Source organism: Amycolatopsis sp. NPDC004625 (assembly GCF_040609695.1).
Classification (GTDB): domain Bacteria; phylum Actinomycetota; class Actinomycetes; order Mycobacteriales; family Pseudonocardiaceae; genus Amycolatopsis.
Window position 1 is genome coordinate 1 of sequence record NZ_JBEXKX010000007.1, and the last position, 57671, is coordinate 57671.

At 72.5% G+C, this 57671-nt stretch carries 54 protein-coding genes (1 of these 54 running past the window's edge); 18 read left to right on the forward strand and 36 right to left on the reverse strand.

Annotated features, from left to right (window positions below):
* Positions 1-100: 100 nt before the first annotated feature.
* From ABZW17_RS09695 to ABZW17_RS09770, 16 genes are all read right to left on the reverse strand, one after another.
* Complete coding sequence (locus ABZW17_RS09695) at positions 101-937, reverse strand: FtsQ-type POTRA domain-containing protein (RefSeq protein WP_354811520.1); 837 nt, start codon at positions 935-937, stop codon at positions 101-103.
* A gap of 4 nt (positions 938-941) precedes the next feature.
* Positions 942-2339 carry a UDP-N-acetylmuramate--L-alanine ligase gene (gene murC, locus ABZW17_RS09700; protein ID WP_354811522.1) on the reverse strand — a complete coding sequence of 466 codons (1398 nt, stop codon included), beginning with the start codon at positions 2337-2339 and terminating at the stop codon, positions 942-944.
* On the reverse strand, positions 2332-3456 hold the full coding sequence (gene murG, locus ABZW17_RS09705) for an undecaprenyldiphospho-muramoylpentapeptide beta-N-acetylglucosaminyltransferase (RefSeq protein WP_354811524.1): 1125 nt from the start codon (positions 3454-3456) through the stop codon (positions 2332-2334). Before murG ends, murC begins: the two co-directional genes overlap by 8 nt.
* The gene (ftsW, locus tag ABZW17_RS09710) at positions 3453-4955 is read right to left on the reverse strand and encodes a putative lipid II flippase FtsW (protein ID WP_354811526.1); all 1503 of its coding nucleotides are present in this window, start codon (positions 4953-4955) and stop codon (positions 3453-3455) included. The genes murG and ftsW overlap by 4 nt, the downstream gene beginning before the upstream one ends.
* Positions 4942-6348, reverse strand: a complete 1407-nt coding sequence (murD, locus tag ABZW17_RS09715) for a UDP-N-acetylmuramoyl-L-alanine--D-glutamate ligase (RefSeq protein WP_354811528.1) — start codon at positions 6346-6348, stop codon at positions 4942-4944. The genes ftsW and murD overlap by 14 nt, the downstream gene beginning before the upstream one ends.
* 2 nt (positions 6349-6350) lie before the next feature.
* Complete coding sequence (gene mraY / locus ABZW17_RS09720) at positions 6351-7433, reverse strand: phospho-N-acetylmuramoyl-pentapeptide-transferase (RefSeq protein WP_354811530.1); 1083 nt, start codon at positions 7431-7433, stop codon at positions 6351-6353.
* Entirely contained in the window at positions 7430-8932 is a 1503-nt protein-coding gene (murF, locus tag ABZW17_RS09725) for a UDP-N-acetylmuramoyl-tripeptide--D-alanyl-D-alanine ligase (protein WP_354811532.1), read from the reverse strand. Before murF ends, mraY begins: the two co-directional genes overlap by 4 nt.
* Positions 8929-10473: a UDP-N-acetylmuramoyl-L-alanyl-D-glutamate--2,6-diaminopimelate ligase gene (locus ABZW17_RS09730; protein WP_354812032.1), complete on the reverse strand. Its 1545-nt coding sequence runs from the start codon at positions 10471-10473 to the stop codon at positions 8929-8931. Before ABZW17_RS09730 ends, murF begins: the two co-directional genes overlap by 4 nt.
* Positions 10474-10731: 258 nt before the next feature.
* Complete coding sequence (locus tag ABZW17_RS09735) at positions 10732-12657, reverse strand: penicillin-binding protein 2 (protein WP_354811534.1); 1926 nt, start codon at positions 12655-12657, stop codon at positions 10732-10734.
* Entirely contained in the window at positions 12657-13376 is a 720-nt protein-coding gene (locus tag ABZW17_RS09740; protein ID WP_354811536.1) for a hypothetical protein, read from the reverse strand. The genes ABZW17_RS09735 and ABZW17_RS09740 overlap by 1 nt, the downstream gene beginning before the upstream one ends.
* The gene (rsmH, locus tag ABZW17_RS09745; protein ID WP_354811538.1) at positions 13373-14326 is read right to left on the reverse strand and encodes a 16S rRNA (cytosine(1402)-N(4))-methyltransferase RsmH; all 954 of its coding nucleotides are present in this window, start codon (positions 14324-14326) and stop codon (positions 13373-13375) included. The genes ABZW17_RS09740 and rsmH overlap by 4 nt, the downstream gene beginning before the upstream one ends.
* 212 nt (positions 14327-14538) lie before the next feature.
* Entirely contained in the window at positions 14539-14970 is a 432-nt protein-coding gene (gene mraZ / locus ABZW17_RS09750) for a division/cell wall cluster transcriptional repressor MraZ (protein ID WP_354812033.1), read from the reverse strand.
* A gap of 445 nt (positions 14971-15415) precedes the next feature.
* Positions 15416-16147: an ESX secretion-associated protein EspG gene (locus ABZW17_RS09755; protein ID WP_354811540.1), complete on the reverse strand. Its 732-nt coding sequence runs from the start codon at positions 16145-16147 to the stop codon at positions 15416-15418.
* Positions 16144-16701, reverse strand: a complete 558-nt coding sequence (locus tag ABZW17_RS09760) for a PPE domain-containing protein (RefSeq protein ID WP_354811542.1) — start codon at positions 16699-16701, stop codon at positions 16144-16146. Before ABZW17_RS09760 ends, ABZW17_RS09755 begins: the two co-directional genes overlap by 4 nt.
* A 14-nt stretch (positions 16702-16715) precedes the next feature.
* A complete protein-coding gene (locus tag ABZW17_RS09765; protein WP_354811544.1) occupies positions 16716-17222 on the reverse strand; it encodes a DUF3558 domain-containing protein in 507 nt (168 codons plus the stop codon).
* A 25-nt stretch (positions 17223-17247) separates the two neighbouring features.
* A complete protein-coding gene (locus tag ABZW17_RS09770; RefSeq protein ID WP_354811546.1) occupies positions 17248-17598 on the reverse strand; it encodes a hypothetical protein in 351 nt (116 codons plus the stop codon).
* A 119-nt stretch (positions 17599-17717) separates the two neighbouring features.
* Here ABZW17_RS09770 and ABZW17_RS09775 point away from each other — a divergent pair, with 119 nt between their 5' ends.
* From ABZW17_RS09775 to ABZW17_RS09790, 4 genes are all read left to right on the forward strand, one after another.
* On the forward strand, positions 17718-17873 hold the full coding sequence (locus tag ABZW17_RS09775; RefSeq protein ID WP_354811548.1) for a hypothetical protein: 156 nt from the start codon (positions 17718-17720) through the stop codon (positions 17871-17873).
* A complete protein-coding gene (locus tag ABZW17_RS09780) occupies positions 17870-18937 on the forward strand; it encodes a MoxR family ATPase (RefSeq protein WP_354811550.1) in 1068 nt (355 codons plus the stop codon). Before ABZW17_RS09775 ends, ABZW17_RS09780 begins: the two co-directional genes overlap by 4 nt.
* A gap of 68 nt (positions 18938-19005) precedes the next feature.
* Positions 19006-20280: a DUF58 domain-containing protein gene (locus ABZW17_RS09785; RefSeq protein WP_354811552.1), complete on the forward strand. Its 1275-nt coding sequence runs from the start codon at positions 19006-19008 to the stop codon at positions 20278-20280.
* A gap of 61 nt (positions 20281-20341) precedes the next feature.
* The gene (locus ABZW17_RS09790; RefSeq protein WP_354811554.1) at positions 20342-22915 is read left to right on the forward strand and encodes a DUF3488 and transglutaminase-like domain-containing protein; all 2574 of its coding nucleotides are present in this window, start codon (positions 20342-20344) and stop codon (positions 22913-22915) included.
* A 372-nt stretch (positions 22916-23287) separates the two neighbouring features.
* On the opposite strand, the gene ABZW17_RS09795 is transcribed toward ABZW17_RS09790, so the two are convergent.
* The 3 genes from ABZW17_RS09795 to ABZW17_RS09805 all read right to left on the reverse strand — a co-directional run bounded on the left by ABZW17_RS09795 (position 23288) and on the right by ABZW17_RS09805 (position 26194).
* On the reverse strand, positions 23288-23692 hold the full coding sequence (locus tag ABZW17_RS09795; protein ID WP_354811556.1) for a DUF3040 domain-containing protein: 405 nt from the start codon (positions 23690-23692) through the stop codon (positions 23288-23290).
* A 467-nt stretch (positions 23693-24159) separates the two neighbouring features.
* Positions 24160-25374, reverse strand: coding sequence for a DNA polymerase IV (gene dinB, locus ABZW17_RS09800; RefSeq protein WP_354812035.1), 1215 nt, complete (start codon positions 25372-25374; stop codon positions 24160-24162).
* A 94-nt stretch (positions 25375-25468) separates the two neighbouring features.
* A complete protein-coding gene (locus ABZW17_RS09805) occupies positions 25469-26194 on the reverse strand; it encodes a methyltransferase domain-containing protein (protein ID WP_354811558.1) in 726 nt (241 codons plus the stop codon).
* 106 nt (positions 26195-26300) lie between these two features.
* Between ABZW17_RS09805 and ABZW17_RS09810 the strand changes: the two genes are divergently transcribed.
* From ABZW17_RS09810 to ABZW17_RS09830, 5 genes are all read left to right on the forward strand, one after another.
* The gene (locus ABZW17_RS09810) at positions 26301-27194 is read left to right on the forward strand and encodes a ParA family protein (protein ID WP_354811560.1); all 894 of its coding nucleotides are present in this window, start codon (positions 26301-26303) and stop codon (positions 27192-27194) included.
* A gap of 3 nt (positions 27195-27197) precedes the next feature.
* A complete protein-coding gene (locus tag ABZW17_RS09815) occupies positions 27198-28007 on the forward strand; it encodes a DNA-formamidopyrimidine glycosylase family protein (protein ID WP_354811562.1) in 810 nt (269 codons plus the stop codon).
* Positions 28008-28131: 124 nt separating this feature from the next.
* A complete protein-coding gene (gene add, locus ABZW17_RS09820; RefSeq protein ID WP_354811564.1) occupies positions 28132-29163 on the forward strand; it encodes an adenosine deaminase in 1032 nt (343 codons plus the stop codon).
* Positions 29164-29659: 496 nt separating this feature from the next.
* A complete protein-coding gene (locus tag ABZW17_RS09825; protein WP_354811566.1) occupies positions 29660-30220 on the forward strand; it encodes a GNAT family protein in 561 nt (186 codons plus the stop codon).
* A gap of 66 nt (positions 30221-30286) precedes the next feature.
* Positions 30287-31324 carry a quinone-dependent dihydroorotate dehydrogenase gene (locus ABZW17_RS09830; RefSeq protein WP_354811568.1) on the forward strand — a complete coding sequence of 346 codons (1038 nt, stop codon included), beginning with the start codon at positions 30287-30289 and terminating at the stop codon, positions 31322-31324.
* Here ABZW17_RS09830 and ABZW17_RS09835 read toward each other — a convergent pair.
* From ABZW17_RS09835 to rimO, 8 genes are all read right to left on the reverse strand, one after another.
* Entirely contained in the window at positions 31296-32702 is a 1407-nt protein-coding gene (locus ABZW17_RS09835) for an amidase family protein (RefSeq protein ID WP_354811570.1), read from the reverse strand. The genes ABZW17_RS09830 and ABZW17_RS09835 overlap by 29 nt on opposite strands.
* Positions 32703-33169: 467 nt before the next feature.
* A complete protein-coding gene (locus tag ABZW17_RS09840) occupies positions 33170-34150 on the reverse strand; it encodes a hypothetical protein (RefSeq protein ID WP_354811572.1) in 981 nt (326 codons plus the stop codon).
* A 30-nt stretch (positions 34151-34180) separates the two neighbouring features.
* Positions 34181-35023: a PspA/IM30 family protein gene (locus ABZW17_RS09845; protein WP_354811574.1), complete on the reverse strand. Its 843-nt coding sequence runs from the start codon at positions 35021-35023 to the stop codon at positions 34181-34183.
* A gap of 488 nt (positions 35024-35511) precedes the next feature.
* Complete coding sequence (locus ABZW17_RS09850) at positions 35512-35970, reverse strand: helix-turn-helix transcriptional regulator (protein ID WP_003066272.1); 459 nt, start codon at positions 35968-35970, stop codon at positions 35512-35514.
* A gap of 99 nt (positions 35971-36069) precedes the next feature.
* The gene (locus ABZW17_RS09855) at positions 36070-36465 is read right to left on the reverse strand and encodes a CinA family protein (RefSeq protein ID WP_354812037.1); all 396 of its coding nucleotides are present in this window, start codon (positions 36463-36465) and stop codon (positions 36070-36072) included.
* The gene (locus tag ABZW17_RS09860; protein WP_354812051.1) at positions 36462-36671 is read right to left on the reverse strand and encodes a hypothetical protein; all 210 of its coding nucleotides are present in this window, start codon (positions 36669-36671) and stop codon (positions 36462-36464) included. The genes ABZW17_RS09855 and ABZW17_RS09860 overlap by 4 nt, the downstream gene beginning before the upstream one ends.
* A 23-nt stretch (positions 36672-36694) precedes the next feature.
* A complete protein-coding gene (pgsA, locus tag ABZW17_RS09865; RefSeq protein WP_354811576.1) occupies positions 36695-37336 on the reverse strand; it encodes a CDP-diacylglycerol--glycerol-3-phosphate 3-phosphatidyltransferase in 642 nt (213 codons plus the stop codon).
* Positions 37333-38769: a 30S ribosomal protein S12 methylthiotransferase RimO gene (gene rimO / locus ABZW17_RS09870; RefSeq protein WP_354811578.1), complete on the reverse strand. Its 1437-nt coding sequence runs from the start codon at positions 38767-38769 to the stop codon at positions 37333-37335. Before rimO ends, pgsA begins: the two co-directional genes overlap by 4 nt.
* A 157-nt stretch (positions 38770-38926) precedes the next feature.
* Here rimO and ABZW17_RS09875 point away from each other — a divergent pair, with 157 nt between their 5' ends.
* The 3 genes from ABZW17_RS09875 (at position 38927) to ABZW17_RS09885 (ending at position 40623) form a co-directional block, all read left to right on the forward strand.
* A complete protein-coding gene (locus tag ABZW17_RS09875) occupies positions 38927-39436 on the forward strand; it encodes an amino-acid N-acetyltransferase (protein ID WP_354811580.1) in 510 nt (169 codons plus the stop codon).
* 118 nt (positions 39437-39554) lie between these two features.
* Positions 39555-39989: a phospholipase gene (locus tag ABZW17_RS09880; protein ID WP_354811582.1), complete on the forward strand. Its 435-nt coding sequence runs from the start codon at positions 39555-39557 to the stop codon at positions 39987-39989.
* Positions 39990-40011: 22 nt separating this feature from the next.
* Positions 40012-40623, forward strand: a complete 612-nt coding sequence (locus ABZW17_RS09885) for a nitroreductase family protein (RefSeq protein WP_354811584.1) — start codon at positions 40012-40014, stop codon at positions 40621-40623.
* On the opposite strand, the gene ABZW17_RS09890 is transcribed toward ABZW17_RS09885, so the two are convergent.
* Both ABZW17_RS09890 and ABZW17_RS09895 read right to left on the reverse strand, forming a co-directional pair.
* Positions 40616-40927 carry a hypothetical protein gene (locus ABZW17_RS09890; protein WP_354811586.1) on the reverse strand — a complete coding sequence of 104 codons (312 nt, stop codon included), beginning with the start codon at positions 40925-40927 and terminating at the stop codon, positions 40616-40618. The two genes, ABZW17_RS09885 and ABZW17_RS09890, sit on opposite strands and share 8 nt — an antisense overlap.
* A gap of 152 nt (positions 40928-41079) precedes the next feature.
* Positions 41080-43569, reverse strand: a complete 2490-nt coding sequence (locus tag ABZW17_RS09895) for a DNA translocase FtsK (protein ID WP_354811588.1) — start codon at positions 43567-43569, stop codon at positions 41080-41082.
* A gap of 155 nt (positions 43570-43724) precedes the next feature.
* Between ABZW17_RS09895 and ABZW17_RS09900 the strand changes: the two genes are divergently transcribed.
* From ABZW17_RS09900 to ABZW17_RS09915, 4 genes are all read left to right on the forward strand, one after another.
* Positions 43725-44540, forward strand: coding sequence for a lysophospholipid acyltransferase family protein (locus tag ABZW17_RS09900; protein WP_354811590.1), 816 nt, complete (start codon positions 43725-43727; stop codon positions 44538-44540).
* Between the two features lie 33 nt (positions 44541-44573).
* Positions 44574-45188, forward strand: a complete 615-nt coding sequence (wrbA, locus tag ABZW17_RS09905) for an NAD(P)H:quinone oxidoreductase (RefSeq protein WP_354811592.1) — start codon at positions 44574-44576, stop codon at positions 45186-45188.
* Between the two features lie 49 nt (positions 45189-45237).
* On the forward strand, positions 45238-46185 hold the full coding sequence (locus tag ABZW17_RS09910; protein WP_354811594.1) for an EamA family transporter: 948 nt from the start codon (positions 45238-45240) through the stop codon (positions 46183-46185).
* A 71-nt stretch (positions 46186-46256) separates the two neighbouring features.
* Entirely contained in the window at positions 46257-47630 is a 1374-nt protein-coding gene (locus ABZW17_RS09915) for an amino acid permease (protein ID WP_354811596.1), read from the forward strand.
* Here ABZW17_RS09915 and ABZW17_RS09920 read toward each other — a convergent pair.
* The 7 genes from ABZW17_RS09920 to thyX form a co-directional block, all read right to left on the reverse strand.
* Positions 47584-49227, reverse strand: a complete 1644-nt coding sequence (locus ABZW17_RS09920; RefSeq protein ID WP_354811598.1) for a substrate-binding domain-containing protein — start codon at positions 49225-49227, stop codon at positions 47584-47586. The two genes, ABZW17_RS09915 and ABZW17_RS09920, sit on opposite strands and share 47 nt — an antisense overlap.
* Before the next feature lie 322 nt (positions 49228-49549).
* Complete coding sequence (locus ABZW17_RS09925) at positions 49550-51247, reverse strand: ribonuclease J (protein WP_354811600.1); 1698 nt, start codon at positions 51245-51247, stop codon at positions 49550-49552.
* Positions 51244-52257, reverse strand: coding sequence for a 4-hydroxy-tetrahydrodipicolinate synthase (gene dapA, locus ABZW17_RS09930; protein ID WP_354811602.1), 1014 nt, complete (start codon positions 52255-52257; stop codon positions 51244-51246). Before dapA ends, ABZW17_RS09925 begins: the two co-directional genes overlap by 4 nt.
* 90 nt (positions 52258-52347) lie before the next feature.
* Complete coding sequence (locus ABZW17_RS09935) at positions 52348-53829, reverse strand: serine/threonine-protein kinase (RefSeq protein ID WP_354811604.1); 1482 nt, start codon at positions 53827-53829, stop codon at positions 52348-52350.
* Between the two features lie 97 nt (positions 53830-53926).
* Positions 53927-55168 carry an Nramp family divalent metal transporter gene (locus ABZW17_RS09940; RefSeq protein ID WP_354811606.1) on the reverse strand — a complete coding sequence of 414 codons (1242 nt, stop codon included), beginning with the start codon at positions 55166-55168 and terminating at the stop codon, positions 53927-53929.
* Between the two features lie 127 nt (positions 55169-55295).
* Positions 55296-55691, reverse strand: a complete 396-nt coding sequence (locus ABZW17_RS09945) for an ACT domain-containing protein (RefSeq protein WP_354811608.1) — start codon at positions 55689-55691, stop codon at positions 55296-55298.
* Positions 55691-56443, reverse strand: a complete 753-nt coding sequence (thyX, locus tag ABZW17_RS09950) for an FAD-dependent thymidylate synthase (RefSeq protein ID WP_354811610.1) — start codon at positions 56441-56443, stop codon at positions 55691-55693. The genes ABZW17_RS09945 and thyX overlap by 1 nt, the downstream gene beginning before the upstream one ends.
* A gap of 120 nt (positions 56444-56563) precedes the next feature.
* Between thyX and ABZW17_RS09955 the strand changes: the two genes are divergently transcribed.
* Positions 56564-57079 carry a toxin-antitoxin system HicB family antitoxin gene (locus ABZW17_RS09955; RefSeq protein ID WP_354811612.1) on the forward strand — a complete coding sequence of 172 codons (516 nt, stop codon included), beginning with the start codon at positions 56564-56566 and terminating at the stop codon, positions 57077-57079.
* Positions 57080-57092: 13 nt separating this feature from the next.
* Positions 57093-57671: the 5' portion of a DUF4097 family beta strand repeat-containing protein gene (locus tag ABZW17_RS09960; RefSeq protein WP_354811614.1), read on the forward strand. Its footprint extends 345 nt past the window's final position; only the first 579 of its 924 coding nucleotides appear in the window; the start codon lies at positions 57093-57095; its stop codon lies beyond the right edge, outside the window.

Sequence of the window (57671 nt, forward strand, 5' to 3'; positions counted from 1 at the left end):
GGCGGGGGGGGGGGCGCGCGCGCCGGGGCGGGGGCCGCGCGCCCCCCCCCCACCGCCCGCCGCCCCCGCCCTGCCGGGGACGCCGTGCCGACCCTCCGGGTCAGGAAGTGATGGTCGGCAGCTCGGGTGCGGCGACGTCGTAGACCTTGCCGTCCTGGGTCAGCAGGGCGGCCAGGACCTTCGCCTTGCGGTCCGTCTGCTCCGCTGTTCCCCAGCGCACGATCTTCCCGCTGGCCAGCGTGAACTCCACGCTCGCCGGGGTCTTCGCCGTCGCCGTCGTGACCTGCTTCAGGAGCTGCTCCGGGATCACGCCGAGCACCGCCGTCACCGCGCGGGTCACCGGGTCGTCCGCCGAGACCTTCGGCAGCTTGAGCTCCGGCAGGCCCGGTGGCCGCGCCGCGACCGTCTTGAACACCACGCCGCCGCCGTCGACCAGGTGGACGCCGTCGCCGCCCGGGCCGCTGTCGAAGAACGCGATCGCCGTGCGCTCGGTCACCGTGATCTCGACCGTGTTCGGCCACGAGCGCGACACCTCGACCGTCGCGATGCCCGGCATCGCCGCCACCCGGTCGCGGATCTCGTCGGTGCTCAGCCGCAGCAACGGCTTGTCCGCCGGCACTGCCGCCACCGTGCGGATCTGGTCGGCGGGCACCGTGCGCGAGCCGCTGACCGCGACGTCCTGCACCCCCAGCATCGAGCTGAAGAACAGCAGGTACACCGCGGCCACGACGGTCAGCACGCTCAGCAGCGCGACCCACCGGCGGCGGATCTCCACCTGCCGGTTGGGCCGGGTGCGCGGGCTCGGCTTCGCCCGCGCGACGCGGGTCCGGCGGCGCTCCTCCTCGGAGCGCCGCCCCCGGCGTTGCCGGGCCAGGGACGCGCGATCCTCTTCCGCGGAGGAGGCGGACGGCGGACGGCGTTCCCTGGTCGGACTCATGGCCTCAGCGCTTGTCCAGCTCGGCGAGGATCTCCGGGCCCAGCTGCGTGACGTCACCCGCGCCCATGGTCACGACGAGGTCGCCGGCCTTGGCCAGCCCGGCCGCCAGCGGCGCCGCGACGTCGAACGCCGGCTCGTAGTGCACCGGCGCGGTCACCCGGTCCGCGATCAGCGCACCGGTGACACCCGGCTCCGGCTCCTCGCGCGCGCCGTAGACGTCCAGCACGACGACCTCGTCAGCCAGCGACAACGCGGCCGCGAACTCCGTCGAGAACGTCTTGGTCCGCGAGTACAGGTGCGGCTGGAACACCACGATCACCCGGCCGGACCCGGCCGCCGTGCGCACCGCGCGCAGCTGCGCGGCCACCTCGGTCGGGTGGTGGGCGTAGTCGTCGTAGACGCGGACGTCGCCGGCCCGGCCCTTGAACTCGAACCGCCGCCGCACCCCGCCGAACGCCGCCAGCCCGGCCACCAGGCCCTCGACCGGCGCGCCCAGCTCGACCCCGGCCAGCAGGGCCGCGACCGCGTTGAGCGCCATATGCTCGCCCGGCACCGCGACCCGCACGTCGACCGGCTCGCCCCGCAGCGAGATCCGCACGATCCCGCCGTCGGGCAGCGGCTCGTAGGACGTGATCGCGACGTCGTCGACGCCGCCGACCTCGCGGCCGTACCGCTGCACCCGGACCCCGCGCTTCTCGGCCTCGTCGCCCAGCGCAGCGGCGCCTTCGTCGTCGGCGCAGACGATCAGCAGCCCGCCCGGCTCGATCCGGCCGACGAAGTCGCTGAACACCTTCGTGTAGGCCTCGGCCGTGCCGTGGTGGTCCAGGTGGTCCGGCTCGACGTTCGTCACGACGGCGACCGACGGCGAATAGGTCAGGAACGAGCCGTCGCTCTCGTCGGCCTCGGCGACGAAGACGCCGCCCTCGCCGTGGTGGGCGTTGGCGCCGGACTCGTTGAGGTCGCCGCCGATGGCGAACGACGGGTCGAGCCGGCAGTGCTGCAGCGCCACGGTCAGCATCGACGTCGTCGACGTCTTGCCGTGCGTGCCCGCGATGCAGGCGACGCGGTGGCCTTCCATCAGCCCGGCCAGCGCCTGGGCCCGGTGCAGCACCGGGACGCCGGCCGCGCGCGCGGCGGCCAGCTCGGGGTTGGTCTCCTTGATCGCCGTCGAGACGACCACCGCGGACGGCGGCTGCGGAAGAGCGGAGATGTTCGCAGCGCTCTGGCCGACGAACAGCTCGGCGCCCTGGGCCCGCAGCGACAGCAGCGCCCGCGACTCCTTGGCGTCCGAACCCGACACGAAAGCCCCGCGGGCCAGCAGGATCCGGGCGATCCCGGACATCCCGGCCCCGCCGATCCCGATCAGGTGCGCCCGGCGCAGTTCTTCAGGCAGTTCAGGCACCCGCGGCCTCCAAAACGATCCGGGCGAGGGTTTCGTCGGCCTCGCGGTGGCCCATGCCGACCGCCGCCGCACCCATCTTCGCGACGCGGTCGGCGTCGGTGACCAGCGGGACGACCAGCTCGGCGACCTTGGCCGGGCTCAGGTCGGCGTCGTCGATCATCAGCGCCGCCCCGGCGTCGACGGCGGGGCGGCCGTTGGTCGCCTGCTCGCCGTTGCCGATCGGCAGCGGGACGAACACCGCGGGCAGCCCGACCGACGTCACCTCGGCGACGGTCATCGCGCCCGAACGGCAGATCGCCACGTCGGCCGCGGCGTAGGCCAGGTCCATCCGCTCCAGGTACGGCACCGGCACGTACGCCGGCTTGCCCGGGAACTCCTGCACGACCAGCGTGTTCTTCGGCCCGTGCGCGTGCAGGACGCCGACACCGGCGTCCGCGAGGTCCTTGGCCGCACCCGACACGGCGGCGTTGATCGACTGCGCGCCCTGCGAACCGCCGAAGACCAGCAGCGTCGGCGCGTCCGGGTCCAGGCCGAAGTGCGCGCGCGCCTCGGCCCGCAGCCCGGCCCGGTCCAGGGTCGTGATCGACCGCCGCAGCGGGATCCCGACGACCTCGGCCTTCGGCAGCGTCGTCCCCGGAACCGCGACGGCCACCCGGCGGGCGAACCGCGCACCGACCTTGTTCGCCAGGCCGGCCGACTTGTTGGCCTCGTGCACGACGATCGGCACGCGCCCGCGCGCGGCCAGGTAGGCCGGCAGCGCGACATACCCGCCGAAGCCGACGACGACGTCCGCGCCGACGCGCTCCAGCACCTCGCGGGTCTTGCGGACCGAGTCGCGGACCTTCAGCGGCAGCTTGACCAGCTCCGGCGTCGGCTTGCGCGGCAGCGGCACCGGCGGGATCAGCTCCAGGGGGTAGCCGCGGGCCGGGACGAGCTTGTTCTCCAGGCCGCGCTCGGTGCCGAGCGCGACGACCTTCGCGTCCGGTCGCAGCCGCATGACGGCGTCGGCCAGGGCGAGGGCGGGTTCGATGTGTCCTGCGGTGCCACCTCCGGCGACCACCACCACCGGCGCCTTGCCCGCGGCTGATCGCTCGGTTCCCTTGACGGGCTTACTCACCTATGACCTCTCCGGTTCGCGGTACTCCGGGTACCACGGCTCGCTGTTGTCCGCGCGGCCCCGCCGCGAGACGTGGCCGTGCTCGTCCGTGCCGCGCTGCGGCGCACCGGTTCGCGGACCGACCTGCGTCGTTCCTGTGCCGGGGCGGGCCGGGCCGCACGGGGCGCCGGCCTGGCCGCCTTCGCCCCGGGCCGTCCCGCCCCCTTGCGTGTGGCGGGCGGGCGGTACGGGTCGGGCGCGGGCAGCCGCAGCAGGCGTCCGAATTTACCCGGCCCCTGCGTGCGCAGCGCGGCCACCGCCTCCGGTTCGTGCCGGGCGGCGTTCGCGAGCACGCCCATGATGAGCATGGTGATCACCAGCGAGGTGCCGCCGTAGGAGATCAGCGGCAGCGTGACGCCGGTGACCGGCAGCAGGCCGACGACGTAGCCGATGTTGATGCCGGCCTGGGCGACCAGGAACACCGTCAGGGTGCCGGAGACGATCCGGATCCACGGGTCGATGTTGCGGGTGGCGATCCGCAGGCCGACGACCGCGACCCCGCCGAAGAGGGCGAGCACGACGACGCAGCCGATCAGCCCGAGCTCCTCGCCGATCAGGGCGAAGATGAAGTCGTTCTGCACGTTCGGCAGGTAGCCCCAGTTGGACGTGCCCTGGCCGAGGCCCTTGCCGAGGAACCCGCCGTCGGCCAGCGCGAGCTTGGCCTGGTTGGCCTGGAAGCCCTCGGCGGTCGTGTCGGCGTCCGGCGAAAGGAACGACATGACCCGGTCGAGCCGGTAGGGCGCGATGACGGCGAGCACGAGGATGCCGGCCAGGCCGCCCGCGAGGATCACGCCGAACAGCCGTTTCGGGGCGCCGGCGAACCACAGCAGGGCCAGCAGGACGACGGCGAGGGTGACCGTGCCGCCGAGGTCGGGCTGCAGCATGACCAGGGCGAACATCAGCAGCGCGATCGGCACCACGGGCACCAGCAGGTGCCGCCACTGGTGGATCACGTTGTACTTGATGACCAGGATGTGCGCGCCCCAGAAGGCCAGCGCGACCTTCGCCGCCTCGACCGGCTGGAAGGTGAACTCGCCGATCTTGAACCAGCCCTGCGAGCCGTTGACCGTCGAGCCGAGCGGGGTGAGCACGAGCACCAGCAGGCCGAGGCAGATCACCGTCGCCGTCGCCGACATCCGCCGGATCCGCTCCAGCTTGACCCGCAGGCCCAGCCAGAACACGACCGAGCCGAGCGCGACGAAGACCAGGTGCTTGACGAACAGCGAGTACACGCCGCTGCCGGTCTTCGGGTTGTAGGAGGCGACCGACGACGCCGACAGCACCATGACGATGCCGATCACGGTGAGCACGCCGGTGAGGGCGAGCACCAGGTGGAACGACGCCAGCGGCCGCGAGAGCCACGCGGTCAGCGCGGTCCGGACGGCGACGAAGCCGCTCTCCTTGCGCTCGCGGCGCGGCCGCTTCGGCGGTGCTTCGGGCTTGCTTTCAGCTGTCGTCACTCGGCTCCCCCGCTGCGTCGTCGCGGAGGACGTGCACCGCCGCGGCGAACGCGTCGCCGCGCGCGCCGTAGTTCGGGAACATGTCCAACGACGCCGCGGCGGGTGCCAGCAGCACCACGTCACCGGGCCGGGCCATCGCGCTGGCCGCACTCACCGCCGCAGTCATGGGTTCATCGTCACCCGGACGGAGGCTGTTCACCGGGACATCCGGCGCGTGTCGCGCAACCGCGGCGGCGATCACGGGTGAATCCACGCCGAGGAGCACGACCCCGCGGAGGCGGCAGGCGATGCTGCTCACGAGTTCGTCGACCGAGGCGCCCTTCAGCTGGCCACCGGCGATCCACACGATGCTCTCGTGCGCCCGCAGGGACCCGGCGGCCGCGTGCGGGTTGGTCGCCTTCGAGTCGTTTACGTACCGCACCCCGGCCACCTCGGCGACCTCGGCGGCGCGGTGCGGGGCCGGCTGGTACTCGCGCAGGCCCTTCAGCACGGCCTCCGGCGTGACGCCGTGGGCGCGGGCCAGCGCGGCCGCGGCGAGGGCGTTGGCGACGTTGTGCGGGCCCGCGGGACGCACGTCCGACAGCGTGGCGAGCTCCTCGGCGCTGTTCGCCGGGTCGGCGACGAAGGCGCGGTCGACCAGCAGGTCCTCGACCACGCCGAGTTCGCCGGCGCGCGGGGTGTCGAGCTGGAAGCCGACGTGGCGGGCGCTCTCGGGCGCGTGCTCGTCGGCGATCCGGGTGGACCAGTCGTCGTCGGCGTTGTGCACGGCGACCTTGGCGCGGGTGTACACCCGGCCCTTCGCGGCCGCGTACTCGTCCATCGAGCCGTGCCAGTCGATGTGGTCTTCGGCCAGGTTGAGCACCACGGCCGCGTCCGGGGCCAGCGTCGAGGACCAGTGCAGCTGGAAGCTCGACAGCTCCACCGCCAGCACGTCGTACCCCGCGCGCACCGCGTCGAGCGCCGCGTACCCGATGTTTCCGCAGGCCACGGCGTTGGCCCCGGCCGCCTTGAGGATCGATTCGAGCATGCCGGCGGTGGTCGTCTTGCCGTTGGTGCCGGTCACCACGAGCCAGGCGGGCGGGTGTTCGCGCAGCTGCCCGACGCGCCAGGCCAGCTCGACGTCGCCGATCACCTCGACCCCCGCCTCGGCGGCGGCCACGAGCAGCGGCGACGTCGGCCGCCAGCCGGGGCTGGTGACGACCAGGACGACGTCGGACGGCGGCTCGGTCAGGCCCGGCACCAGCTCGGCGCCCAGGCCCTCGAGCTCGGCCAGGCGCTCGGCGTTACCGTCGGTGACCGTGACGCGCGCACCCAGCTCGACCAGCACCGGCACCACCGACTTGCCGGTGACCCCGGCCCCGGCGACCAGGACGTGACGACCAGCGATGTCCACGATCAGCCGCCGAGGCCCAGCTGCTCGCTGTAGAACAGGCCGAGCCCGAACATGCAGCAGATCGCCGAGAGCAGCCAGAACCGGATGATCACCGTGGTTTCGGCCCAGCCGGCGAGCTCGAAGTGGTGGTGGAACGGCGCCATCCGGAAGAGCCTTCGCCGGGTCGTCCGGAACACCGCGATCTGCGCGACCACCGAGATCATCTCGACCATGAACAGGCCGCCGATGACGATGGCGAGCAGCTCGGTGCGGGTCGTCATCGACAGGCCGGCGACCAGGCCGCCGAGGGCCAGCGAGCCGGTGTCGCCCATGAAGATCTTCGCCGGGGCCGCGTTCCACCAGAGGAACCCGACGCAGGCGCCGGTCGCCGCGGCGGCGACCACGGCCAGGTCCAGCGGGTCGCGGACGTCGTAGCAGGCCGGGGCCGGGCCGTTCGCGCAGGACAGCCGCTCCTGCCAGAACGAGATGACCACGTAGGTGGCCAGCACCATCGCCGCCGCGCCGCCGGCCAGGCCGTCGAGGCCGTCGGTGAAGTTCACCGCGTTCGACCAGCCGGAGATGACGATGTAGCAGAAGATCACGAAGATCACCGACGGGAAGGTGATCAGCGCGAGGTCGCGGACGTAGGAAAGGCTCTCCGACGCCGGCGTGATGCCGTGCTCGTTCGGGAAGTTCAGCACCAGCACCGCGAACGCGATCGTGACCACCAGCTGGCCGACCAGCTTCGCGGTCTTGTTCAGCCCCAGGTTGCGCTGCTTGCGGATCTTGATGAAGTCGTCGAGGAACCCGACGATCCCCAGGCCCACCGCGAGCATCAGGACGAGCAGCCCCGACGCCGTCGGCGCGCCGCTGCGGGAGTTGAACATCCAGTTGATCAGGTGCGCGGCGAAGTACCCGACGACCATCGCGATGATGATCGCGACCCCGCCCATGGTCGGGGTACCGCGCTTGGACTTGTGTCCCTGGGGGCCTTCCTCGCGGATCTCCTGGCCGAAGCCCTGCCGGGAGAAGACCCGGATCAGGTAGGGCGTGAGCAGGATGGAGATCAGCAGGCCCGCCGCGGCCGCGATCAGGATGCTGATCACGCGTCACCACCGTTCGAGCGATTCTCGGAGTTGTCGGTTTCCCGGGGTTCGAGCAGAGCTTCGGCGACCCGCCAGAGGCCGGCGGCCTTGGAGGCCTTGACCAGCACCACGTCCCCGGGGCGCAGCTGATCATGCAGCAGGGCGATCGCGGCCTCGACGTCGGGTACCAGAGCGGACTCCTCGCCCCAGGACCCCTCCTGGTGCGCGCCCTGGTGCATGGCCGCCGCCTCCGGGCCGATCACGACCAGCTTGGCGATGTTGAGCCGGACGACCAGGCGGCCGATCTCGTCGTGGGCGGTGACCGAGTCCGCGCCCAGCTCGCCCATCACGCCGAGCACGGCCCAGGAGCGGCGCCCGGAGTCCCGGGTCATCGCCGCGAGGGCCTTGAGGCCGGCCCGCATCGACTCGGGGTTGGCGTTGAACGAGTCGTTGAGGATCGTCACGCCGTCTTCGCGGGTGACGACCTCCATGCGGCGCGCGGAGCGCCGCTCGACGGCCGAAAGCCGCGCGGCGATCTCGGCCGGCGACGAGCCCAGCTCCAGGGCGATGGCGGCGGCGGCCAGGGCGTTGCTGACGTGGTGCTCGCCGTGCAGCGGCAGCCGCACGTCCGCCTCGCCGGCCGGGGTGACCAGCCGGAAGGCCGCCCGGGCCTGGTCGTCGAGGGTGATTCCGGTCGCCCGGACCTGGGCGGACGCGCTCTCGCCGAAGAACACCACGCGGGCCTTCGTGCGGCTCGCCATGGCCGCGACCAGCGGGTCGTCGAGGTTGAGCACGGCGACGCCGTCCTCGGGCAGGGCCTCGACCAGCTCGCCCTTGGTCTTCGCGATGCCTTCGCGGGAGCCGAACTCGCCGACGTGCGCGCTGCCGACGTTGAGCACCGCGCCGATCCGCGGCGGGGCGATCTCGGCGAGGTGGGCGATGTGGCCGGGCCCGCGCGCGGACAGCTCCAGCACCAGGTGCCGGGTCTCGGCGTCGGCGCGCAACGCCGTCCAGGGGTGGCCGAGCTCGTTGTTGAACGACCCCGGGGGCGCCACCGTCGGGCCGAGCGGCTCCAGCAGCTGCGCGATCAGGTCCTTCGTCGACGTCTTGCCGGACGAGCCGGTGACCCCGACGACGGTCAGGGTGCCTTCGGCCAGGCGCTGCACGACGAACCGGGCGAGCTTGGCCAGCGCGGCCAGCACGGCGGCGCCGGAGCCGTCCTTGTCGCCGGTCAGCGCGACCGACCGCTCGTGGGCCTCGCCCGCGGGCAACGGCGGCACGACGATCGCGGGCGCGTCGACCTCGCGGGCGGCCAGCACGGCCACGGCGCCGGCCTCGACGGCCCGCGCGGCGAAGTCGTGGCCGTCGACCTGCTCCCCCGGCAGCGCGGCGAACAGGCCGCCGGGCGTGAGCTTCCGGGTGTCGAACTCCACAGTGCCGGTCACCTGCGCGCCCGGATCGGCGCGGTGCAGCCGGCCGCCGACGACGTCGGCGATCTCGGCCAGGCTGAGCACGATCACACACTCACCTCGAGTTTGTTGCGGATGGCCGCGGCCAGCTCGTCGCGGTCGGAGAACGGGTGCACGACACCACCGGCCTCCTGGCCGGATTCGTGCCCCTTGCCGGCGAGGAAGACGATGTCGCCCGGCCCGGCGAGCGCGACGGCGTGCGCGATGGCCTCGCGGCGGTCGCCGATTTCGACCACCTCGCCGCCCTCGGCGGGGCCGACCGCGCGGGCGCCGGCCAGCATGGCGGCGCGGATCGCTGCCGGGTCCTCGGAGCGCGGGTTGTCGTCGGTGACGATCAGGACGTCACTGCGGCGGGCCGCCGCCTCGCCCATCATCGGGCGCTTGGCCGTGTCGCGGTCGCCGCCGCAGCCGAGCACGGTGATGATCCGGCCTTCGGTGCGGGCCCGCAGCGCATCCAGGCCCTGGGCGACCGCGGCCGGCTTGTGGGCGTAGTCGACGACGGCGGTGAACTCCTGGCCGACGTGGACGCGCTCCATCCGGCCCGGCACCTGCACCTGCGCGAGCCCGGCGACGATGTGCTCCAGGCTCACCCCGGCGGTGCTCAGGATCGCGGCGGCGAGCACGGCGTTGGCGACGTTGAACTCGCCGGGCAGCGGGATCCGGGCGGGCGCGCTGACACCGCCGGGGCCGTGCAGGGTGAACGTCTGCTCGCCGTGCGGGGTGGCCTGCAGGTCGGTGGCCTGCCACGCGGCCTCGGTGCCCGGGTCCGTGGTCACGGTGATCGTCTGCGGCGTGAGCAGCGCCTGGCCCCACGCGCTGTCGACCACGACGACCTCGTGCGTCGAGCGGCCGTCGAACAGCAGGGACTTCGCGGCGAAGTACTCCTGCATGTCCTTGTGGAAGTCCAGGTGGTCCTGGGAGAGGTTGGTGAACGCACCGACGGAGAACCGGGTGCCGTTGACGCGGCCCAGCGCGAGGGCGTGGCTGGAGACCTCCATCGGCACGTGCGTGACACCGCGTTCGAGCATCACCGCGAGCAGCGCCTGCAGGTCCGGCGCTTCGGGCGTGGTGAAGCCGCTGACCAGGCGTTCGCCGGCGATCCGGGTCTCGACCGTGCCGATCAGGCCGGTGGTCAGGCCGGCCGCCTGCAGCCCGGCGTCGACCAGGTAGGACGTCGTGGTCTTGCCGGAGGTGCCGGTGACGCCGAGGACGGCCAGCTTCAGCGAGGGCTCGCCGTAGATCCAGGCGGCGATCTCGCCGAGGGCCGCGCGCGGGTCGGCGTGCACCAGGATCGGGACGCCGGCGTCGCGCAGGGCGGGGCGCTCGGCGCCCGCGGCGTCGGTGAGCACCGCGACGGCGCCCGCGGCGACGGCCTGGTCGCTGAAGTCGGCGCCGTGGGCGCGGGCCCCCGGGAGGGCGGCGAAGAGGTCACCGGGCAGCACGTGCTGCGCACGCAGCGTGGTGCCGGTGACGGTCAGCTCGGCCGCGTCGGGCGAGCCGGCGATCAGGCGGGCGTCCGCCCTGGCGAGCAGCGTCGCCAGCGGGACCGGGACGATGCGCTCCGGGCGGGGCGGCGCGGGGACCGCTTTCACCGGGCTTTCCGGCACCGGGGAACTGGACGAGGACACGGACACGGCCAAGAGGCTACCGGCGGCCGTTCCGGGCCCCCGCACGCGGTACGGCGATTGCGTGCGGCTGAGGCACATGTGCTAGGCGGTTCCCTGGACCTCGTTGCCCCGCAACACTTTCCCACCCGCCGGCCGATGTGGACGCTCTGCCGCAGCCGGTCGTGAGTGGTAAGGCGGGTTCTAACCCGCCTTACCACTCACGACCCCGCCGCGGCAGAGGGGCTAAGGGGCGATGATGAGCGGGACCTCCGGCGAGGGCCCGTCCGACAACGGAATCTGGTACCGCTGCGTCAGGTACGACGCGATGGTGTGGAACAGCGGCGCGGCGGAGTGCCCCACCGGCAGCGTCGTGTCCGGCGCGTCCAGCCGGATCCCCACCACGAACCGCGGGTGGTCGGCGGGCAGGATGCCGGCGAACGTGATGTTGTACAGGTGGTCGCTGTAGGCCTTCGTCCGCGGGTCGACCTGCTGGCCGGTGCCGGTCTTCCCGGAGATCTGGTAGCCCTCGACCGCCGCGGTGGGCGCGGTGCCCTTCTGGAGGCCCTTCCCGTTCTGGGCGACCGCACGCATCATGTCGCGCACCGTCCTGGCGGTCTGCGGTTCGACCACCTGGACCGTCTTCGGCGCCGGCTCGGCCACGGTCGTGCCGTCCGGGTTGACCTTGGCCTTGACGATCCGGGGTTCGACGCGCAGGCCGTCGTTGGCGATCGCCTGGTACATCCCGGCCATCTGCAGGATGGTCATCGACAGGCCCTGCCCGATCGGCAGGTTGCCGAAGGTGGTCGCCGACCACTGGCTGCGGGCGGGCACCACGCCCGCGCTCTCGCCGGGGAGGCCGACGCCGGTGCGCTGGCCGAGGCCGAAGAGCTTGAGCAGGTTCGCGTAGCGTTCCTCGCCGATCTTCTGCGCCAGCAGCAGGGTGCCGATGTTGGACGACTTGGCGAAGACGCCGGTGGTGGTGAACGTCTGGGTGCCGTGCGTCCAGGCGTCGTGCACCGTCTTGTCGGCCACCTGCAGCGCGCCGGGCACCTCGACCGTCGACTCCGGCGTCGCGACGCCGTACTCGATCGCGCCGGTGGCGGTCACCAGCTTGTTGACCGAGCCGGGTTCGAACGGCGTGGTGACGGCCGGGTTGCTCAGGTCCTCGGGGGTCCAGGAGCTCTGGTCGTTGGGGTCGAACGTGGTGTCGTTGGCCAGCGCGTAGACCTCGCCGGTCTTGGCGTCCAGCACGACGGCCTGGCCGCCCTTGGCGTGGGAGTTGCGGACGTAGTCCGACAGCTGGCGCTGCACCTCGTACTGCAGGTCGGAGTCGATCGTGAGCTCGAGGTCCGACCCCGGGACCGCGGCCTGGATGTCGCGCTCGGTGCCCGGGATGACGACGTTGTCGCTGCCGTTCTTCGTGTTGACCAGCATTCGGCCCGCGGTACCGGCGAGGTCGTTGTCGCGGATGAGCTCGAGGCCGACGAGGCCGTGCAGGTTGTGCTTGGAGACGTCCACGTCGTCGGAGCGCCAGTTCGCGGCGCCGACGATGTTCGCCGCCAGGTTGCCGCCCGGGTACTCGCGCAGGGCGCGCTTCTCGACGCCGATCCACGCGTAGTGCTTGACGATGTCGGCGGCGATCGACGGCTCGACGTTGTTCACCAGGTAGGTGAAGGACGCCTGCTTGTGGAACAGGTCGAGCAGCTGCTGCTCGGTGATCACGTTCGGCAGCTTGCCGGCGATGTACTTGGCGGCCGCGGTGGTTTCGGCGTCGAACGTCTTGGCCGTGCCGGGGTTCTTGGCGGCGAAGTCGTCCATGCTCTTGTGCAGCGCCTTGAGGTTCACCGAAAGCGTGCGCACCTCGACGCTGAACGCCAGCTTGGCGCCGTTGCGGTCCACAATGGACCCGCGCTGGGCCGGGATGTCGATGGTCTGGGTGCGCTGCCGCTCGGCCGCGGCCGACAGCGCCGCGGCGTCGAACCACTGCACCTGCACCAGTTTCACGCCCGCCACGAGCAGCACGGCGACCAGCAGCAGGCGCACGGCGGAGAACCGGCTGCGGTGCCCGCCGTTGCCGCGGCGCGCGGTGGCGCTGCGCGTCCCGGCGGCGTACGTCCGCCGTGCGCTGCCCGCGGCGCGCGCGCGGACCTGGCCGCGGCCCGATGCCATCACTGGCCGGCTCCCGGCTGGGCCGGCGGCTCTTCGGCGGGCACGGCGGGCTGGTCGCCCTCGATCGGCGCGCCCTGCTGGGACTGCGTGCCCGCCGCGGGCGCGGCGGGCGGCGCGGCCGGCACCACCGGCGTGTCCGCCTGGGCCTTCTTGGGCTCGCCGACGAGCGAGGTCCTGCCGTCCGGGCCGACGACGATGCGCGCCGGGTCACCACCGGGCACCATGCCCAGCTGCTGGGCGGCGGGGGCCAGGGAAGCGGGCGACTCGGCCTTCGCGACGTCGCGCTGCAGCTGTTCCTTCTGCTCGGCCAGGTTCGCGTTGGTGGTGCGCAGCTGCTCGAGCCGGTAGGAGTCGGCGATCGCCTGCGTGGTCAGCCACAGCGTGGTCGCCACCCCGGCGGCCAGCAGCGCCATCATCATCAGCACGAACGACGCCCGCGACTTGGGCAGCAGGGTCCGGAGCTTGAGCTTCGGCTGCGGCGCGGCGGCCGCGGCCTTCGGCTCCGGGCGCGGCTCGCGCTCCTTGAGCAGGTCGGCGCGCTGGGCCCGGCGCGCGTAGGCGCGCTCGGCCGCGGACGTGCGACCCCGCGACGCGCGGCGCCCCGGTTCGGGCGCGTTCGGATCCGGCTCGACGGTGGTCGTCGCAGTGCGGGCGGCCTCGGTGCGGCGGCTCCCCGTCGCCGGCGCGGCCCGGCGGCGGGACTTCGCGGGAGCGGTCATCGCGGCTCTCCGATCCTCTCTGCGGCCCGCAGGCGCACCGAAGCGGCCCGCGGGTTGCGTTCGATCTCCTCTTCGCCGGCCTTCTCGGCGCCGCGCGTGAGGAGTTTCAGCTCCGGTCCGTGGCCCGGCAGCTCCACCGGGAGCCCTTCCGGGGTGCGGGACTTCGCGAGCTCGGCCAGCGCCTGCTTGACCAGGCGGTCTTCCAGGGACTGGTAGGACTCGACGACGATCCGGCCGCCGGTCCTGAGGGCCCCCAGGGCGGCGGGCATGGCGCGGCGGAGCACCTCCAGTTCGCCGTTGACCTCGATCCGCAGCGCCTGGAACGTGCGCTTGGCCGGGTGCCCGCCGGTGCGGCGGGTGGCGGCCGGGACGGCGTCGTAGAGCAGCTCGACCAGGCGTCCGCTGTTCGTGAACGGCTCCTTCTCCCGTTCGGCCACGACCGCCTTGACGATCCGCTGCGCGAAGCGTTCTTCGCCGTAGTCCCGCAGGATGCGGACGAGCTCGCCGGGTGCGTAGGTGTTGAGGACGTCGGCGGCGGTGAACCCGGTGGTCGGGTCCATCCGCATGTCCAGCGGCGAGTCCTTGGCGTAGGCGAACCCGCGTTCGGCGCGGTCCAGCTGCATCGACGAGACGCCGAGGTCGAACAGGATGCCGTCGGCCTTGGCGATGCCCAGCCCTTCGAGGGCGTCAGGGAGGCCGTCGTAGACCGTGTGCACGAGGTCGACGCGGTCGCCGTGGCGGGCCAGGCGTTCGCCGGACTTCTCGAGTGCGGCCGGGTCGCGGTCCAGCGCGACGAGGCGCAGCCGCGGGAACGCTTCGAGGAGGGCGTCGGAATGCCCGCCGAGGCCGACCGTGGCGTCCACGAGGACGCCGTCGCGGTCGGCGAACACGGGAGTGAACAGCTCGACTATCCGGTCGAGCAGCACCGGGACGTGCTCGGGTGCCGTCATCGTTCCCTCCCCCTTTCTCGCCTGGTCGGCCGGGGGAAATATGGCGGATGCCGTCAGGTCCCTGTCCGCCCGCTGCGGACCTGGTACCGGGGAAGGTGCACCAGGGCTGTTGAGCGGACAGAGGCCTCACGGCATCCGGGTGGGCTTCCCCTCCTCGCGCGGGCGGCGAACCTCTCGTCCCCCGACGACGAAGGTGCACCGCGACCGCACGTCTAGAAGACGCCCGGCAGTACTTCCTCTCGAGCCTTCGCGTAGCTGTCTTCGTGTTCCTCCAGGTACGCCTGCCACGCTTGGGCGTCCCAGATCTCCAGCCTGGTGATCGCCCCGATCACCACGCACTCCTTGCTGAGCCCCGCGTAGCGGCGGAGCTCGGGCGCGACGGTGATGCGCCCCTGGCCGTCCGGACGTTGCTCGTCCGTGCCGGCGAACAGGTAGCGCTGGTAGGCCCGAACCGCCTCGTTCGTGAACGGGGCCTCGGCGACCTTGCGCGCCATCTGCTCGAATTCGGCGCGTGGGAAGACGAAGAGGCAGTGATCCTGCCCCTTGGTGACCATCAGCCCACCCGCCAAGGCGTCACGGAACTTCGCGGGCAGCGCGAGCCGCCCTTTGTCGTCCAGCTTCGGGGTGTGGGTGCCGAGGAACACGGCCTCCACCTCCCTACCGTCCACGGTGGCGAACCACCCCGGACGGCCACGGGGCTTCCCTTCCGCCCCACTGGGCACCACCGTACCCCACTTTTCACCACAGTCAACGCGACAAACGCGCGGACCACTCCGTCGAGTGTTCCGTTTGCGCAGGTCAGCAGGGTGGGCCCAGGTGGGGGCTGTGGTGGGGGACGGTGGCCAAGATCCCCCGCGCCGGGGGCCGGAGCAACCTCAGCTGTTCCCCATGCGTCCGCATAACGGCCGCGAAAGAACCCTCCACCCCACCAAGTGGGCCCCCGTGGGGACCCGAGTGGGTCCCAGTGGGGAACACGGGTGGGGCCAGGTGGGGAAACCCCCGTGAACAGCCGGGCATCACCCGCCCGGCCGAGATGCCCCTCCAAACACGCGTGATGCCTCTCCAGTCACGCGTGATGCCCGTCCGGGCTCAGTCCTCGGGGGTCAGGAGGGCCGCGACGCGGGCGGCGAGGCGGGTGCTGTCGACCGGGCTGACCGTCACCCACTCCCGCCCACCCCGGCCCGGGGTCTTCGCCGCGCAGTACGCGCCGACGTCGGTGTCGAACCACGTCAGCCCGCCGACCCGCGCCACCCGCCCCGACGGCGACCGGCGGCTGACGCTGAACTGCCCCGCCGCGTACACCGGCCGGGCCTGGATGGCCAGGACCTCCTCGAGCTGCGCCGACGCCGCCCCCGACACCGCGTCCGAGACGCCCGCCAGGGTCGACTCCGGGAGGCTGATGCCGTAGCCCGGGCCGGCCGACAGCTCCGGCAGGACGTCGACGATCGCCGTGCAGAGCTCGGCCTCGCGGATCGAGTCCAGGCCGATCGTCTGCTCCGGCTGGGTCGCCAGCACGCCGCGGCGGCCGCGGACCGCCGTCACCGCGCGGAACGGCGTCGGCGCCGTCATGTCGGCCAGCGCCTCGCACGCGACGAACACGTCCCCCGCCGCCAGCAGCTCAAGGCGCGCGGCCAGCGCCGGCTCCAGGCGTGCTCCTTCGCAGAGGCCCCGCGAAGCCAGGTTTTCGTAGACCGCCGCCCGCACCTCGGCGCGCTCCGCGTCGGTGGCACCGACGCTGCGGACGGTCAGCGGTTCCGGCGGGCGGTCGTGGCCGAGGTCGGTCCAGAGGATGTCGAACGCCGACGCCGAAAGGCGGATCAAGCCCGCCCCAGCGCCGGCGGGGCCGGGAACGCCTCGGCGGGCACGTGCCCGTGCAGCGCGGTGTCCCGCGTCCGCAGGACGTCGATCGCCTTCTGCCGCGCGGCCTCCGCTTCGGCGCGGCGGGCCGCCATCTCCCCGGCCAGCCCGGCCAGGACCAGCACGTTCCCGCTGGACGCCGCGTCGCGGATCATCGACGCCGGGTCGTAGGTCACCGGCGGCGGCATGTCGGCCCGCGCCCGCGCGGCCACGTCGGCCTGCGCCCCGACCGCCTGGCCCACCGAAGCCGACACCGCGGCGGAGTGCGAAAGCCACCGCGCGACCCGGCCGAGCGCCGCGCGCGCCGCGTCCCCCGCCTCGCCCCGCCAGTGCTCCTCCGAGGAGGCGACCAGCGCGGCGACGTCGGCGGTGGACTCCTGCAGCCGTTTCGCGAGCCCGTCCCAGCGCGCCCCCGCCTCGCCCGCGGCGACCGGATCATTGCCGCGCTCGACCTCCGCGGCCATCGCCTCGTGGCTGTAGGCCTCGTACCGCGCGGTGGGCACGGGGGGTTCGGGCACGGCGCACCTCCTGGTCAGGGCAGCTTGGGTTCGACCAGCCCGGCCACCGTGCCCGCGCGACGGCACGCGAGCGGGGTGTCCGAAAAGCCGGTGTTGCTGACGTCGATCTGAACGCTGGCGCCGTCGCCCACGCCGATCAGCACGGCACAGGTGCCGTCGGCGGCCTTCTTGTCCGCCACCCGCAGCGCGGGGTGGGCACCGACCTTCGTCTTCGTGGCCGTCTTCTTCGCGACCTCCAGATCGGCCAGGCCGTCGGTGTCGCTGAGGGTCAGGGTGACGCCGAAGGTGCCGGGCACGCTCCAGTCGCACGCGCGGGCGCCGCCGATGTCCTTGGGCTTGCCGAGGACGCCGATCCCGGCCGTCGACCGGTCCTGCGGGTCGAGCAGCGTGCACGGGTCGAGCGCGGCCAGGCCGGTCCAGGCGACCGGCGGGCGTTCGGACGTGGACGTGTGCGCCGCGGTGGCCGGCTCGGCACTCGGTGCCTGCCCGCAGCCACCGAGCAGGAGTAGAAGGACGGGCACGGACCACCGGACCGTCCGCCGCCGCTCAGCCACCGGTGCAGTCCACGCCTTCGGCCGCCTGCTCGTCCGCGTGCTGGTACTTCGCCAGCGCCTCGCCGATCCGGTGCTTCAGCGTCTCCAGTTCCTTGCCGAACGCCGTCAGCTGCTGGACCGCCGAGCCCTGGCCGCCGATGCCGTACTCCGCCATGAACTCGCCGATCTCGCCCGCGTACCCGCCGCCGAGCGGCACGCTCCGCCCGAGCACCTTGGCTTCGCGGACCATCTCGCCCACGACGTCCTGCAGGGCACCGAGCTTCGCGTAGGCGTCCGTGGCCAGCTCGGGCGCGACCGCGAAGCCGCGCAGGTCGAAGGGCGGCTGCGTTCGCACCTCGCTCATAAGCGGTTACGCCTCTCCGTAGCCGGGCGACCTCGAACCGCAGCATACGACAGAGCAGGGTGTCAGCGGGAGCACCCAGAATCGGGTGAAAGGGCACCCGTTCGGGGTATCGTCGCTGCTTGCGCAGTGTCATCGCGGGGTTCCACCCCCCGGTTCGCCCGGGTTTGACACACTGGGTGGCAGGCTGGTCGCTGCGCGCGGACACCAGCGAGGGGCCGTTCGGCCCGGCGGTGCGCACAGTGCGCGCGGCCATGCGCCACCAGGAGGTCGAGTGACGTCGAGAATCCAGTCTGCCGCGCCCGGATCGGGCGAGCAGGCATCCGGGCGGCCGCCTTATCCGGCGGAGCCCTCGGGCAACGGCCGGGCCCCCGGCCAGCCCGGCAGAGTGCCGCTGGACGAACTGCACGAGACCGCGCGGCGGATCGCCGCCAACGTGGAGCGGGTGCTGGTCGGCAAACCCGACGTCATCCGGATCGCGCTGGTCACGCTGCTCGCCGAAGGCCACCTCCTGGTCGAGGACGTGCCCGGCGTCGGGAAGACCTCGCTGGCCAAGGCCCTCGCCCGGTCGATCGACTGCACGGTCAGCCGCATCCAGTTCACCCCGGACCTGCTGCCGAGCGACGTCACCGGCGTCTCCATCTACAACCGGCAGAGCGGCGGGTTCGAGTTCCGCCCCGGCCCGGTGTTCGCGAACATCGTGGTGGGCGACGAGATCAACCGCGCCTCGCCGAAGACGCAGTCGGCGCTGCTGGAGTGCATGGAAGAGCACCAGGTCACCGTCGACACCTCGACCTACCACCTCGACGAGCCGTTCATGGTGATCGCCACCCAGAACCCGATCGAGATGGAAGGCACCTACGCGCTGCCCGAAGCCCAGCGCGACCGCTTCACCGCGCGGGTGTCCATCGGCTACCCCGACCAGCAGGCCGAGCTGGCCATGGTCGACGAGCACGCCGGTCACAACCCCCTGGACGACCTGCAGCCGGTGTCCGACGGCGAGACCGTGCACCGCCTGATCGAGACGGTCCGCGGTGTGCACATCGCGCCGGAGGTCCGCCGGTACGCCGTCGACGTCGTCGCGGCCACCCGGCAGGTCCCGGAGATCCGGCTCGGCGCGTCCCCGCGGGCCACGCTGCACCTGGTGCGCGCGGCGCGGGCGCAGGCCGCGCTGTCGGGCCGCGACTACGTCGTGCCGGACGACCTGCACACGGTCGCGGTCCCGGTCCTGGCGCACCGCCTGGTGCTGACCACCGAGGCCCACGCGGCGCGGCGGTCGGCGACCGACGTCGTGCGCGCGGTGCTGCACCGGGTGCCGGTGCCGCAGGGTTCCCGGCCGTAGCCGGTGACATCTGGGGCTCCGCCACCCGAACCCCCGAAAAATCGTCCGGCGAAGGGGAAGAGAACGGCATGCTGCGTGCCCTGTCCGGCCTGACCACCCGCGGCCGCTGCCTCCTGGCCGCGGGGATCGCCGCCGCGGTGTGCTCGTTCGTGCTCAACGAGCGTGACCTGCTGCGGGTGGCGGTGTTCGTGGTGGCGCTGCCGCTGCTGGTCGCCGTGTTCATCTCGGCGACCCGGCTGCGCATCGGCGCCACCCGCGCGCTGCGCCCCGAGCGGGTGGCAGTCGGCGGGAACGGCGAGGTGCAGCTGGAGCTGTGGCGCAGCGGCCGGCTGCCGGCCGGGGAGATCCTCCTCGAAGACGGCGTGCCGTACGCGCTCGGTTCGCGCCCGCGGTTCGTCGTCGAACGGCTCCCGCACGACCGCCGGGTGGCGCTGCGGTACCCCCTGCAGCCGGTGCTGCGCGGGATCCAGCAGGTCGGGCCGCTGCGGGCGACCATCACCGACCCGTTCGGGCTGTGCGAGTTCGAGCGCGAGCTCATCGGGCATTCGCGGCTGGTGGTGGTGCCCCGCGTGGTGCCGCTGTGGGGCCTGCCGAGCGGCGCGGGCATCGGCGTCGGCGACGACGGCACGGTCCGGCTGCACGCCGGCCAGGGCGAGGCCGACGTGATCGTCCGCCAGTACCGCCAGGGCGACGACCTGCGCAAGGTCCACTGGCGCTCGACGGCCCGCCGCGACGAGATCATGGTCCGCGTGGAGGAGCGCCCGTGGCGCGGCGGCACGACGGTGCTGCTGGACCACCGGGCGGCCGCCCACCACGGCGCGGGCCCGGCGGCGAGCCTGGAGTGGGCGGTGTCGTTCGCGGCCTCGGCGGCGCTGCACCTGCGCCGGTCAGGCCACCGGGTCCGGCTGGTGAGCGAGCACGGCGCGACGCTGGCCGACACCCCCGGCGACGGCGGCGACCACTACGACCACGTGGTGCTGGACGCCCTGGCGGCGTTGCAACCGGCCCACCAGCGCGACATCACGCTGGCCGGCGACCCGGCGGAGGGCCAGGAGCTGATCGCGGTCCTCGGCACGGTGAGCACGGAGGCGGTGCACGAGCTGACCCAGTTCCGCCCGCGCGGGATCAGGAGCTTGGCGGTCCTGCTGGACACGCCGACCTGGTCGGCCGGGGTGACGGCCCCGGAGCAACGAGCGGCGGCGACGGAGGACTCGGCGGCGCTGCTGCGCGCGGCGGGCTGGGGTGTCGTGGTCGCGGGACCGGGGTCGCCGATGCCGCAGGTATGGGCCGAGTTGTGCCGGAGCGGGGCTCGCCGGGGAACGTTGATCGGGGGGCCACGATGAGGACTGCCGTGTCCGGGACCAGTTCGTCCACCCACCTTCCCGTGCTGATCGGGGGCCCGCGATGAGCACCGCCGCACCCCCGCGTCCGACCGAGCGCCCCGCGCCTCGGCCCGACCGGCCCCTTTCCGCCTGGCGCAGCAGCGTCCTCGCGCCCGTCGCCGCCGGGCTGGCCACCCTCTGCGCCGCCACCTCCGTCACCAGCGTCGTCTCCGGGCTGGCCTGGTTCGGCTACCTCTTCGTCGCCGTCCTGCTGATCGGCGCCGCCGGGCTCGCGCTGCGGTCGCTGCAGGTGCCGACCGTCCTCGTCGGCCTCGGGCAGCTGGTCGTCCTGCTCTTCCTCATCACCGGGGCCTTCACCACGCACGGCATCCTGCAGGTGATCCCCGGCCCCGAAGCGTTCTCCGAAATCGGGACCACGCTGTCGGCCGCCGCCGAGCAGATCCGCGTCGGGCTGCCGCCGGTCGAGGGCAGCCAGCCGATCCTGTGCCTCGTCACCATCCTGATCGGGCTCGTCGCCGTCCTGGTCGACACCCTCACCGTCGCCGCCGCGGCGCCCGCCGCGACCGGGCTCGTGCTGCTCTGCGTGTACGCCGTACCGGCCGCACTGAGCGAGGAAATGCTGCCGTGGTGGACGTTCCTGCTCGGCGGCGCCGCGTTCGCCGGCCTGCTGGCCGTCGACGGCAACCACCGCCACCGGCGCTGGCGCACCCGCGAGGCGCCCGGGCGCAGCGGCAAGCCGGGCGTGCTGTCCGCGCCGGTCGCCGTCGTGTGCGCGGCGATCGTGCTCGGCCTGCTGGGCGGGGCGATCACCTGGGTCGGCACCATCGGGCGGATGCCGTTCGCCAGCGGCGGGAACGGCCCCGGCGCGGGCTCCGGCGGCTTCGGCATCCAGCCGTTCACCGAGCTGCGCGGCATGCTCGACCAGGGCGCCAACCGCGAGCTGTTCAAGGTCCGCGGCCTCGGCACCGACCGGCGGCTGCTGCGCGCGATGACGCTGGACACCTACTACCCCAACAAGGGCTGGGGCCTGCACGACGAAGGCCGTTCGCAGCAGGGCACGCCGGTCGGGCCGCGGCTGCCGCCCGCCCCGGGCGACGACGGCACCGGGGCCGCGCGCAAGATCGACGTCGAGCCGACGAGCTGGCGCGACAACTGGCTGCCGGTGTACGGCGCGCCGCGGGTGATCGACGGCGCGGCCAACGGCTACCTCTACGACCAGATCAGCGGCACGGTGTTCACGACGCGCAGCGAGGCTCCGCCGTCGTACACCGAATACGCGTCGCTGAAGGAACCGACGGCGGCCGAGCTGCGGGTCACCGCGCGGGTCGACGACCTGCCGCCGCGCTACACCGAGATCGACCAGGTCGACGGCCGCGTCAGCGCGAAGACCCAGCAGCTGATCGCCGGCGCGGCCAACGACTTCGACCGGGCGTCGGCGATCTGGCGGTACTTCACGGCGCAGAACGGGTTCGTCTACGACACGAAGACCGCGCCGGCGAACGACGCCGACGCGCTCGCCGACTTCATCCTCAACGGCAAGCGCGGCTTCTGCGAGCAGTTCGCGTCGGCGATGGCCGTGATGCTGCGGGTGGCGGGCATCCCGTCGCGGGTGGCGATCGGGTTCACGCCGGGCGTGCAGGTCAACGACTACCTGTCGATCAGCACCCAGGACGCGCACGCGTGGGTCGAGGCGTACTTCGGCGACAAGGGCTGGGTGACGTTCGACCCGACGCCGCTGTCGGACGGCCGCGGCATCACCCCGTCGTACCTGCAGGCCGGCCCGCAGGACGGCACCCAGCCGGACGACACCCAGGTGGCGCCGAGCACGGTCCAGTCGAGCGCGGCGCCGACCGGCGTCCCGCGCGACACCGAGCAGAACCTCCCGACCCAGGCGGCGAAGGACGCTTCGGGCAGCGATGGCTGGTTGTTCAACTTCGCGCTGGTGCTCGCGTTGCTGGGCGCGGGCGCGCTGGTCGTCGCGGCCCTGCTGCGGCGGCTGCTCAACAACGGGCGCAGGCGAAATGCCACACCGCCGGCGCCACTCCCGGAGGCCGGCCCGGCGCCCGGCGACCGAAGCGAAGGGTCGTTGCTGGTACGGGCGGCCCCGCCGGCGGCCGCCCCATCCCGGACGCAGGCCCTGCTCGGCTGGCTCCCCCTGCTGGCGGCCGGGTTGTGGATCACCGCGCTCGGCCTGCTGGCGGCGACGGTGTCGTGGTGGCTGGGTGTACTGGTGGTGCTGGCGTTACTGCTGGTGGCGGGCCCGGCGATGGTCCGCGAGGCAATCCGCCGACGGCGCCTGCAGCGCATCGTCCAGCAGCAACCGGGCGCGGCCGACGCGGCGTGGGCGGAGCTGCGCGCGGAGTGCGCCGACCGCGGCCTGCCGATCCCGAGCAGCGACACGGTCCGCGTGGCCGGCCAGAAGCTGGCGGCGAAGCACCACCTGGACGACGAAGGCCGCGAGGAGCTCCGGACGGTCATCGGCGCACTGGAGCGATCGTGGTACGGCGAGGACGAGACGCCTCAGCCGGAACTCCAGCCGGCTTTCGACGGACTCCGGCGAAGCTTGCGCCGAAACGCACCCCTTTCGTGGAAGGGACGCCTGTTCCCACGGTCGGTCTTCCGCAACCGCGACTGACGAGCGCCTCCAGGCATCACGCGTGACCCGAGGGGCATCACGCGTGATCAGCGGGGCATCACCCGTGATCAGGGAGGCATCACTCGTGCGGGGAGGGGCATCTCGCGTGATCCCCGGGGCATCAGCGTGATGCCCCGCCAGTCACGCGAGATGCCCGCTCAATCACGCGAGATGCCCGGCTGATCACGCGGGTGCCGGCTCGGGTTGCGCGGGGTCGGGCGGTGATCACGCGGGTTGGGCGTGCGGGGGCTCACCCTTGTGGGGGTCACCCACTGTTACGCCAGCCGCGGGCGGGCGACTGAGGGTGTGTGAGCACACAAGAAGATCCGCGTCCCGCCGAACGGCGGGACGCGGATCTCTGGTCTTGCGGCGCTACTGCTCCTCGAAGCGCTGGCGGAAGCGCTCTTCCATCCTCTGGGTGAAGGAACTCCGGCGGCCTGCTTGCTTGCCGCCGCGTGCGCCCGATCCACCGCCCTTGCCGTCTCCTTCGGCGCCGTGCCGAATCGATGTGACGGCCATCATGACTCCGAAGAACATCACGAGGAACCCGAGCACGCTGATCAGCGGGATGTCGGCCACCCGGAACTGCGGCACCACCACGCCCAGCACCAGCAGGGCCACGCCCACTACGAACAGGGCGATGCCCTGAATACGCCGTCGGCGAGCGGGGCGACGCAACCGGGTGCCACGCACCGTGGATGCGAACTTGGGGTCCTCGGCATAGAGCTCGCGCTCGATTTGATCGAGCAGCCGCTGCTCATGCTCGGAGAGTGGCATCTTTCCTCCTCCGGCACAGCTGTCGCGGGCGCCGGGCCGCGCAACGTCCTGGACCCAACAGCCAACCCCAGGCGGGGTGGCACTGTCCAGGATACGAGGCCCGCGCCCGCACGACTACCCGATCCCGCATCCAGAAGGGATCGAATTGGGCTAAATCCGGCCCGCGGGGTGTTGCGGACGGTCACCGTAGCCCAGGGTGACCGTTTTACCGCATGTTCGACGTTGTGGGGGAACGCCCACCGCGCCCCGGATCACGCCGGGTGATCGGCCGCCCGGCACCGGGTGCGAGGGTGGCCTTCACCGCCGCGATCAGGCCGGCCAGCGGCTCACCAAGAGCTCGGCAAGCCGGACTGGGCGGGCTCGGCGACGGCCAAGCCGACGCGAGGCCATCGAGGCGGCATCCCAAGAGACAGCATCCCCGCGCCAGGCAACACCGAGCTCCACAGCCAGCGAACCAGAACCAGCCCTCACCCCTCCCGCGGCGCCAGCAACGAAGCCGGCCGCACCGCGGCGGAGCCGAACTTCGACCTCGCCACGTCCGCCGCCACCTCCGCGTCGCGCCACCTCGGCACCGGGGATTCGAACACCAGCTGCTCCCCCGCCTCCCCCGTGTCCAGCCCCTCCACCCGGACCCCGATCAGCCGCACCGCCCCCGCCGGGGCGTGTTCCGCCAGCAGCGCCACCGCCACCGCGTGGATCTCCCGGGCCACGTCCGTCGCCGAGACCAGTGTGCGGGCCCTCGTGATCGTCCGGAAATCCGCGAACCGCACCTTGATCGAGACCGTCCGGCCGCGCACCGCCCGCGCCCGCAACGTCGCCCCCACCCGCTCGGACAGCCGGAGCAGCTCCAGACCGAGCGCGGCCCGGTCATGCCGGTCGACGTCGAACGTGTGCTCCGCGCCGATCGACTTCTCCGGGGCGTCGACCACCACCGCGCGCTCGTCCACGCCGTGGGCCAGCCGGTACAGGTGCTCGCCGAGCGCCGCGCCCAGCGACTTCTTCAGCCGCTCCGGCGGGAAGGCCGCGACGTCGGCGATCGTCTCCAGGCCCAGGCGGCGCAGGTTCTCCTCCGTCCGCTCGCCCACGCCCCACAGCGCCGACACCGGCAGCGGGTGCAGGAACGCCAGGGTCTCCGCCGCCGGCACCACGACCATGCCGTCCGGCTTCGCCATCCCCGAGGCGAGCTTCGCCACGAACTTGACCTTCGCCACCCCGACCGAGCAGGTGATCCCGTGCTCGGCCTCGACCCGCGCGCGCAGCTGCGCGCCCAGCGAAGCCGGCGTTGCGCCCAGCCGCCGCAACGCCCCGCTGACGTCCAGGAACGCCTCGTCCAGGCTCAGCGGCTCGACCAGCGGCGTCAGCTCGCGGAAGATGCCCATCACCCCGCGGGACACCGAGCCGTACAGCCCCGACGTCGGCGGGATGTTGATCAGGTGCGGGCACAGCCGCTTCGCCGTCGAGAACGGCATCGCCGAGCGCACGCCGAACTTCCGCGCCGGGTAGTTCGCCGCGGCCACCACCGCCCGCGGGCCGCCTCCGGACACGACCACCGGCTTGTCCGCCAGCTCGGGCCGGGTCCGCAGCTCCACCGACACGAAGAACGCGTCCATGTCGACGTGCAGCAGCCCGCACCCGGTGTCGTCCGGCACCGGCTCGCCCGGCCGGACCTTGAACCGGCCCATTCCGCCCGGCAACTCGGCATTTCGTCCCACGCCGGGGACGCTACCGCCCACCACCGACAGTTTTCGATCACCGGCAGCGCGACGGCGGAAAACCTCAGGCCGGCCGGGCGACCGCGTGCAGCCGGCCCGCGATGTCGCGCAACGCCGGCGACGCCGCCGCCGCCCGCTCGAACGCCGCCAGCTCGTCGTCGCGGACGTCGCCGGGCACCAGGTCCGAGATCACCCGGTCGCCCTGCAGCAGCGTGACTTCGAGGCCGGCCGCTTCCAGGCCGGCCCGCAGGCCGTCGGCGGAGAACCGGCGCAGCACCGTGTCACCCGGGGCGACCCCGTCCGCGCTCTCGAGCAGCCGCTGGGCCTCGCCGACGCGCCCCGCCAGCGCGCGGTGCAACACCGCCGCGTGGCGGTTCGCCACCAGCACCGACACCGCGCCGCCCGGCGCGACCGCCGTCGCGAGGGCCGTGAGCACCGCCGCCGGGTCGTCGACGATCTCCAGCAGCCCGTGCGCCAGCACCAGGTCCGCCGACCCCGCCTCGACGTGCCGGCCCAGCGCGTCGGAGTCGTCCGCGACCACCGTGATCAGCTCGGAGACGCCCTCTTCCCCGGCCCGGCGCTGCAGCGTGGCCAGCGCGTTCGGGCTCGGCTCGACGACCGTCACCCGGCAGCCCGCCGCCGCGAACGGCACGGCCCAGCCGCCGCTGCCCCCGCCGACGTCGACGACGAGGGGGTGCTCGGCGCCGCGGGCGCGGGCGGCCTCGATCTCGGCCTCGAGCACCCGGCGGACGGCGCCCGAACCCCGGGCGGCCACGGTCTCCGTCTTCATGTCGCACAGGGTAGTGCCCGGCCCCCGCCGCCTCCCGAGCTCCTCCCTTCGAGTGAACGGCCCTTGCCCGGCGGCGCCGTGCGGCCGCACCCGTAGGCTGGAGAACGTGCACACGGTCGCCGTACTCAGCCTCAAGGGAGGCGTCGGCAAGACGACGGTCGCTCTCGGTGTCGCGTCCGCCGCCCTGCGTAGGGGCACCCGGACCCTGGTGGTGGACCTCGACCCGCAGGGCAACGCCACCACCTCGCTCGACCCGCCCTTCACCGACGCCACCCTCGCGGACGTGCTCGAAACCCCCACCCGGGAGATGCTCGAGCGCGCGATCGCGCCGAGCGTCTGGAGCGAGGACGTCGACGTCCTCGTCGGCGCCGAAGAGCTGGAGCTGCTCAACGACCCGGACGCCGACAGCGAGCGCCTGGCGAACTTCTCCCGCGCCCTGGACGAGCTGCACCGCGAGCCGCTGCACGAAACGCCGTACGAGCTGGTGATCCTCGACTGCCCGCCGTCGCTGGGCCGGCTGACGAAGTCGGCCCTGGTGGCCGCGGACAGCGCGCTCATCGTCACCGAGCCGACGATGTACGCCGTCGCCGGGGCGTCCCGCGCCCTGGAGGCGATCGAGAAGATCCGCAAGGAGCTCAACCCGCGGCTGCGCCCGATCGGCGTCCTGGTGAACAAGCTGCGCGTGCGCTCCTACGAGCACCAGTTCCGGATCGCCGAGCTGCGTGAGAACTTCGGCTCGCTGGTGATGCCGACGGCGATCACCGACCGGCTGGCCGTGCAGCAGGCGCAGGGTGCGTGCAGCCCGATCCACGAGTGGCACTCGCCCGGCGCGCAGGAAATCGCCCTCACGTTCAACATGGTGCTGGCCAAGATCCTGCGGTCGAACCGGGCGGGGCGCCACCGCATCGCCGGCGAGGACCCCGAGGGCCCGGACTGGCCCGAAGGCCCGGCCCCGGAGACGCCCGAGGCACCGGCCGAGGTGTCCGAATCCGCGGGGTGAGCCGTGCCCGAAGGTGACACCGTCTACCTGGTCGCGAAGCGCTTCGCCACCGCGATGACCGGGAAGACGTTGCTGCGCGGGGAGTTCCGCGTGCCCCAGCTGGCCACTGTGGACCTCGCCGGGCGTAAGGTGCTCGGCGTCGGGACGGTCGGCAAGCACCTGTTCACCCGCTTCTCCGGCGACCTGACCCTGCACTCGCACCTGATGATGGACGGCATGTGGGACGTCTACCCGGCCGGCGCGAAGTGGCGCCGGCCCGGCCACCACGCCCGCGTGATCTTCACCGCGGCCGACGTCCAGGTGATCGGCTTCCGCGTGCACGACCTCAAACTCGTGGCCACTCACAAGGAACACGACCTGGTCGCCCACCTCGGCCCGGACGTGCTGGATCCACAGTGGACCGAAGACCACCTGAAGCAGGCGGTCGCGAACCTGACCGCCGACCCCGCCCAGGAGCTCGGCATCGCCCTGCTCGACCAGCGCGTGCTGGCGGGTGTCGGCAACCTCTACAAGTGCGAAATCGCTTTCCTGCTCGGCGTCACGCCGTGGACCCCGGTGTCCGAAGTGGACGCCGAACAGACGGTCACACTGGCCCGCAGGCTGTTGCTGGCCAACGCCCGCTCCGGGCGGTTCGACCAGAGCACCACCGGCCACTTCGACCGCAACCGCAAGAACTGGGTCTACGAGCGGACGCGCCAGGGCTGCTTCCGCTGCGGCGGCAAGCTCCTGGTCCGCACCCAGGGCCACGACGTCCGGCGGCGGCCGACGTGGTTCTGCCCGAAGGACCAGACAGGCCCGTACCCGGCGCAGTAAGCTGGGTCACGTGACGACGTTCAAGCTCCCGCTCTACGGGGCCGACACCGAACGCGGCGACCTCGCTCCCTGAGCCGCGCGCGCTCCTCCCGTCACCCCATCCGAACACTCAGGAAGCTCGGTCATGCCCGGAATCCGAACCGGGCAGGCGCTGCGCGCGTTCGCGCACGCCCTGCCCAAGGTCGAACTGCACGTCCACCTGGTCGGCTCGGCGAGCCTGCCGACCGTGCTGGAGCTGGCCCGGCGCCGCCCCGCCGCCGGCGTCCCCACCGACGAACGCGAGCTGGCGGAGTTCTTCACCTTCCGCGACTTCGCCCACTTCCTCACCGTGTACCTCGCGGTCACCTCGCTGGTCCGCGACCGCCACGACGTCCACACCCTCGTGACGGGCCTGGCGGCGGATCTCGCCGCGCACAACTGCCGCTACGCCGAAGTGACCGTGACGCCGTACAACCACCTGCTCGACGGCATGCCCGGCGACGAGCTGCTGTCCGGGCTCGAAACCGGCCGGGCCCGCGCCGCCGAACTGGGCGTGGAACTGGCCTGGTGCTTCGACATCCCGGGCGAAAAGGGCATCCAGGCCGGACGAGAAACACTCGTGTTCGCGCTGCGCGAACGCCCCGAGGGCCTGGTGTCGTTCGGGCTCGGCGGCCCGGAACTCGGCGTCGGACGCGCGCAGTTCGAGCCGTTCTTCACGCGGGCGCGCGAAGCCGGGCTGCACAGCGTCCCGCACGCCGGGGAGACCACCGGACCGGCCACGATCTGGTCCGCGCTGCACGACCTCGGCGCCGAGCGGATCGGGCACGGCACCAGCTGCGCGGCCGACCCGAACCTGCTTGAGTACCTTGCCGCGCAACGCATCCCGCTCGAAGTGTGCCCGACGTCGAACGTGCGGACCGGGCAGGTCCCGTCCCTGGACGCGCACCCGGTGCGGCGCATGCTCGACCACGGCGTCCTCGTGACGCTGAACACCGACGACCCGCCGATGTTCGGCGCCACGCTCACCGGTGAGTACGTCGCCGTCGCCGAGACGCTCGGGCTCACCGCGGCCGAGCTGGCCAGGCTCGCGGAGAACGCCGTGGACGCCTCCTTCCTCGACGAGCGGCGGAAAGCCGTCCTGCGGAGCGAGATCACAGCTGTGCTGGCCCGAAAATGACGTTGCACGGCACCGCGAACTTCACCTAGCGTGGAAGTACACGAGAAAGGAGGTGGTCCTAAGTTGTATTCCAACAGGACTCGTGAGGTGACTGTCCGCTAGCGGAGGGTACGTGGAGGACTTTGAGCAGCGATACAACTGAGCCACCTTCGGCTCATCGCCTGCTTCACGTGGTGCCTGATAGCGAATACCAGGCAGTCACCGTGCCCCCGGGGTTCCCGAGCACCAGTCCGGCTCGGGCTCAGGCGTTTGACGGCGCTTGAGAGCCGCCCCGGGGGTTCCTTATTGCCCATCCGGCCAAAAGCAGGCCGCCCTCCGAGCGGCACGCAACTGTTGCTCGAGAGTGATCGGCCGTGGCTGTGGCCGGATGGGCAATGATCGATACAGCCCGCTCATTTGTGCAGGTCATGCCTTCCGGCGTCGTAAGACGACCGTCCGGCGATCAGCGTTCCGCTGTTCTGTCCCCCGGACGGCTGAACCTCGCTAGCCTGGACGCATGCTCAGGCCCGACTACCCGATCACCACGGAACGCCTGCTCCTGCGCCCGTTCACGCCCGAGGACCTCGACGCGTTGAACTCCTTCCAGTCCCGCGCCGACGTCGCCCGTTACCTGTACTGGGGGCCACGCAGCCGCGCCGAGTCCGCCGCGGCGCTCGCCAAACGGGTGCACAGCTCGACGTTGACGAAGGAAGGGCAGCTGCTGGCCGTGGCGGTCGAACTGGCCACGACCGGCCAGCTGATCGGCGACCTGAACCTGGAGTGGCTCAGCAGCGAACACCGGCAGGGCGAGATCGGGTTCGTCTTCCACCCCGACCACCACGGCAAGGGCCTGGCCGCGGAGGCGGCCACGGAACTGCTGCGGCTGGGGTTCGAGGACCTGGGGCTGCACCGCATCATCGGCCGCTGCGACGGCCGGAACACCGCGTCGGCCGCGCTGATGGAACGCCTGGGCATGCGCAAGGAAGCGCACCTGAAGGAGAACGAGATCGTCAAGGGCGAGTGGACCGACGAGCTCATCTACGCGATGCTCGAAGACGAGTGGAAGGACCGCGACTGAGTGGTCCCGTTCACGCGGGGGTGACGCTCCGGTCGCGGGCCCCGGGCGATTTGGCAGCATGGGGGCGTGTTCTTCGACAAGATCGTCCGCCCGGCGCTGTACCGGCTCTCCTACCACGACCCCGAGCTGGTGCACGAGCGCACGATCGGCGTCCTGGCCCGGCTCGGCAAGGCCGCGCCCGCGCTCGGCGGCGCCCTCCGCGTCGACGACCCGGTGACGGTGCTGGGCCTGCGCTTCCCCAACCGCGTCGGCCTGGCCGCCGGGATGGACAAGAACGGCCGCGCGCTGTCCGCGTGGGCCGCGCTGGGCTTCGGTTTCGTCGAGGTCGGCACGGTGACGCGGCTGGCGCAGCCGGGCAACCCCAAGCCGCGCCTGTTCAGCCTCCCCGCCTCCGACGCGGTGATCAACCGCATGGGTTTCAACAACGACGGCGCGGAAGCCCTCGCGGCGAAGCTCGCCCGCGACGGGAAACCCGGCGTGCCGCTCGGGATCAGCATCGGCAAGTCGAAGGTGACCCCGCTCGAGGACGCCGTCGAGGACTACCGGTTCTCCCTGCGTGCCCTGCACCCGTACGCCGACTACTTCGCGATCAACGTCAGCTCGCCGAACACCCCCGGGTTGCGGCAGCTGCAGGACCGCACCGCGCTCGCCGAACTGCTCGGCGAGCTGCGGGCGACGTCCCTTGAGCTCGCCGGTGCCGGCCCCGCGACGCCGGTGCTGGTGAAGGTCGCGCCCGACCTGACCGACGAGGCGCTGGCCGAGCTGCTGGAGGTGGCGCTCGAGCACGGCGTCGCCGGGATCATCGCCACGAACACGACGTTGGCGCGCGACGGCGTCGCGGCCGCGGAGAGCAGCCTGGCCGGACAGGCGGGAGGTCTGTCCGGCCGGCCGCTGACCACCCGCGCGGCCGAGGTCGTGCGGTTCGTGCACGACCACACCGGCGGGCGCCTGCCGATCATCGGCGTCGGCGGGATCATGGGCCCGGACGACGCGATCCGGCTCGTCGACGCGGGGGCGTCGCTGGTGCAGCTCTACACGGGCTTCGCGCTGCACGGGCCGGGTCTGGTGCGCCGGGTCAGCCGGGGCCTCGCAGCCCGGCGGTAGACGCGAAGCGCACGTAACCGCGCCAGGATTCGTAGCGCTCCAGGCCGGGCCCGTCCGCCGTCAGGCACCGGACGGCCAGCGGGGCGGTGCCGTCCTCCAGCTCGACGCGGTCGAGCACGAACGGCTCCTTCAGGCCGGCGGCGAACCGCTCGAACGCGGCCGGCGAGAGGCGCCAGCGCTCGCCGTCCAGGCCGCAGCCGCCCGGGAGCACGCCCGGCTGCGGCGGTTCGGTGGGCAGCAGCACCATCCGGTAGGCCTCGATGGTCCGGACCGGTCCGGTGAAGCGGGCGCCGAGGGCGGTGAGTTCGGCGTTGAGCGGCTGCCCGCGCAGGTGGGCGCCGAACACGACGACGTCTTCGCCCGGCTCGGGGTAGGGCGTCATCGGCTCGTCCGTGCAGACGGTCGCCAGGTCGAGGGCGATCTGGTCTTCGAACGCGCGCGTCAGGAAGGTGACGCCGAAGGGACGGCGGTCGCCCGGCAGCACCGGGACGGTCACCGCGGCCACGTCGAGGAGGTTCGCGAAGGCGGTGCAGGCGGCCAGGCGGTGCCCCACGCCGGCCGGGTCGGCCAGCGCTTCGGCGATCCCCGGGTGGTCCGGCACGGTCGGCACGACGAGGGCGTCGAACCCGTCGAAACCCCGCTCGGGTGCGGAGATCGGGGTGAGGATCGCCCCCGCGGCCTCAAGCCGGGCGACGACGGTCCGGAGCGCGAGGCTCGCGGCTTCGCCGAGGGGCAGGCCGGTGGGATAGGCGATCCGGGGGTGCTCGCCGGCGCCGAGGCGGACGTCGGCGGGCCAGGTGCGGTCGCCGCCGGTCATCGAGGTGAGGGCGCGGTGGGCCGTGACCAGGCTCTTCGTGTACACGGAGACGTGGTCGGCGGCGGGCAGCAGGCCGCGCGTCGGCTTCACCGCGGCGACGGCGTTCAGCGCCGCCGGGACCGCGCCACCGGTGCTCAGGGCCAGGTCGACGACGCCGAGCGCGACGGCGACCGCGGCGCCGTCACCGCCGACCTTGGTGCGGTCCCAGGCGCCGGAGATCGAGCCGGCGCCGGTCTTGCCGAGCACGACGGCACCGGCCGCGGTGAGCCGCGCGACGACGGGCGCGCTGGTTTCCGCGACGCCGTGGCCGGACGGCTGCTGGGCGACGTCGATCCGGTCCTGGACGGCGATGACCGTGCCGGCCAGCGGCAGGTCCTCCCCCGCCGTGACGCGCTCGTCGACGGCCTTGGCGTCGACGAGGACGTCTTCGACGGCGCGGAGGGTGGTCCAGAGGTCGGGGCGGCCGGCTTCGGTGAGCCGCTCGAAGGCGGCGATGACGCGCTGGGAGGCGGTGGGCGGGGTGGTGGGCACGGGGTCCGGGTCCGGCGGGAGCGTGTTCACGGGGCGTCCTTTCCTCGGCGGTCGAGAAAGTCCACTGTGTACGGTCGGCGCCGGCGAACCTCAGTCCACGGCGGGCCTCCCGGCGAGTGACACCTCGGCATGCATGAGAGAAACGTTAGGTGGCCGACGTTTCCGTCGCCATCAGTTTCCGATTACGCGCGGGTTTCGGCACCAAGAGGTGAACAGGGGGCGACGCCGGGGTGAAACGCACGATCACGCACGCGCGGTGACGACCCGGGCCGGCGGCCGGATGGCGGCACCCGAACGGCCGAGTTTGAGATCCTGATGGCTCAGCAAAGCCCGAATCCGCGTGACGAAGCCCGAAAATCCCGTGATTGGCAGGGCATCACGCGTGATTCGACGGGCATCTCGCGTGACTGGCGGGGCATCGCGGTGATGCCCCGCCAATCACGCGTGATGCCTGTGGGGACACGCGTGATGCCCCTTGCCGCACGCCTGAGGTGGGGTCAGGAGAGTTCGCGGAGGGCCATGGCGAGGCCGGCCAGGTGGTCGGTGGCGTCGGTGAGGGCCTGCTTGGACGTCACCAGGCCGTCGCTCGAAGCGGCGACCGTGTGGCCGGCCGCGGCGACCAGGCCGCGGTAGCCCTCGAGGCCGTCTTCGAGCTGCTCACGGAGCTTGCCGACCGCCGCGTCCAGGGCCGCCTTTTCGCGGGCGGGCGCGGAGTCGCGGCCGCGTTCGATCGCCTGGATGCGCCCGGCCAGACCGCGCAGGGCGGCGGCCGCCTCGGCGGCCGTCTGGCGGGCGTCCGCGACCGACACTTCCGAGACCGGCGTGGTCCCCACCGAAGACGGCACTGACAGCTGACGCAGCAGCTCGGTCAGGGACGCCTCGCACTCGGCGAGCCGTTCCATCGGCTCGCGGGCCGCCGACCGGGCGGGCGGCAGCGGGGGCGGGCCGGCGGGGGCCGCCGGGATCGGGGTGCGCTTGAGGTCGCGCAGCTTGAGGCCGGAGCGAACGCTGAACGTGCCGAAGATGACCGCGCCGGCGAACGCGGTGATCGCCTGCGGCATCATCGCGGCGCTGGTCGGGCTGAGCCAGCCCACCGCGGCGGCCACCGTCACGACGAGGCACAGGATCGTCAGGATGATCCACAGCGTCAGCGCCTTCGACGTCCGGCGCTTGCGGCGTTCCAGTTTCGCGGCCGGGTGGTTCCAGCGGTCCCACTTGGCGCGGGCCTCGGCGAACGCCGGGACCTGGTTGGCCATCGACGACAGCGAGGCCGTCATGTCGGGCCGCCGCACCGGCGGGCGCTGCAGCGGGTTGGGACGGGCGGGCTTCCCGCCGGCCTGCTCGGCCGGCGGGAAGTACTTCTGCACCTTCTGGAGCTTTTCCTGGGCGCGGACGGCGTAGTCGGGCAGCTTCTCGATGTGCTTCTCCAGCTTCGCGCTCAGCTCGCCGAAGTCACGTCGTCTGCCCTGCTGCCCCATCACGCGCCCCCTTGGAACGGTCGGCCCCGGTCAGGCCGGGTTCTTGCCCTGCTCGGCCTGCACGCGCGCCTGGATCTCGCGCTGGATGTCGGCCGAGCTGCTGGCCGGCGCCTGGGCCGTCTTGCCGCCGTCCGTAACCTGCGCGACCGAGTCACCGTGCATCGACGCGCGGATCTGCTGCAGCCGCGACTGGCCGGCCAGCTGCGTGGTGGAAGCCTGGACCTCCATCATGCGCCCCTGGACCGAGTTCTGGGCGAGTTCGGCCGAGCCCAGCGCCGTGGTGTAGCGCTTCTCGATCTTGTCGCGGACCTCTTCCAGCGACGGCGTGTTGCCCGGTGCGGCCAGCTGGCTCATCTGGTTGAGCGAGGCGGAGACCTGCTCCTGCATCTTCGCCTGCTCCAGCTGCGAGAGCAGCTTGGTGCGCTCGGCGAGCTTCTGCTGCAGCATCTGCGAGTTGCGCTCCACGGCCTTCTTGGCCTGGGCCGCGGCCTGCAGCGACTGGTCGTGCAGCGTCTTCAGGTCCTCGATGTTCTGCTCGGCCGTGACCAGCTGCGTCGCGAAGCTCTCCGCGGCGTTCTCGAACTCGGTGGCCTTCTGCTCGTCACCCTTGGAGCGGGCTTCGTCCGCGAGGACGAGGGCCTGCCGGGTCGAGGCCTGCAGCTTCTCCACCTCGCCGAGCTGCCGGTTGAGCTTCATCTCCAGCTGCCGCTGGTTGCCGATCACGGAGGCGGCCTGCTGCGTCAGCGCCTGGTGGTTGCGCTGCGCCTCCTCGATGGCCTGCTGGATCTGTACCTTCGGGTCGGCGTGCTCGTCGATCTTCGACGAGAACGCCGCCATCATGTACTTCCAGAACTTCACGAACGGGTTGGCCATCTCCTCCGCCTGCCTTCTTGCGTCCCACGGGCCTTGGTACTCGGGGTGGTGGGGCGTCGCTCCCCTGCACTAGCAACGCACCGACCCCGGCGTCGGGTTCCATCGTGTCAGGTCGGCCACGTCCGTTCCAGGCGACCCGGCCGAATTCAGGGATACCCCTGATCACTACCCGTAGACAACGCAGCCGGGCCCGGGCGGGTTGCCCGGGGTCGGTGGCCGGAAAAAGCGTGCGGGAGCCGGACGTCTCGAAGCAGCAAAACCCCACGTCGGAGGCCCGGCGGCGCACCTCGGGCACCGACGCCGACGGCCCCGGGCGGGTGCCCGGGGCCGTCAGCCGAAACAAGTGGTGGAATGGCCTGCGAAGCTCCACCCGGCGCACACCGCAGAACTCGCACCGGGCGGGTCCGGGGACTCGGCCCCCGGATGACACGCGGAAGGGCGTTCAGGGCGAGCGCACTCCGCGAGCACGCTCCGCCCCCTGCACGCCCTTACGCCGCGATGGTCGAGGCCAGCTTGGGCTGGCCGATCGTCGTGCGCAGGGTGGTGTTCATCCGTGGCGCCGGGGAAACCCGCAGGTCGGCGAGGTCGTTCCCGATCAGCTCGGACATCAGGCGGCCGCCCTCGATGCCGGCTGCCGAGGCCTCGGCGCCCCGCTTCTCCCGGGGCGTCCCTTCCACGATCCGCTCGTCGACCGGTGCGACCTCGACGTTGTCGAGGGCCGAAACGTCCGCCGCCACGTTGTGCAGCAGCTCGCCGAGCGGAAGGTCCAGGGCCTGGCAGATGGACGCGAGCAGTTCGCTCGACGCCTCCTTCTGGCCCCGTTCCACCTCCGAGAGGTAGCCGAGGCTGACCCTGGCGGCGCGGGAGATGTCGCGCAGCGTACGACGCTGGTTGGTGCGGGCATGACGGAGCCGATCACCGATCGCCTCACGCAACAGCACGGTCATCACGCGCCTCCCTTCCGAACAAGTACCCCCTACGTTACCCAGAGCGGTGCCCCGGGCGCAGGAGTTGGTGTGCACGTACGCCAAGGGCGAACGCGTGTCTCACGCGAGATGTTCCCCGAGCAGGGCAAACGCCGCCAGGACCGATCGGGTCCTGATCAAGTCCCGGTCGCCGGTGAGGGCGAGGGTCCGGACGGTGCGTGTTCCCGGCCCGGCCAGCCCGACGTGCACGGTACCCGGTGCGGCACCGTCCTGGGCGGCGGGACCGGCCACCCCGGTGAGGCCGAGGCCCCAGGTCGCGCCGCAGCGGTCCCGGGCCCCCTCGGCGAGCTGCGCGGCGACCTCGGCGTGGACGGCACCGTGCTCGGCCAGGAGGGCGGCGTCGACGCCGGCGAGGCGGTGCTTGAGTTCGGTGGCGTAGACGACGAAGCCGCCGCGCAGGACCGCGCTCGCGCCCGGCACGGTCGCGAGGGTCGCGCAGACGAGCCCGGCGGTCAGCGACTCGGCGGCGGCGACGGTCTCGCCGCGCGAGGTGAGAGCGGCGACGAGGACGGCGGCTTGCTCGTGCCCGGCAGCGGCACCACGGACGGCAGGCGCAGCGGCTTGCCCATCCCCGGCAGCCGCACCACCGGCAGCAGGCGCAGCGGTTTGCCCATCCCCGACAGCCGCACCACGGACGGCAGGCGCAGCGGCAGCCCGGCCACCCCCGGCGGCGGTCTCGGCCACCTCAGCTCCCGGTGACCCGGCGCCCGGCCGCGCGCAGCCGGACCGCGCGGATCAGGTAGTCCACCCCGGTCACCACCGTCAGCACCAGCGCCAGCCCCATCAGCGCCCACCGCACCGGGTCCGCCCCGGCCGGGAGCGGCAGCAGGTACGCCACGATCGCCGCGATCTGGGCCAGCGTCTTCGCCTTGCCGCCGCGGCTGGCCGGGATCACGCCGTGGCGGATCACCCAGAAGCGCAGCAGGGTCACGCCGATCTCGCGGACCGCGATGACGATCGTGACCCACCAGCCCAGCTCGCCCAACACGCTCAGCCCGACCAGCGCCGCGCCGGTCAGCGCCTTGTCCGCGATCGGGTCGGCGATCTTGCCGAAGTCGGTGATCAGGCCGTACTTGCGGGCCACCCAGCCGTCCAGCTGGTCGGTGGCCGAAGCGATCGCGAACAACCCCGTCGCGATCGCGCGCCAGGTCGTGTCGTGGCCGTCGCCGACGAACAGCGCGATCACGAACAGCGGGACCAGGACCAGGCGCGACAGCGTCAGGAGGTTCGCGACGTTGAGCGTCGGGACCGGGGTCGGCGCCGGGACCTGGGCGGGGCCGTCGTGCGTCAGGCCCTCGTCCGCGGCGTCGCTCGGCAGCGCACTCACCGGTCGGCGTCCGGTACCGCGCGGACGATCAGGTCGACGCCCGCCGAGTCCACGACCTCGCACCGCAGGAAGTCACCGACCTGCGTCTTCTCCGGCGCGTCGAGGATGACGCACTCGCCGTCGACCTCCGGGGCCTGGTGCGCGGCGCGGCCGGTGAGCTCGCCGTCGTCGTCCAGCTCGACCAGGACGTCGACGAACGTGCCGATCCGGTCTTCGGCGCGCTGCGCGGTCAGCTCCTCGACCAGCGCGGAAATCCTGGTGACGCGCTTCGCCACCTCTTCGGGGTCGAGCTTGCCTTCGAAGGTCTCGGCCTCGGTGCCGTCCTCGTCCGAGTAGCCGAAGACGCCGACGGCGTCGAGCCGCGCCCCGGTCAGGAACCGCTCGAGCTCCGAAAGGTCGTGCTCGGTCTCGCCGGGGAACCCGACGATGACGTTGGTCCGGATGCCGGCCTCGGGCGCGTACTCGCGGATCTGCTCGCACAGCGCGAGGAACGAGTCCGTCGAGCCGAACCGGCGCATCCGCCGCAGCACCTGCTCGCTCGAGTGCTGGAAGGACAGGTCGAAGTACTCGGCGACGCCCGGCGTGGTCGCGATGGCCTTGACCAGCTGCGGGCGCGTCTCGGCCGGCTGCAGGTAGGAGACGCGGACGCGCTCGATGCCGTCGACCTCCGCCAGGCGCGGCAGCAGCCGCTCCAGCGCGGTGGCGCCGTCGCGGCCGAAGTCCTTGCCGTAGGACGTCGAGTTCTCGCTGACCAGGAACAGTTCCTTGACGCCGTGTTCGGCCAGCCACATGGCCTCGGCGACGATCTCGTCGGGCTGCCGCGAGACGAACGAGCCGCGGAACGACGGGATCGCGCAGAAGGAGCAGCGCCGGTCGCAGCCGGAGGCGATCTTCAGCGCGGCGACCGGCGAATCGTCGAGGCGCGTGCGCAGCACCCGCGGACCCCAGCCCTTCTGCGCGTGGCCGGGGACCTCCACCGTCTCGGCGGCGGCGGGCCGTTCGACCGGGCTGATCGGCAGCAGTTTGCGGCGGTCGCCCGGCGTGTGCGAAGCGACTTTGCGGCCCGCGACGACGTCGTCGAGCCGGTCGGACAGTTCGGCGTAGTGGTCGAAACCCAGCACCGCGTCGGCCTCGGGGAGGCTGTCGGCGAGCTCGTGCCCGTAGCGCTCGGCCATGCAGCCGACCGCGACGACCTTCTTGCCCGTGTCGGACGCGGCGAGCAGCGTGTCGACGGAGTCCTTTTTGGCCGATTCGACGAAGCCGCAGGTGTTGACCACCACGACGTCGGAGTCCTCGGGGTCGGCCGCCAGCTCCCAGCCGCCGGCCGCGAGCCGGCCCGCCAGCTCCTCCGAGTCGACCTCGTTGCGGGCGCAGCCCAGGGTCAGCAGGGAGACGCGTCGGGGGGCGGCTGGGTCCGTGGCAGGGGAAGGCACGACGTTCAGGGTAGCCGCCGGTCCCGGGCGGCCCGACGACGGCGTGGCCCGGTCGTGGCAACCGGGGCTTCGCCCCGGGCCGGGGGCTTCACCACCCGGACCCCCGAAAAGCGAGTAGCCGCCGCGCGCGCCGGGCCGTGTGGCAGGGTTGAGGATCGTGCCGTCCGACTCGCCCCGCCCGACCGTCCGCCGCGCCCGGATCGCCGACGTCCGCAAGATCAAGGCCCTGGTCGACTCGGACGCGGGCCGCGTCCTGCTGGAGAAGGACCTGGTCACGCTGTACGAGGCGGTCCAGGAGTTCTGGGTCGCCGAGGTGGGTGACGAAGTGGTCGGGGCGGCCGCGCTGCACGTGCTCTGGGAGGACATCGCCGAGCTGCGCACGGTGGTGGTCGACAAGGCCGTCCGCGGCCAGGGGGTCGGGCGCGTGCTGGTCGCCCGGCTGGTCGACGAGGCACGTGAGCTCGGTCTCAGGCGGCTGTTCGTGCTGACGTTCGAGACCAGCTTCTTCGCCGGGCACGGGTTCGTGGAGATCGACGGCACGCCGGTGTCGCACGAGGTCTACGAGGAGATGCGGCGCTCGCACGACACGGGTGTCGCCGAGTTCCTGGACCTGCCCTACGTCAAGCCGAACACCCTCGGCAACTCGCGGATGCTGCTCGAGCTCTGAGCACCCCTATTCACCGAGGATTCGCCCCCTGACATCCTTCCGGGCGGTGACGTGCGCCACCTCGGTGTCCCAGGATGATCGGGTCAATTCCTCACCTGATCGGCAGGGAACACACAAAATGCGCACGACTCTGCGGAACCTGGGGGCCACCATCGCGGTGGCCGTGACTGTCGGCGGGAGCGCCCTGGTGGGCGCCGGCACGGCGGCGGCGGTCGACATCCCGACCGTGACCGACCAGTACCTCTTCTCGACGTCCCTCTCGAACTTCGAGACGATCCGGAACCAGGCGCCCTACAACGGCCAGCTCGACTGGTCGTCGGACGGCTGCTCGTGGTCCCCGGACACCCCGTTCGGCTGGCAGTTCCTGCCGGGCTGCCATCGGCACGACTTCGGCTACCGCAACTACAAGAAGCAGGGCCGCTTCACGGCGGCGAACCGGCTGAAGATCGACGACAACCTGTACACGGACCTGAAGAGCGTGTGCGGGTCGAACGTGGCGTGCAAGGGCGCGGCATGGACGTACTACCAGGCGGTCCGCAAGTTCGGCGGCTGAGCCCTCGGCCAGGATGGTGGTCATGGAGATCGATCACCTGCTCAGCACGACCCGCGCGGTGCGCCGCAAGCTGGACCTCGACCGCCCGGTCGAGCCCGAAGTCCTCGAGGAGTGCCTGAACCTGGCCCTCCAGGCGCCGACACCGGGCAACGTCCAGGCGTGGCGCTGGCTGGTCGTGCGCGACCAGGGCGTGAAGGACCGGCTCGGCGTGCTCTTCCGCGAGGTGGGCGAGGCCTACCTCGCGGAACGGGCGAAGAACGCCGACCCGCGGGCGCTCGCGTCCGGCCGGCACCTGATCGAGGTGATCGAGCGGGTGCCCGTCTTCGTGATCCCCGTCCTGGCGGGCCGCCCGGCCGGCGACAACGCGGCCGACGCGGCCTTCTACGGCGGCATCTTCCCCGCCGTGTGGAACTTCCAGCTGGCCCTGCGCTCGCGCGGGCTCGGCTCGACGCTCACGACGTACCACCTGTCCCGCGAGGCGGAGGCGGCCGAGATCCTCGGCATCCCGGCCGGCCACACGCAGGCCGGGCTGCTGCCGGTGGCCTACACGACCGTGCCGGACTTCAAGCCGGCCGCGCGGACGCCGCTGTCCGAAGTGGCCTTCCTGGACCACTGGGGCACCCCGCTCAGCTGATCCGGACGGTCGCCTCCCCCGCGTCCTCGCTCACCGACACCAGCTCGATGCGGCTGGCCGCGAACGACGTCGCCTGCGGGCCGGTGCGGGGGCCGCTGTGGAGCTCGGCCGTGGTGCTCTCACCGCGGCCGGGTTCCTTCAGCAGGAACGCCAGGGTGGCCTCGCCCTGCCAGATGCACGTCATCCCCGGCCGGCACCGCGAGTCGGCGACCACCCGGGTGTAGCGCACGGTCAGGTCCTTGCCCTGCACCGCCGCCTCCTGCCCGAGGCGCAGGGTGACGTCCTGGCCGGCGGGGGCGCTCACGGTCGGCGGCTCCGGCCCCGCGGGCGGCCCCGGAGCGGCGGCGACTGTGCTCCCGGCCCCCAGCGTGAGCACGGCGAAGGCGAACAGTCCGGCTGCGAATCGCGGTAGGTCCACGTGCTCAGGACGGAACCGGGCGAGCACGGGTTGCACCGCTACTCCTCGTCGTCGCCCGCGTCGGCGTCCACCGGGCCGCCGCCGCGGATCATGAACAGGACCGACTCCAGTTCCTCCGGCTTGATCAGCACGTCGCGGGCCTTCGAGCCCTCCGACGGGCCCACCACGCCACGGCTTTCGAGCAGGTCCATCAGGCGGCCGGCCTTCGCGAACCCGACCCGCAGCTTGCGCTGCAGCATCGACGTCGAGCCGAACTGGGACGTCACGATCAGCTCCGCCGCCTGCAGCAGGACGTCGAGGTCGTCCCCGATGTCCGGGTCGATCTCCTTCTTCTCGCCGGCCTTCTGCGCGGTGACGCCGTCCTGGTAGTCCGGCTGCGCCTGCTCCTTGGCGTAGTTGACGACGGCGGCGATCTCTTCGTCGCCGACGAACGCGCCCTGGATGCGGACCGGCTTGCCCGCGCCCATCGGCAGGTAGAGCGCGTCACCCATACCGATGAGCTTTTCCGCGCCCGGCTGGTCCAGGATGACCCGCGAGTCGGTCAGCGACGACGTCGCGAAGGCCAGCCGCGAAGGCACGTTGGTCTTGATCAGGCCGGTCACGACGTCGACCGACGGCCGCTGCGTGGCCAGGACCAAGTGGATCCCGGCGGCACGCGCCTTCTGGGTGATCCGGACGATCGCGTCCTCGACGTCGCGCGGGGCGGTCATCATCAGGTCGGCGAGCTCGTCGACGATCGCCATGATGTACGGGTACGGCCGGTACTCGCGCTCGGACCCCGGCGGCGCGGTGATCTCGCCCGAGCGGACCTTCTTGTTGTAGTCGTCGATGTGCCGGACCTTGTTGACCTGCATGTCCTGGTAGCGCTGCTCCATCTCCTCCACCAGCCAGGCCAGCGCGGCGGCGGCCTTCTTCGGCTGGGTGATGATGGGCGTGATGAGGTGCGGGATGCCCTCGTAGGGCGTCAGCTCGACCATCTTCGGGTCGATCAGGATCATCCGGCACTCGTCCGGTGTCGAGCGCGCGAGCAGCGACACCAGCATCGAGTTGACGAAGCTCGACTTACCGGACCCGGTCGAGCCCGCGACCAGCAGGTGCGGCATCTTCGTCAGGTTCGCGGTGACGAAGTGGCCCTCGATGTCCTTGCCGAGGCCGATCACCATCGGGTGAACATCCTTGACCGTGGTCGGCGCCCGCAGGACGTCACCCAGGCGGACCATCTCGCGGTCGGAGTTCGGCACCTCGATGCCGACCGCGGACTTGCCCGGGATCGGCGCCAGCAGCCGGACGTTGTCGGTCGCCACCGCGTAGGCGATGTTCTTGGTCAGCGCGGTGATCTTCTCGACCTTCACCCCCGGGCCGAGCTCGACCTCGTAGCGGGTGACCGTCGGGCCACGGGTGAAGCCGGTGACCTGCGCGTCGACGTTGAACTGCTCCAGCACGCCGGTGATCGCCTCGATCATGGCGTCGTTGGCCTTGCTGCGGGACTTCGGCGCGTCGCCGAGCTTGAGCAGGTCGGGCGGCGGGAGCTGGTAATCGCCCTCGACCGTGCGGGTGACCGCGAGCGGCGGTTCCGGGGCCTTCTTCGGCTTCTTCTCCGGCACCTCGGCGACCGGCTTGGGCTTGGGCGGCTTGATCGGCGTCGGCGCCTCGGCCAGCATCGCGTCGATGTCCAGCTGCTCCGGCTCGGCTTCGCTGGCCTGGCGGCGCCGCGACGGCTTGCGCAGGCGCGCGGTTTTCGGGTCGGCTTCGGTGACGGTGTCCTCGTCGGTCGCGAAACCCGAGCGCTGGGCCTCGGCTTCGGCGATCTCCTCCTCGTCGAGGCCCCAGTTGCGCAGCCGGTGCGGGATCTGGCGGACCGGCGTGCCGGTGAAGACGAGCACGCCGAAGAACAGCGCGAGGATCAGCAGCGGCACCGCGACCCAGGTGGTGACACCCATGGTCAGCAGGCCGCCGGAGAAGGCGCCGACGATGCCGCCGGCGTACATCCGGCCGTCGTTGGTGTCCGGCAGCGCGGTGAAGATGTGCAGCATCCCGAGCACCGACAGGACGACCATGATGGTGCCGACCACCATCCGCGGCCGCGTCTCCGGATGGGGCTCGGACCGCATCAGCGCGACCGCGACCACGACCAGGACCAGCGGCAACGTGACGGCCCCGGCGCCGAGGACGGTCCGGGTGGCGATCTCGACGCCCGCCCCGATCGGCCCGGCCGCCCGCCACCAGACACCGACGGCCGCGACGATGGCCAGGGCGATCAGCCCCAGCGCCAGCCCGTCGCGGCGGTGTTCGGCCTCGAGCTCCCGGGTGCGCCCGACCGTGCGGGCCAGCGTGCCCAGGCCCTTGGCCAGCAGGTTCCACGTCCCGCGGACGCCCTTGCCGAAGATCCCGGGCGTCTTGCGCCGGGCCCGTGGCGGCGGCTTGCGGGTGGACGACGTACGTGGCTTCGCGGGTGTGCGCGGCTTACGCGCCGCTGCCCCCTTCGCGCCGCTTCCCGTGCTTCTCTTCCTCGTCGCCGACCCAGCCATGGGTCAACGGTAACCGGCCGTGGCGGTTCGTCCCACGCGCCACTCTCGGCCCAGGGTGAACTTCTGCCTCACACCGGGGGTGGAGCGGCCATCCGGGTGAACCGATCCGGCCAGTGCGCAAACGGGTGAAATCCGCGTCTGCCATGCTCTGCCCCATGCTCGCGCTGCGCACCGACGAACCGCCCCGCCGTGCTCCCGCCATCTGGCGGACCATGCTGACCATCGACCGCGGGCTGGTGAACCTCGTCGGGCGGCTGACCGTCTCCGGCCGGGTGCCCGCCCAGCTGCGCGGACGGCCCCTGCTGATGGCCGCGAACCACATCGGCGTGTTCGACGCCTTCGTGCTGATGGCCGCGTGCAAGCGGATCGGCATCAACCCGCGGTTCATGCTGGCCGGCGGCATCCTCGACGCGCCCGTCATCGGGCCGGCGCTGCGGGTCAGCGGGCACCTGCGGGTCGACCGCAAGCACGCCGGGACCGCCGTCGGGCAGTTCGCCGAGGCCGTCGAGGCCATGAAGACCACGCGCGAGCCGATCATCGTCTACCCGGAGGGCCGGATCAGCCACGACCCGGGCCTGTGGCCGGAGCGCGGCAAGACCGGCGCCGCGCGGCTCGCGCTGGCCGCGGGGGTGCCGGTGATCCCGATCAGCCAGTGGGGCGCGCACGAGGCCGTCTACTGGGGCACCGAGACCGTCAACGGCCCGGCCGACCTGGTCCCGCTGGCCCGCTCCGGGCTCAGCGCGCCGCTGCGCCGTCCGAAGTTCCGGGTGCACTTCGGCGACCCCGTCGACCTCTCGGACATCGACACGCAGCGGCCGGGCGCCGGGGTGCGCGCGCACGCGAAGATCATGCAGGCGATCACCGACGGCCTGGTCCCGCTGCGCGCGGGCGAGCTCGACCGGCCCCGCTTCCACGACCCGACGCGGCCCACCGACACGGTCAGCCCCTGGAAGCCGTCGTCCGCACTCTGAGACGGGCGAAGCGGCGCCCTTAGAGTCGGCGACGTGAGCACACGGATACTCGTCGTCTACTACAGCTCGACCGGGAACACCGCCGCCCTCGCCGGGTCGCTGGCCGCGGGCGCGCGCGAGACCGGAGCGGACGTGCGCGTGCGGACCGTGCCGGAAACCGTGCCCGCCGAAGCGATCGCGCACAACCCGCGGTGGCAGGCCTGGGTCGACGCCGGCCCGCACCACGAGCTCGCCACGCTCGGCGACCTCGAATGGGCCGACGGGCTCGCGGTCGGCAGCCCGACCCGGTTCGGCGGCCCGGCCGCGCAGCTCAAGTCCTATTTGGACAGCACGGGTGGGTTGTGGGCGAAGGGGAAGCTGGCGGACAAGGTGGCGACGTCGTTCACCACGGCGTCGACCGCGCACGGCGGCCTCGAGTCGACGCTGCTGGCGATCAACAACGTCTTCTACCACTGGGGCGCGATCGTCGTCCCGCTCGGCTACACCGACCCGCACCTGATGCAGTCCGGCAACCCCTACGGCGGCTCGTTCGTCTCCCGCAAGTCGGCCGCGCCGGACGACGTGGCCCTCGCCGCGCTGCGCCTGCAGGGGCGGCGGCTGGCCACCGTCACCACGCACGTCGCCACCGGGCTCAAGCGGGCCGGATAACCGGGGAAATCGTTTCGGCGGTGACGGCGCGGGCTCTAGAGTCGCGACGGTGACCACCGAGCTCCCCGTCCTCCCGCCACCCCGGGTCGCCCACCGCGGCCGCGGCACCACCTACGTCCTGCTCGCCGCCCTGTTCTTCAGCACGTCGGGCACGCTGGGCAAGTCCGTGATGACGGCCGGGATCACGCCGGAGCAGGTGGCCGCGGCCCGGATCGCGCTGGCCGGGTTCGTGCTGCTCGCCGGGGTCGCGCTGGCGGCGCCGCGGAAGCTGCGGGTGCGCCGGGCGGACCTGCCCGTCCTGACCGGCTACGGCCTGCTCGGCGTGGCGGGCGTGCAGCTGCTCTACTTCGTCGCCGCGGGCCGGATCCCGGTCGGCATCGCGATCCTGCTGGAGTTCGTCTCGCCGGTGCTCATCGCGCTGTGGGTGCGGTTCGTGCGGCGGCACCGGCTGCCGCGCCCGGTGTGGGGCGGCATCGCGCTGGCCATGGCCGGGCTCGCGCTGGTCGCCCAGGTCTGGGAGGGCGTCACGCTCGACGGGCTCGGCCTGCTGGCCGGCTTCGGCGCGGCCCTGTGCTCGGCGGGGTACTTCCTGCTCGGCGAACGCGCGGTGGCCGGCATCGATCCGCTGGGGCTGGTGACCTGGGGGATGGTGGTCGGCGCGGTCGCGATCAGCTTCGCCGCGCCGCCGTGGACGTGGCCGGCCGGGCTGCTCGGCGTGCCGGTGGAGTTCGGGGCCTGGCACCCGCCGGTGTGGCTGCTGCTGACCGTGCTCGTGCTGGTGGCGACGGTGCTGGCGTACGTCTGCGGCATTTCGTCGCTGCGGCACCTGCCGGCGTCGGTGGCGAGCGTGCTCGGGCTGGTCGAACCGGTGATCACGACGGTCGCGGCGTGGGTGCTGATCGGCGAGAAGCTCGCCTGGCCGCAGCTGCTCGGTTCGGCGATCCTGCTGGCCGGGGCGTACGTCGTGCAACGGAAGTCCGAGATCCTCGTGCCGTGAGGTTGCGCAAATTCTGCACCACTTCGCTCCCGAGTGCGAAAATCCATCCTCGACCCCGGGGAGGAAGCACCTTGGCGACGAAGTCCGGGCTGCGGCCCGACCTGCGGCAGCGGCACGTCCGGATGATCGCCCTCGGCGGCATCATCGGCGCGAGCCTGTTCATCGGCAGCGGCGCGGTGATCCACACCGTCGGCCCGGCCGCCGTGCTCTCCTACGCGCTCGGCGGGCTGCTCGTCGTGCTCGTCATGCGGATGCTCGGCGAGATGGCGACGGCGGCACCGGCGCTGGGCTCGTTCATGGAGTACGCGCGCGACTCGCTCGGCGGCTGGGCGGGCTTCACGATCGGCTGGCTGTACTGGTACTTCTGGGTCGGCGTGGTCGCGTTCGAGGCGGTCGCCGGCGCGAAGATCCTGCAGGGCTGGATCCCCGGCGTGCCGCAGTGGGTGTTCTCGCTGGGCCTGATGCTGCTGCTGACGGCGACGAACCTGGCGTCGGCGCGGTCGTTCGGCGAGACGGAGTTCTGGCTGGCCTCGATCAAGGTCGCGACCATCGTCGTGTTCCTGGTGCTGGGCCTGCTGTTCGTGCTCGGGCTCTGGCCGGACGCGCACTTCTCGGTGGGCAACATCGGGCTCGACGGCTTCGTGCCCCACGGCGGCTTCTCGGTCGTCCACGGCGTGGTGATCGTGATTTTTTCGTACTTCGGCGCGGAGATCGTGACGATCGCGGCGGCCGAGTCCGACCAGCCGGAGACGGCGGTCCGCAAGGCGACGTCGACGATCGTCTGGCGGGTGATCGTGTTCTACGTCGGTTCGGTGGCCCTGCTGGTGATGATCACCCCGTGGCGCGAAATCCCGAGCGAAACGAGCCCCTTCGCGGCGGCGTTCGGCCGGTTCGGCGTCCCGGCGGCGTCGACGATCGTGTCGGCGGTGGTGCTGACGGCGGCACTGTCGGTGCTGAATTCGGGGCTGTACACGGCATCCCGGATGCTGTTCGCGTTGCGCCGCCACGGCTGGGCCCCGGCCTGGATCGCGGACACGAACGCCCGCGGGGTGCCGTGGAAGGCGATCCTGGCGTCGACGTCGGTCGGGTACGTGGCGGTGGTGATGAGTTACGTGTCCCCGGACAAGATCTTCTACTTCATCATCAATTCGGCGGGCGCGGTGGCCCTGTTCGTGTACGCGATCATCTGCGGGTCCCAGCTCCGGATGCGACGGTCCCTCGAAGCGACGGCGCCGGAGAAGCTGAAGCTGCGGATGTGGGGATATCCGTGGCTGAGCTGGGTGACCCTGGTGCTGACGCTGGCGGTGGTGGCCTCGATGCTGTTCGTCGACGAAGACGCCCGCGCGCAGTTGTACCTGAGTTTGATCAGCCTGGCGGTGATCCTGGGGGTCTACGCCCTCATCCGCCGGCGATCCGGGACAGGGCTCCGAAAAACACGTCCGTGATCTTCGCCGGGTCCGGGGCCACGAACGCCTGGCCGCCGGTCGCCGCCGTCAGCTGGTCCAGTTCGGACTTGTCCGCGTCCGGGCCGATGCCCACGCCGATCAGGGGGATCGGGCGGCGGGGGTCCTGCAGCTTTGCCAGCTCCGACAGCAGGTCCGCGCGGGAGATTCCGTGCGGGTCCTCGTTGCGGCCGTCCGTCATCACGATCACCAGGTTCAAGCGGCCCGGCTCCCACTCGCGGCGGGCCGTCCGGTACGTGTCCAGGACGCTGTCGTACAGCCCTGTCCCGCCGTCCGGGGTGGCCTTGACCTGGGCCAGTTTCTCCAGCGCGCCGCTCGCCAGGTGCTGGGCCACCGGGGCCATCGGGAGCAGCTCGCGGTAGTCCTTGTCGCCGTCCAGGTGCGTCGAAAACGCCAGCATCCGCAGCTGGGTCGCCGGTTTGAACAGGCGCATCGCCTTCGCCGCCGCCTGCATCGTCACCTGCATGCGGTTCAGGCCCGTGCCCGGGACCTGGGCGTTCATCGAGCCCGAGACGTCGATCAGCACCTGCACCCGCGCGCTCAGGTTGATGCCGGCCCACTGGTTGAGCAGCTCGTCGACGCCCTGGGCGGACGGCAGGTTCGCCGTGCGGAAGCCCTCCGGCGACACCCTCGGGTCGTCCGGGTGGTCGCGCAGCGCCTGGCCGCCCGCCGCGCGCAGGCCCGTCTTCGCGATCGCGTCCGCGCCCGCGTCGCCGAGCACCGCGTCCCGCAGCGCGTCGACGATCGGGCGCTGCTGCGAGGTGATCCCGCCCAGCTCCGCGAACGGGTAGTCCAGCGTGGGCACGGCCGGCGAGTAGACGGCGACGAGCGGGGACTTCGGGTCCTCGACGTTGTGGCGCAGCAAGGAGTTCTCCGACGCCGGGAACGCCGTCACCGCGGCCGTGCCGCCGCCGTCGCTCGACCCCGGCAGCCGGGCGATCAGGTCGGTCTCGTCGCCGAGCGTGTTGGCCGAGAACCGCCGCAGCAGCGCGACGTACGCGCCCGACGGCTCGGGCGTCGCCTTGACCGTGTCCTGGAGGCCGAGCAGGGCCACCGCGCCGACCGGGTCGCGGGCCGGGTCCGGCATCCCCGGGACGACGCCCGGCGCGGCCAGCACCTCCGCCCAGGTGGGCGCGTGACCGGGCCAGCCGAGGCCCTTGACGACGTCCGCGGCGACGGCCAGCACCACCGGCGAGCTGGCCACCGACGCGCCGCTCCCGGGGACGTCGGCGGCGCCGAGCTGGTGGGCGCGGCGCAGGGCGAGCGTCGAATCCGGCACCCAGACCTGCGGCCGCGGGCTGCCGTCGGAGAGGGCGAGCCGCTCGGCGGCCTGGGTCGCCTCCCTGGTCTGGACCTCGACGCTGCCGCACGACAGGTCGAGCCCGCGCGCGACCAGCGACAACGCGGGCGCGATGTCGGCGGACGCGGTGACGAGGACCTTCACCGGCTGCACGCACGACGGCCGGGAGCGCACGGCCGACACCGTCACCCAGGTCGCGGCGCCGAGGACGAGCACAAGGCCGGTCGCGACGGCGGGCACGAGCAGCCGGCGTCGTCTGCCGTCCGAGTGACGTCCCATCGGCGCGGCCTCTCTGCGCGAGGCGGGGTGGGATCAAGGTTATCCCGCAGGGAAGGGGCCGCACGTGCGCCGGACGGCCTAACAGCTCACCCCGGAGAGGGATCCGGCCCCTCCCGCAGCGGGATGTCCACGCCGGGCCGCGGCGAAACACTGGACCGCGTGAAGCCGACCCGAGGGGATCAACGCAGGGCGCGCCGCGCGCTGCTGCGCCAGACCGTCACCGTGGCCTTCGCCCTGCTGCTGGCCAAGGTGACGCACTGAAAACGCGGAACGCCTTCGCCGCCGAAAGGGGGAGGCGAAGGCGTTCCGCGCCGGAAAAACCTCAGACCGGGATCACCGTCGGCACGATCATCGGGCGACGGCGGTAGGTGTCGGCCACCCAGCGCCCCACCACCCGGCGGACCGCCTGCGCGATCCGGTGCGTGTCCGTGATGCCTTCGGACTCCGTGCGCGCCAGCTCCATCTCCACCAGCGGCACGACGGCGTCCAGCGCCTTCGGGTCGTCGGAGAAGCCGCGGCCGGACACCGTGGGGCTGGTGACCGCGCGGCCGGTGCTGGTGTCCACCGCGACCGTGATCGCGATGAACCCGCCCTCGCCGAGGACCAGGCGGTCCGACAGCGTCGACTCGCCGACGTCGCCGACCGACAGGCCGTCGACGTACACGTGCCCGACCTCGACGCGGCCGGTGCGGGACGCCTTGCCGTCCACGAGATCCACGACCACGCCGTCTTCGGCGATGACCACGTTCTCCGGCGCAACACCCGTGCGGATCGCCAGCTCGCCGTTCGCGCGCAGGTGCTTCCACTCGCCGTGGACCGGCATCACGTTGCTCGGCCGGACCGCGTTGTACAGGTAGAGCAGCTCCCCCGCCGACGCGTGGCCGGACACGTGGACCTTCGCGTTGCCCTGGTGGACGACGTTCGCGCCGAGCCGGGTCAGGCCGTTGACCACGCCGAACACCGCGGTCTCGTTGCCCGGGATCATCGAGCTGGCCAGCACCACCGTGTCGCCCGCGCGGATCGAAATCTGCCGGTGCTCGCCGCGCGCCATCCGCGACAGCGCCGAGAGCGGCTCGCCCTGCGACCCGGTCGAGACGAACAGGACCTTGCTCTCGGGCAGGGTGCTGGCCTGGTCGAGGTCGACGAGCAGGCCGTCCGGCACGTTGAGCAGGCCCAGCTCGGCCGCGATCCCCATGTTCCGGACCATCGACCGGCCGACGAACGCGATCCGGCGGCCGTGCCGCTGCGCGGCGTCGAGGACCTGCTGGACGCGGTGGACGTGGCTGGCGAAGCAGGCCACGATCACGCGCTGGTCGACGCGCCGGATGACGTCGTCGAGGACGGGGCCGATGTCGCGCTCGGGCATGACGAACCCGGGCACCTCGGCGTTGGTCGAGTCGACGCAGAAGAGGTCGACGCCCTCGTCGCCGAGCCGGGAGAAGCCGGCCAGGTCGGTCAGGCGCCCGTCCAGCGGGAGCTGGTCGAGCTTGATGTCGCCGGTGTGCAGCACCACGCCCGCCGGGGTGCGGATGGCGACCGCGAGCGCGTCCGGGATGGAGTGGTTGACCGCGAAGAACTCGAGGTTGAACACGCCGACGTCGCGGCGCTCACCCTCGCGGACCTCGATCAGCTTCGGCCGCTGCCGGTGCTCCTTGGCCTTGGCCGCGAGCAGCGCGTTCGTGAACCTCGAGCCGTAGATCGGCAGGTCCGGCCGCAGGCGCAGGAGGAACGGGACGGCACCGATGTGGTCCTCGTGCCCGTGGGTGAGCACCAGTCCGTCGATCTCGTCGAGGCGGTCTTCGATCGCGCGGAAGTCGGGCAGGATCAGGTCGACGCCGGGCTGGTCGTCCTCGGGGAAGAGCACCCCGCAGTCGACGATGAGCAGCCGGCCGCCGTACTCGAAGACGGTCATGTTGCGCCCGACCTCGCCGATGCCGCCCAGCGCGACGACGCGCAGGGCCCCGGCGGGCAGTGCGGGCGGGGCGTTGGTGGGGCCTGGACCTGGGGGAAGTGAGCTCACCGAGGCAGGGTCCCAACGCTGGTGTGCGAGGTCGGCGCCACGTAGGCGGCCCTCGAATCTGCTTGTGCCACCCGCTCACCATGCCAGTCCTGGGCCGCCGTGTCGCCCAGCGGCACGCCGCCCTGGGCAAGATCACCGGCGATCAGGGCCGTCTGCTCGGTGGTCGGCGCGACGATCGGCAGCCGCGGCTCGCCGATGTCGAAGCCGCGCAGCCGCAGCGCCGCCTTGCTGAACGCGACCCCGCCGACCCGCGACATCGCGCGCAGCACCGGCAGCATGCCGCGGTGGTTGGTGCGCGCGGTGGAGGTGTCGCCGTTCTCGTAGGCGTCGATCATCGCGCGGATCCGGCCCGCGACGACGTGACCGATCACACTCACCACGCCGACCCCGCCGACGGAGATCCACGGCAGGTTCAGGCCGTCGTCACCCGAGTAGTAGGCGAGGTGGGTGTTGGCGATGACCTCGGACCCGGCGATCAGGTCGCCCTTGGCGTCCTTGACCGCGACGATCCGCGGGTGCTCGGCCAGCCGCAGCAGCGTGTCGACCTCGATCGGGACGACCGAGCGCGGCGGGATGTCGTAGAGCAGCACCGGCAGCCCGGTGCTGTCGGCGACCGTGGTGAAGTGCGCGAACAGCCCGGCCTGGCTGGGCCGCGAGTAGTACGGGGTGACGACCAGCAGGCCGTGCGCCCCCGCCTCTTCGGCCTGCTTGGCCTGCTCGATGCTGTGCGCCGTGTTGTTGGTGCCCGCGCCGGCCACGACGGTCGCGCGGTCGCCGACGGCCTCGACCACGGCGCGGATCAGGTCCTGCTTCTCCGCGTCGCTCGTGGTCGGGCTCTCGCCGGTGGTGCCGTTGACCACGAGGCCGTCGTTCCCCAGCTCCACGAGGTGCTCGGCCAGCTCCTGCGCCCGCTTCAGGTCCAGTGCGCCCTCGGCGTCGAACGGGGTGGCCATCGCGGTGAGCACGCGCCCGAACGGCCGTCCGGGCGCTGCGGTAGGTGGGTTGGACATGGTGAGACGGTACCCCGAGGGTCCGACGAAAACCGCGTCGACCTGGTCACCAGGAGGATTTCCGGGGCCGGGCCGCTCGTCGCGGAACTTCTACTTGACCTTGGTCACGATCGGGGCCGAGATCGGGCCGCCGTCGGCCTTGGAAAGCGCGCAGTAGAACTCGCGCCTCGGGTACTCGCCGGGCTTGTCGGGCACGCTCTGCCACTCCCCCTGGGTCGGGACGAGCGCGCGGTACCGGAGGGCCTCGCGCTGGGTGGCGGGGACGATCGAGGAGCGGAAGGAGGCCGCGCAGCGGGCTTCGGCCACCGCCGTGACGGCTTCGAGGCCCGGGTAGGCGGCGATCTCCGCGTCGCTGTCGGACCAGTTCGCGGTGCCGATCGCGTCGCCGCTGTCGTAGAGCTCGAGGGTGTGGCTCTCCTTGCAGTCGCCGTCGTTCTCGTCGCTGATCACCCCGCCGTCCTGGACCGGCGCGTTGTAGCACTGGTAGCTGGAGCTGGCGTCCACGCGCATCTGGCCGCCGAGGCCGAACGTCATCGTGGGCAGCTTCTGGGCGTCCGGGACGGGCGTTTCGAACGCCTTGCCCGCGAAGAAGCCGCCGACCAGGGCCGCCACGACCAGCACGGCCGCGGCCGAGAGCCACAGCGCGCGGTGGGCCTTCTTCGCGGGCGGCTGCGGCGCCGGGGCGCCGAGCATCGCGGTGCCGTGCGGCGGGGTGGGCCGCACGCCCTGGGCCGTGGTCAGCAGGTTCTGGGCCTGGGGCGCGGTCAGCCGCGCGTCGGGGTTGGTGACCAGCAGGCCGAGGATGGCGGCGGCGATCGGGCCCTGGCCGCGGGTCAGGTACGGGATCTCGGTCATGATCGCGTGCAGCGTCGCGGCGGTGGTCGCGCGCTCGAACGGGATCGAACCTTCGACGGCGAAGAACAGCGTCGCGCCGAGGGACCACAGGTCGGACGCGGGCAGCGCTTCGCGGCCTTCGACGCGCTCCGGCGCCATGAAGGCGGGCGAGCCGACGATCATGCCGCTGGTGGTCAGGCGCGGGTCGTCGACGGCGTGGGCGATGCCGAAGTCGGTGAGCTTCACCCGGCCGTCCGGCGCGACCAGGATGTTCGCCGGCTTGACGTCCCGGTGCACGATCCCGGCCGCGTGCGCGGCCTGCAGCGCGGCGAGCACCCGCTCCCCCAGCTGCGCGGCCTGCGCGGCGGGCATCGGGCCGCGCTGCCGGACGAGGTCGGCGAGGCTCGGGGCCTCGACGAGCTCCATGACGATGAAGGTGGTCCCGCCGTCGGTGACGACGTCGTAGACGGTGACGATCGCGGGGTCGTTGAGCCGGCCGCCGGTGCGCACCTCCCGCAGGGCCCGCTCGGAGAAGACGGCGGCGGACTCGGCGTCGGGCAGCCGCAGCTCCTTGACGGCGACCTGCCGCCCGATCACCTGGTCCTGCGCCCGCCACACGACGCCCATGCCGCCGCGGCCCAGTTCGCCCAGCAGGAGGTAACGGCCCGCGACGACCCGCTGACCGGGCATGGCAGGGGCCTGCCGCGGCGGGTAGGGCCGGGTCTGTTCGTCGGTCACGGTGCTCCTTTTGGCGGCGGTCGCGCAGATGCTAGTCGGACCGCCGCGGGGCGCCGCGGGTTCCGCGGAATTCGTGCCCCGGCGGGGGAAAGCAACCTCAGCGGGCGAAGGTGAGGTAAATGAGGACCAGGTTCAGCGCGATGATGATCGCCGCGATCACCCACGCCGCGACCGTGGTCAGGCGGCGGTTCGCGGCCGCCCCCATCAGGTCGCGGTCGGCCGTCAGCCGGATCAGCGGCACCAGCGCGAACGGGATGCCGAACGACAGCACCACCTGCGACACCACCAGCGCCGCGCTGGGGTCCGCGCCCAGTGCGAGCACCACGATCGCCGGCGTCAGCGTGACCAGGCGGCGCAGGACCAGCGGGACCCGCTTGTGCAGCAGGCCCTGCATGATCATCGCGCCGGCGTACGCGCCGACCGACGTCGAGGCCAGGCCCGAGGCCAGCAGGCCGATCGCGAACAGCAGCGCGATGCCCGGGCCGAGCGCCACCGCCACCGCGCCGTGCGCGCCTTCGATGCTGTCCACTCCGTCCTGGCCCTGGAGGTTCGTCGCGGCCAGCAGGAGCATGCCGAGGTTGACCGCGCCCGCCAGCAGCATGGCCAGGCCGACGTCCGCCCGCGTCGCCCGCAGCAGCCGGCGGCGGCGGACGCCGTCCGAGCGGCCGTGGCGGTCGCGGACCAGGCCCGAATGCAGGTACACCGCGTGCGGCATGACCGTCGCCCCCAGCATCGCCGCGGCGATCAGCACGCTGCCCGCGCCGTCGAACCTCGGCACCAGGCCGCCCACGGTCGCCGCGGCCGAGGGCGGCTCGACGAACAGGCTCGCCAGGAAACCGATGGCGATCACCGCCAGCAGGCCGGTGACGACCCGCTCGAACGTCCGCTGGCCGCCGCGGTCCTGGACCGCCAGCAGCGTCAGCGACACCGCGCCGGTGATCAGGCCGCCGGCCACGAGCGGCAGGTCGAACAGGAGGTTGAGGGCGATCGCGCCGCCGACGACCTCGGCCAGGTCGGTGGCGATGGCCACGACCTCGGCCTGGGCCCAGTAGGCCAGCCGCGCGGGCCGGGACAGCCGGGCGCGCAGCGCCTCCGGCAGCGACATCCCGCTGACCAGGCCCAGTTTCGCCGACAGGTACTGCACGAGCACGGCCATCAGGTTCGCCGCCACGATCACCCAGACCAGCAGGTAGCCGTAGCGGGCGCCGGCGCTGATGTTGGAGGCGACGTTCCCCGGGTCGACATAGGCGATGGCGGCGACGAACGCGGGCCCGAGCAGGGCCGAACCGGTGCGCAGCCGCGACACGAGTCTCGGGCGGACCGCCTCGGTCACCGCCATGACGCCACCTCTCGGAAACCGGGTATCGGGGATCCCAAACCGAAGTTTAGGCATGCCGAACTTTGTTTTTCAAGGGTGAGGGACCCCACCCTTGAACCCGGATACCCGGCAGATCGCGCCCGAAAAGTCAGGCGTGCGCGACCTCGTGCCCGGACTCGCGCAGGGCCGTGACCGCGTGGTCGAGGTCGGCGGCGCGGACCAGGATGTGGTCGGTGTCGAACGTCGACATCGAGAACAGCGCGACACCGGCCGCGGCCAGCTCCGAGGCCAGCGCGGCGATGATGCCGGTCAGCGTGAACTCCAGCGGGCCGCGGACCGACAGCAGCCGCCACCCGTCCTCGGCCGCCGTGGCGCCGGCCGGCTCGCGGCCGGCCGGGCAGATCACCGACAGCTCTTCGGGCGTCCGGGTCACCGAGACGAACGCCTCCCCCGGCTCGAACAGCTCGGCGGGCACCGGGGCGTCCGCGGGCAGCCGCACGACGGCGTACTCACCGGGCCGGACGTCGATCGCGAGTCGCTTCATCAGCCTTCCAGCACCTTCGGGCTCGTGGCGATCTCGGTGCCGTCCGGCAGCGTCGAGATGGTGAAGTCCGCGAACACGTTCGCGGCGGCCTTCTGCAGCTGCCGCAGGCATTCCACGGCCAGCTCGCGGATTTCGACGTCCGCGTGCTCGGTGGCCCGCATCGCGACGAAGTGCCGCCAGGCGCGGTAGTTCCCGCTGACGACGATGCGCGTCCCGGTCGCGTTCGGCAGCACGGAGCGGGCGGCCTGGCGGGCCTGCTTGCGGCGCAGGGTCGCGGTCGGGACGTCGGCGAACTTCTCCTCGAGCCCGGCCAGCAGCTCGGTGTAGGCGTCGACGCTCGCCCGCGTCGCGGCGAGGAACTTCTCGTGCAGCACCGGGTCGTTCGCGATGATCTCGGGCTCGACGAACTCGGCGTTGCGCTCCGGGACGTACCGCTGCGAGAGCTGGGAGTAGGAGAAGTGGCGGTGCCGGATGAGCTCGTGGGTCAGCGACCGGGAGATGCCGCTGATGTAGAAGGTCACCGAACCGTGCTCCAGCACCGAAAGGTGGCCGACGTCGATGATGTGCTCGAGGTAGCCGGCGTTCGTCGCGGTGACCGGGTTCGGCTTCTGCCACGACTGGTAGCAGGCGCGGCCGGCGAACTCGGCGAGCGCTTCGCCGCCGTCCGCGTCCGTCGACCACGGCACGTCCTCGGGCGGGAAGAACTCGGTCTTCGCGATCAGCTGCACTCTGGGCGACACCGCTGCGGCCACGTCAGCACTCCTTCTCCCGGCTCCCGGGCAGCCTAACCGCGCGGGGCCGGCCACTCCCGGGGGACACGGTGACAGCACGGCCGCCTTGACTGACGTCACCGATGACGTCATAGTGGTGTCATGGACCTGACCCCGTACATCGCCACCCTTCGCGAGGACCTCGCGAACACGGCTGCCGCCGGGGACGAGCAGACCCGGCGGGCGGCCGCACTGCTGTCCTCCGCGCTCGAACCCGCCGTCCGCCTGACCCTGATGAACGCCCTCGCCGACCTCGCCGCCGAGGTCACGGCCGCCCTGCCCGGCCAGGTGGTGGACGTCCGGCTCGACGGCCGGGACGTCCGCGTGGTCGTCACGGGCACCGCCGAGGAGCCGACGTCACGAGCGACACCACGTGACACCACACCGCCGCCACCGATCGACGGCGGTGACATCAGCCGGATCACGCTGCGGCTGGTCGAGCAGATCAAGGGCCAGGCCGAACGCGCCGCCGCGGCCCAGGGCGTCTCGCTGAACACGTTCGTTTCGCAGGCCGTCCAGGGGGCGCTGGGGCACGGCGCGCTCGGCGGCGGAGGCCACAAGCACCACGGCAAGGGTGGCGGCACCGGGTCGCACCTGCACGGCTGGGTCGAAGGCTGAGGGGGAACCGACGATGAGCGAAGAACAGACCACACCGGCCGAGGAGCCGGCCGACGAGCTGGTCCGGATCGACGAGTTCGAGACCGACGTCCCGCTGGAGCTCGACGTCAGCGTCACGATCGGCCGCGTCGAGATCGTCCTCGAAGGCGACTCCGGCGCACGCGTCGAACTGCGGCACGACCAGGGTGAGCAGCAGCCGTGGGTGGCGGGTGTGAACAGCCTGCTGTCCTGGGTCGGCGAGCGCTTCGGCGACCAGCTGGGCCTGGACCCGGGGACCTCCCCCGCCGAGGCGGTCCGGCAGAGCCGGATCGAGAAGGTCGGCAACCGCCTGGTCGTCCAGGCACCGAAGGCGTGGCAGCTGCGCAACGCCGCCCTCGCGGTGAAGGTGCACGCGCCGGTGGGCTCGCACGTCGAGGTGCGGGCGGGCGCGGCCGACGTCACGGTGTCCGGCTCGGCCGGCCGCGTGGACCTGCTCACCGGCTCCGGCGAGGTGAAGCTCGAGCGCGCCGACGGCTCGGCGACGATCCGCACCGGCAGCGGCGCGGTCAAGCTCGGCCCGACACTGGGCGGGCTGCAGCTGCGCAGCGGCAGC

Bases quoted from the DNA above. Each gene is read 5' to 3' on its own strand.
- ABZW17_RS09790 (WP_354811554.1), top strand. From the start codon at position 20,342: ATGAGCACCGCCGCACCCCCGCGTCCGACCGAGCGCCCCGCGCCTCGG.
- ABZW17_RS09795 (WP_354811556.1), bottom strand. From the start codon at position 23,692: ATGCCACTCTCCGAGCATGAGCAGCGGCTGCTCGATCAAATCGAGCGC.
- ABZW17_RS09920 (WP_354811598.1), bottom strand. From the start codon at position 49,227: ATGGGACGTCACTCGGACGGCAGACGACGCCGGCTGCTCGTGCCCGCC.
- ABZW17_RS09825 (WP_354811566.1), top strand. From the start codon at position 29,660: ATGCTCAGGCCCGACTACCCGATCACCACGGAACGCCTGCTCCTGCGC.
- add (WP_354811564.1), top strand. From the start codon at position 28,132: ATGCCCGGAATCCGAACCGGGCAGGCGCTGCGCGCGTTCGCGCACGCC.
- ABZW17_RS09895 (WP_354811588.1), bottom strand. From the start codon at position 43,569: ATGGCTGGGTCGGCGACGAGGAAGAGAAGCACGGGAAGCGGCGCGAAG.
- ABZW17_RS09770 (WP_354811546.1), bottom strand. From the start codon at position 17,598: ATGAGCGAGGTGCGAACGCAGCCGCCCTTCGACCTGCGCGGCTTCGCG.
- dapA (WP_354811602.1), bottom strand. From the start codon at position 52,257: ATGTCCAACCCACCTACCGCAGCGCCCGGACGGCCGTTCGGGCGCGTG.
- ABZW17_RS09735 (WP_354811534.1), bottom strand. From the start codon at position 12,657: ATGGCATCGGGCCGCGGCCAGGTCCGCGCGCGCGCCGCGGGCAGCGCA.
- dinB (WP_354812035.1), bottom strand. From the start codon at position 25,374: ATGGGCCGGTTCAAGGTCCGGCCGGGCGAGCCGGTGCCGGACGACACC.
- ABZW17_RS09945 (WP_354811608.1), bottom strand. From the start codon at position 55,691: ATGAAGCGACTCGCGATCGACGTCCGGCCCGGTGAGTACGCCGTCGTG.
- ABZW17_RS09840 (WP_354811572.1), bottom strand. From the start codon at position 34,150: ATGGGGCAGCAGGGCAGACGACGTGACTTCGGCGAGCTGAGCGCGAAG.
- ABZW17_RS09900 (WP_354811590.1), top strand. From the start codon at position 43,725: ATGCTCGCGCTGCGCACCGACGAACCGCCCCGCCGTGCTCCCGCCATC.
- ABZW17_RS09845 (WP_354811574.1), bottom strand. From the start codon at position 35,023: ATGGCCAACCCGTTCGTGAAGTTCTGGAAGTACATGATGGCGGCGTTC.
- ABZW17_RS09850 (WP_003066272.1), bottom strand. From the start codon at position 35,970: ATGACCGTGCTGTTGCGTGAGGCGATCGGTGATCGGCTCCGTCATGCC.
- ABZW17_RS09880 (WP_354811582.1), top strand. From the start codon at position 39,555: ATGCGCACGACTCTGCGGAACCTGGGGGCCACCATCGCGGTGGCCGTG.
- ABZW17_RS09885 (WP_354811584.1), top strand. From the start codon at position 40,012: ATGGAGATCGATCACCTGCTCAGCACGACCCGCGCGGTGCGCCGCAAG.
- rsmH (WP_354811538.1), bottom strand. From the start codon at position 14,326: ATGACGGCACCCGAGCACGTCCCGGTGCTGCTCGACCGGATAGTCGAG.
- ABZW17_RS09785 (WP_354811552.1), top strand. From the start codon at position 19,006: ATGCTGCGTGCCCTGTCCGGCCTGACCACCCGCGGCCGCTGCCTCCTG.
- ABZW17_RS09805 (WP_354811558.1), bottom strand. From the start codon at position 26,194: ATGAAGACGGAGACCGTGGCCGCCCGGGGTTCGGGCGCCGTCCGCCGG.
- ABZW17_RS09955 (WP_354811612.1), top strand. From the start codon at position 56,564: ATGGACCTGACCCCGTACATCGCCACCCTTCGCGAGGACCTCGCGAAC.
- ABZW17_RS09940 (WP_354811606.1), bottom strand. From the start codon at position 55,168: ATGGCGGTGACCGAGGCGGTCCGCCCGAGACTCGTGTCGCGGCTGCGC.
- ABZW17_RS09740 (WP_354811536.1), bottom strand. From the start codon at position 13,376: ATGACCGCTCCCGCGAAGTCCCGCCGCCGGGCCGCGCCGGCGACGGGG.
- ABZW17_RS09695 (WP_354811520.1), bottom strand. From the start codon at position 937: ATGAGTCCGACCAGGGAACGCCGTCCGCCGTCCGCCTCCTCCGCGGAA.